We start from the raw sequence: 57,671 nt of genomic DNA on the forward strand, positions 1-57,671 counted from the left end.
TTCACGACGCTGAACGTCCAGACCGAGCTGGTCAAGGTCGGCGGCCGCTCCGACCACGCCGCCTTCGCCGCGGCGAACATCCCGACCGGCGGCACCTTCACCGGTGCCGAGCAGACCAAGACCACCGCCCAGGCGAGGAAGTGGGGCGGCACGGCCGGCCAGGCCTTCGACCGCTGCTACCACCGCTCCTGCGACACCACGTCCAACGTCAACGCCACGGCGCTCGACCGCAACGCGGACGTGATCGCCTACGCGTTGTGGGCGATCGCGGCCTGAGTCAGCACCTGCACGGCCTCGTCGACCATCGGCTCGACGAGGCCGGGCAGGGTCGCGAACATCTGCACCTGGCCCAGGTAAAGGCTGAACGCGATCAACGCGCGCTTCCTCGCGTGCTCCGCGTCGAACCCGAGCTGCTCGAACAGCTCGGTCAGGTAGCCCAGCCGCCGTTCGGTGACGCGCTGGAGAACCGGCCCGATCACCTCGTTCCCGGCACCCGCCTGCAAAGCCATCTCCACCGACCCCTTGCGGGTGCGGTCGAGCACCGTCTCGAACAACGTCCTGAGCTTGTCCCGCGGTGACTTCTCGTCCTCGACGAGCTCGATGACCTTCTCGGTGTGCTCCCGCTCCCACCGCTCGACGGTCGCTTTCAGCAGCGCCTCGCGGTTGGGGAAGTGGTGGTAGACGCTCCCCTTCGTCGCGCCGGCCCTGGCCGCGAGCGGCTCGATCGCGACGGCGGGCAGCCCGCCTTCCGCGAGTGCTCTCAGCGCCATCTCAGTCCAGTCGTCACGAGTGCGGCGCATTTCCGTACGCTAACGTATGTTTCGCGAACATACGGTGCCGTATGGAAGGAGCGTGTCGTGGTTCGCAACGTGCACGAGAGGGAACTGCCGGTACCCGCCGGACCGTTCGTCGAACGCATCCAGGAGCTGTGGCCACCCCTGTGGGGCAAGCAGGAGTTCGACCGCCCGCTCGGCGTCGGCGCCGACGGCGGGCACGGCCCGATCCGCTACCACTGCACGGAGTTCAAACCCGGCGAGTCGATCACCTTCGCCTTCAGCGACGGCGAGGGCACGCACACGCTGTCGGCCTCGGGCAACGTGGTGCGGCACGAGCTGGTCGGCAATTTCAGCCTCGGCGCACGGCTGCGCTGGGCGCTGGTGATCCGCTGGCTGCACGACGCCTGTCTGGAGGACCTCTTCGACAACTTCGAGCGGGCGGCGGGCCGCGAGCCCGCCACGCCGGCGCGGTGGTCGCTCTGGGTCCGGTTCGTGCGGCGGATGCTGATCAGGCGCCGGCCGGCGCGCGTCTGATCAGGACTGCTTGCGCAGCAGCAGCTGGCCCTGCAGGAAGCGCTCGCCCTCGTTCGGCGCCCGCACCAGCCGCGCGACCTCGCCGAACCCGGCCTCGCCCACCAGGTCCGCGAGACTGCCGGGCGACCACCGGTAGGCGAGCGTGACCTTGTGGTCGAACTCCTGCGGCTCCGGATCGTCGCCGGCGTAGAAGCCGAGCAGGAGGTACCCGCCCGGCACCAGCACCCGCGCGAATTCGGCGAACACGACCGGCAGCTGCTCCGGGGGCGTGTGGATCAAGGAGTAGTTCGCCAGCAGGCCGCTCACCGCCGCGTCCGCGAGGTCCAGCGCGGTCATCGACCCCACGTCGAACCGGAGATCCGGACGGGACCGCCGGGCGATGGCGATCATCTCGGGCGACAGGTCGATGCCGAAGGCGTTCAGCCCGAGCGAGTGCAGGTGTGCGGTCACGTGTCCGGGGCCGCAGCCGACGTCCGCGACCGGCCCGGAGTCGTGGGCCCGCACGAGCTCGGCGAACGCGGTCAGCAGTGCGCGCTCCAGCGGCAGGGTGTCGAGCACGTCGCTGAACAGCTCGGCGTAGAGGGGCGCGACGGAGTCGTAGGCAGTCCTCGTGGACGGTTCGGTCACGACGGAAACCGTAGTGCCCCAACGGTCCGCGGACGTGAAGGCGTGCGCGATGGCCGGAACCACCGCGCACGCCGCCGGCTACACCTCGGTCACGCCTGACACGTCGCCCTGCGCGGGACGAGTGGGCCGCTGCCCGGCCAGTGGTACCCGATCAGACCGCCGTCCTCCGCGATGTGGTCGACGTCCAGCAGGCCGGGCACGTCCTCGATCAGTGCTCCCCCTGCCAGCCGCGCAGGGTCGTGTACACGCCTGCCTGCCAGCGCGACGCCGCCGGGAAGGTGTGACCCGTCAGGATCACTACGCCGGACGAGTTCACATCGCTGGCGTGGACGACGTTTCTGAAGAACGACAGCTGGTCGACCAGCTGCCCGTCCTTCCAGACCAGTACCGCCGAACCGGACGTCCAGCGGAAGGAGCCGTTGCCGACGGCCCACACCCCCGGCGGCACCGGCCACGCCGCCCGGCCCCACACCGTCCGGCTTCGGCAGCTCGGACTCGGTCCAGGTGTCGCAGAAAGCCGGATCGGCCGACGCGCTGGCGGGCGCCACCACTCCGGCGGAAAGGACCAGTGCGCCCACGAGGACGCGCCATTCCCCCAGTGAAGACCATTGCAATTTCCCCTTGCCGGTTGGCCTGGGGACGACCGTAGCGAGAGGGTCTGACAGTTCTTCCGCCGCAGACGCGCGACGGGGCCGCCGTCCGAAGACAGCGGCCCCGTACAACTGCGATCACACTCGCGCGACAGCCACCTTGACCTTCAGGCCGTCGCCGACGGTGCCCTCCGCGGAGCCCTCACCGAAGACGACCGACGACGTCAGCGTCTCCGACTTCACGAACTCCAGGTGCGGCTCCACGGCGGAGCGCACCGCGTCCGGCAGTTCCAGCGTCAGCGTGATCCGGTCGGACACGTCCAGCGCGGCGTCCTTGCGCGCCTGCTGGACCACGCGCACCAGGTCACGCGCGACACCCTCGGCCTCCAGCTCCGGCGTCACCACCGTGTCGAGCACGACGACGCCGGCGCCACCCGGCAGTGCCGCCGTGGCAGCCGGATCGGTTGCCACCAGCCGCTGTTCGTACTCGCCCTCGAACAGCTCGACACCGGCGGCGACGATCCGTCCGTCCACTTCGGACCAGTCACCGGCCTTGACGGCCTTGATGACCTTCTGCACGTTCGGCCCGAGGCGCGGACCGGCGGCGCGTGCGTTCACCACGAGCTGGAACTGCCCGTACGCGTCGACGTCGGTGGTCAGCGAGACCTCCTTGACGTTGACCTCGTCGCGCACGATCTCGGCGAAGTCCTCCAGCGACGCCGCGACCGGCGACGCGACCGTCAAGCGCGCCAACGGAAGCCGCACGCGCAGCTTGTTCCCCTTGCGCAGGGACAACGCCGTCGAGCAGACCGCGCGCACCTCGTCCATCGCCGTCACGAGAGCGTCGTCCGCCGGCAGGTCGGACACCGACGGGAAGTCCGTCAGGTGCACCGAACGCCCACCGGTCAGCCCGCGCCACACGACCTCGGTCGTGTACGGCAGCAACGGCGCCGCCACGCGCGTGACGACCTCCAGCACCGTGTGCAGGGTGTCGATCGCGTCCTGCTCACCGTCCCAGAACCGCTGCCGCGACCGCCGCACGTACCAGTTCGTGAGCACCTCCAGGTACTCGCGCACCATCTGGCACGCGCCGGAGATGTCGTAGACGTCCATCGCCGCCTGGACGTCGCGCACCAGGTCGTGCGTCTTCGCGAGCGCATAGCGGTCCAGCACGTGCGAGGAGTCGGTCCGCCAGGTGCCCTCCTTCCCGGAAGCGTTGGCGTACAACGCGAGGAAGTACCAGGAGTTCCACAGCGGCAGCACCGCCTGGCGCACCGCGTCCCTGATGCCGCGCTCGGTCACCACCAGGTCGCCACCGCGCAGGATCGGCGACGCCATGAGGAACCACCTCATCGCGTCCGAGCCGTCGCGGTCGAAGACCTCGTTGACGTCCGGGTAGTTCTTCAGCGACTTGGACATCTTCTGGCCGTCGTCACCGAGCACGATGCCGTGCGCCACGCAGTCGCGGAACGCGGGCCGGTCGAACAACGCCGTCGCGAGCACGTGCAGCGTGTAGAACCAGCCGCGCGTCTGCCCGTTGTACTCGACGATGAAGTCGCCGGGGTAGTGGTTCTCGAACCACTCCGCGTTCTCGAACGGGTAGTGCACCTGCGCGAACGACATCGAGCCCGACTCGAACCAGCAGTCGAGCACGTCCGGCACGCGCCGCATCGTGGACTTCCCGCTCGGGTCGTCCGGGTTCGGCCGCGTCAGCTCGTCGATGAACGGCCGGTGCAGGTTGTCCGGGCGCACACCGAAGTCGCGCTCCAGCTCGTCCAGCGACCCGTACACGTCCGTGCGCGGGAACTCGGGGTTGTCCGACACCCACACCGGCAGCGGCGAACCCCAGTACCGGTTGCGCGAGATGTTCCAGTCGCGCGCGTTCTCGAGCCACTTGCCGAACTGGCCGTCCTTGATGTGGCCGGGCACCCAGTTGATCTGCTGGTTGAGCTCGACCATCCGGTCCTTGAACTGCGTGACCGCGACGAACCACGCAGAAAGCGCGCGCTGGATCAGCGGGTTCGCACACCGCCAGCAGTGCGGGTACGGGTGGTCGTAGGTCTCGTGGCGCAGCAGCAGGCCCGCTTCCTTGAGGTCGCGGATGATCAGCTTGTTCGCCTCGAACACGTGCACGCCCGCGTACGGCGCCACCTCGGCGGTGAACTTGCCGTCCGAGCCGACCGGCACGACGACCTCGATGCCCGCCGCGTCCGTCACGACCTTGTCGTCCTCACCGAACGCCGGTGCGATGTGGACGATGCCGGTGCCGTCGTCGGTGGTCACGTAGTCCGCGGCCAGCACCTGGTGCGCGTTCTCGCGGCCCACGAAGAAGTCGAACGGCGGCAGGTACTTCTTGCCGATCAGGTCCGAGCCCTTGTAGCGGGCGACGACCTCGGGCTCCTCGCCGAGCTCGCGCGCGTACGCCGCGACACGGGCCTCGGCGAGCAGGTAGCGCTCCCCGTTCGCTTCCACGGTCACGTAGTCGACGTCGGGGTGCACGGCGGCCGCGAGGTTGCTCGGCAGCGTCCACGGCGTCGTCGTCCAGACCAGGGCCTTCTCCCCGGACTCGAGGCGCAGCGCCACCGTGACGGCGGGGTCCTGCCGGTCGCGGTAGGCGTCGTCCATCTTGGTCTCGGTGTTGGACAACGGCGTCTCGCAACGCCAGCAGTACCAGAGCACGCGGAAGCCCTCGTAGATCAAGCCCTTGTCCCACAAGGCCTTGAACGCCCACATGACGCTTTCCATGTAGTCGAGGTCGAGCGTCTTGTAGTCGTTGTCGAAGTCGACCCAGCGCGCCTGCCGCGTCACGTAGTCGCGCCACTGGTCCGTGTACTGCAGCACGGACGTCCGGCACGCCTCGTTGAACTTCTCGATGCCGAGCTCGTCGATCTCGTTCTTGTGCGTGATGCCGAGCTGCTTCTCCGCCTCGTACTCGGCGGGCATGCCGTGCGTGTCCCAGCCGAACCGGCGCTCGACGTGCTTGCCGCGCATGGTCATGTAACGCGGCACGACGTCCTTGACGTAGCCGGTCAGCAGGTGCCCGTAGTGCGGCAGGCCATTGGCGAACGGCGGGCCGTCGTAGAAGACGAACTCGTTGGCGCCGTTCTCACCCACCGGGTTGCGGTCGATGCTCGCCTGGAAGGTCTCGTCGTCCTTCCAGTACCCGAGCACGTCCTGCTCGAGGTTCGGAAAGGACGGCTGCGCCGGGACCTCGTTCTGTCCGGCCCTGGGGTAGGCCATCTCCACTGCTCCTCGCGGTCATGAAGGACACGCGAGGACGACACGCCGATGTGGCTCGGCAGGCCGCGGTACCACCCCGCTTGCTCGTCACGCGGACGAGCCTCTCGTTCTTCGGCTGTGACGGGCCGGTCCCGTCCGGTTCTACTGAGGCTCGCGCCCGTTCTTCCGGAGGCTCCCCGGTGATGGCCGGATCGGTGCCTGTAGGTACAAGGGTAACCGGCGGCGCAAACCGTATGCTCGCGCGATGACGTTGACCATCGCGTTGTCGATCGTGCTGGCCCTGCTGTTCGTGGCCACGGGCGCGGGGAAGCTGTTCGGGGCGAAGACGTCGCTCGAGGCCCGCGACCACTTCCGGATGAGCAGCGCGTTGTGGCGGACCATCGGCGCGCTGGAGTGGGCGGGCGCCGCAGGCCTGGTCGTCGGCCTGGTCACCTGGCAGTGGGTGGCGCACGCGGCCACCGTCGGGCTCGGGCTGCTGATGGTCGGCGCCACGATCACCCGGTTGCGGTACGACTCGAAGCCGACCGGCGTCGTCGTGGACCTGGTGCTGCTGGCGTTGCTGATCACCCTGCTGTTCCTGGACCGGTGAGCCTCGAGTTCCGCCTGCTCGGCCCGCCGGAGGTGCGGCGCGGCACCACGCTCGTGGACGTCGGGCACGCGCGGCAGCTGAGCGTGCTGGTGGTGCTGCTGGTCGACGTGAACCAGGTGGTCGGCGTCGACAAGCTGCTCGCGCGGGTGTGGGGTGAGGCGCCGCCGCGACAGGCCAGGGCCGCGCTCTACAGCTACGTGTCGCGGCTGCGGGCCGCGCTGGAAGGGCTGCCGATCGTGCGCCGCTCCGGCGGTTACGTGCTGGAGGCCGACCCCGCGGCCGTCGACCTGCACAGGTTCCGCTCGCTCGTCGGCGAGGGCCGGCACGGCGAGGCCATCGCCCTCGTGCGCGGGGAGCCGTTCGAAGGGCTGCAGGGCGCGTGGTTCGCCGGCCTGCGCGAGACCGTCGCCGGTGAGATCACCGCCGCCGAACTGGATCACACCGACGCACGGCTCGCGGCTGGTGAGCACCGGACACTGGTCGCCGAACTGACCGCGCGCACGGCCGAGCGCCCGCTCGACGAACGGCTCGCAGTGCAGTTGATGCGGGCGTTGATCGGCGCCGGACGACAGTCCGACGCGCTGGCCCACCACTCACGGCTGCGGCACCGGCTCGCGGAGGATCTCGGCCTCGACCCCGGCCCCTCCCTGCGCGACCTCGTCGCGTCGATCCAGCGTCCACAGTGGAACCCACGTCGGCTTCCGCCGGCACCAACGGGTTTCACGGGCAGAGAGGCCGAGCTCGCGGCACTCGGCGACGGGCCGATCGTCACGATCACCGGACCGGCGGGCGCCGGCAAGACGTGGCTCGCGCTGCACTGGGCGCACGCGCACGCCGCCGGCTACCCGGACGGCCAGCTGTTCGTGGACCTGACCGGCAGCGACCCGGGCGACGTCGTCCGCGAGCTCATCACCGCTCTCGGCACCAGCCCTGACGGCATCCCGCCGGAGCCGCACGCGCAGACGGCGCTCTACCGCACGTTGCTGGCGAACCGGCGAATGCTGATCGTCCTCGACAACGCCGCCGACACGGCCCAGGTCGTTCCGCTGCTACCGGGCACTCCCCGGTGCCGGGTCGTTGTGACCAGCCGCGAACGCCTGCCCGGCCTCGTCACCGCTCACGGCGCCCACCCCGTCGTCCTTCAGCCGGCGCCGAAACACGAACAGCGCCCCTAGCAGGCCGAGCACCAGCACTGCGCCGGTCATCGGCCACATGAACCGCTCGTACCAGGGCTTCAACTGCACCTCGTCGACGAACGCGACCACGCGATCCCGCAACGCGGCGTCGGTCTTCACCAGTTCGACCCCGTGCGACGCGCCGGACACCAGGTCCAGCCTGGAACCCGACGCCGTGGACACGTCGGCCAGCACCCGTGCAGAGTCCGCGAAGGAAGGATCCCCGTTCGACATCGGCGCGTCCGAAGAAGCGATGAACACCGGCACCGTCAGCGACTCCAGCACCGGCTTCACCTGCCGGAAGGTGCTGCGTTCGACCCCGCCGAAACCCTGCACGGGTGACACCAGCACCAGGCCTGCCAGCCCCTGGATCCGCGGCGCTGCCAGCACAGCGGCTGCGGCGGTCCGTGCCTCGCCACCCGCCACGATCGAGGTAGCGCCACGCCGGGTGAGTTCCTGCGCGGCGGCCTGCAGATCGAGGTCGTACTTGTACTCGTCCTTCAGCATGCGCGGATCGCCCAGTTCGAAGAACCGGATGTCGAAGAGCAGCACCTGATTACCGGAGTCGGCCAGGCTCCGCGCCAACGGCAACCAGTCGCAGTACGACTGCTTGAGGTAAGAGGCGAGGATGACTCCACGCGGTCCGCTGCCGAGCACCAGACCGGACAGCTGCACGTCGTCTTCGGTGCGGAAGCTCACCGACTTGTCGCGCAGGTCGCCCGGCACGCATTCGTTGGGCTCAGCCTGGATCGGGACAGCAGTGCTGACCAGCAGGAACGCGGTTACCACCGCGACACGGAAAACGGCCCTCGGGAACATTCGCACTTCATAGCCGATGCCGGAACCCGCTCGGGCGCCGTTCACTCCGACTGTGTGGAACGACTCTTCCGGACCAGGGTCGAGTCGGGGCGGCACACGGCGCACGGGGTGAACTGCAGTTGCCGTGCCTCCTGCACCGGGAGGCCCAGCGTGGGCCTCCCGGCGAGCCAGGAACACGAGCTCAGGTGATACCGGGGCCGCTCGTCCAGCACCCGCACCTCATCCACCAGGTCGGCCACCGCGAGCAGGTCTGCCGCGTCGGTGTCCTCTTCCGGTGGCTCCTCGTCAGCGGGCGGCGTGTCGGCTACCGCCGAAGCCACCACCCGTTGATCATCAGCTACAACGTGTTGATCTACACTCTGCGCCACGGCTGCGGGGTCCCCCGGACGTCGTCGCCACCAGTCCCAGATCAGGACCAGGGCGGCGAGCACACTCGCGCCCACGGATGCCCACGCCCAGATGTTGTTGGACGTGGTCAGCGCAGGGACGAGCAACCCGAGGGCAGCCAGCACCAGAAGTAGAACTACGAAGAGCACCTAATGAACAGTAGTTCAGCCCGCTTCGGCGCGTGCGCCGAAGGAGTAGCCCTGGGAACGACCCTCGGACGGAGCGGCGGGGCCGCGGTCCTGGAGGTCGCGCAGGGACGACTCGAGCATGGTCTTCAGTCGCGTGCGGTACTCGCGCTCGAACGTCTGCAGCTTGTCGATCTGCTTCTCGAGCGTGTTCTTCTCCTGGGTGATGTTGCCCATCACCTCGGCGTGCTTGCGCTGCGCGTCGCGGTCGAGCGCGGTGGCCTTCTCACGGGCCTGCCGCTCGAGCGTCTCGGCGCGCGTGCGCGCGTCGTTCAGCATGGTCTCGGCACGCGTGCGCGCCTCGTTGACCATCGTGTCGGCCTTGGCACGGGCCTCGGACAGCAGCTGCTCAGACTTCGTGCGGGCCTCGGACAGCATGCCGTCGGCTTCGGCCTTGGCCTCGCCGGTCAGCCTGTCCGCCATCTCCTGGGCGAGACCCAGGACCTTCGCGGCCTGCACGTGGTGGTCGCCGCCACCACCGGGCGACGTCTGCTCCAGCACCGACGGCGGGGGAACCGGCGCCAGACGGCGCGGCTCCTCGACCGGGACTCGGCTCGTCATGGGGCCGGAGGAAGCCTTCGCGCGCGCGTCGTCGAGGTCGGCGCGCGCGGTCTCGAGCTGCTGGTCGAGCTGCTCAACCTGCTGACGGAGGTCGTTGTTCTCCTCGATCAAGCGGGCCAGTTCGCCCTCAACCAGGTCGAGGAACGCGTCCACCTCGTCCTCGTTGTAGCCCCGCTTGCCAATCGGCGGCTTGCTGAACGCGACGTTGTGCACGTCAGCGGGGGTCAACGGCATCGGATCACCTCTCGCACTCCTGGGCTGCGGTCATCCCCGGTTCCCCGTCACCTGGGATCTGCGAATCGCATCAGAATGATAACGACCAGCCACAGCACAATAATCGATAGGTCCAGCCCGACGCCCCCGATCCGCACAGTCGGGATCATCCGACGGACTACGCGGACCGGTGGGTCGGTCACGGTGTAAACGGTCTCCAGCGTCACGGCTACGCCGCCCGCGGGGCGCCACTCCCTCGCGAACGTCCTCACCAGTTCGACCACGACACGCGCGGTCAGGAACAGGGAGAACGCGAAGAGTAGGTAGAAGATGACGAGACGGATCGGGTCCACGGGGTCAACTCTAACCGTGGCTGCCGAACCCGCCCTCCGCCAGCTTCCGCCGGTCCTCCGCCGTCACGTCAACGTTGGGCGGTGAGAGAAGGAACACCCTGCTGGTGATCTTGTCCATGGACCCGCGCAGAGCGAACGCGAGACCGGCCGAGAAGTCGACGAGACGCTTGGCGTCCGCGTCGTCCATGTCGGTCAGGTTGAGGATCACCGGAGTGCCGTCGCGGTAGTGCTCCCCGATCGTGCGCGCCTCGCTGTAGTTACGGGGGTGAAGCGTGGTGATGCGCGCCAACGGGTTGCCTGCCGGCTCGGCGACCGGACGCAGTCTGCTCACGGGCTCGCGCTGCGGCTCGACGGCGAGCGCGCCGTGCACGGGTGCATCGGCGCTCCAGCGCCGCGTGCTCGAGGGGCTGCCCCCGCGCCGCGACTCCGGCTCGTAGTCGTCCGACTCGTCGATGTCGGCCCGGTACCCGGAGCCCTGGAGCTCCGACCGGCCCGGTGTGAACACACGGCTGCGCCGCGGGTAGGGGTCGTAGTCGTCGGCCTCGGCCGCGTACTCGGACCGGTAGTCGCCGTAGCGACCGCGGTCGTCGTCGTAGCCGGGGTCGTCTGCGTACTCGGCGGGGACCATCCCGAAGTAGGCCTTCAGCTTGTGCAAAGCGCTCATCCCAAGCCCCTCCTCCGCGAGTGCCCCACCTTAGGGACGGTGCGGACGGCCCCGAGGTTCCCGACAACCTATGGCAACGTTAGTCGCCGACTACCGAGCAACCCTGTTCCGACACGCACACAGGTCGATCCGTGCGAGATGGCATCTTCCAGGTCTCCGCTCATTCCCGCTGACACACTGCTGACAGTGGGATGATCATCACGTAGGCCTGATACCACTGACGCCAACACCTCAAACGCCTGCGCTGGCTTCATCGTCAGTGGTGCGACAGTCATCGCACCTCGGAGAATAAGATCACCCGAACGAGTGATCGCGCCAGCCAGTTCCGCGACCTCGGGAACGGGACAGCCGCCCCGTGACGTGTCGCCGTCGATGCTGACCTGCAGCAACACGTCGAGCTTCACGCCTTTCGCGTGCGCCGCTTTCGCGAGGGCCTCTGCCAATCTCACGCTGTCGACCGAGTCGACCTGATCGGCCCACTCGACGACGGATTTGGCCTTGTTCCGCTGCAATCGGCCGACCATGTGCCATCTCGCACCTTCGAGATGTCTCAATTGGGCGACCTTGGCGCTCGCTTCCTGATCGCGGTTTTCCGCGAACTCGCGAAGACCGAGTTCGTAGAGGAGTTCGACATCACTCGCCGGCCAGGTTTTCGTCACCGCGAGCAACATCACTTCCGACCGATCACGGCCCGCCGTTTCACAGGCTTTGGCGATGCGTTCCTCGACCTCTGCGAGGTTCGCGGCGAGCTCCTCCCGCCGGCTCACGGCTCGATCCAGACGACCGACGCGAGCCGCCCGGTCGGGGCCTGCCTGCGGTGGCTGAAGAGGTCCTTCTCCTCGAACGTGCAGCGCGGGTCGACGCCGATCCTGCCGACACCGGCGCTCGCCAGCTGGTTCCACAGCCCCGCGCGCAGATCGAGCGCGGGGGTGCCCTTGCGCGACTTGGAGGCGCTCCCAGGAAGGTGCTTCTCGACGTCTTTTTGCATGTCAGCGGGCACCTCGTAGCACTCGCCGCACACCGCGGGCCCCAGCAGGACCTCGATCCGCCCCAGCTCGGCACCCTGCGCCAGCATCGCCTTCAACGCCTCGACGACGACTCCGACCCGCGCGCCGACACGCCCGGCGTGCACCGCGCCGACCACGCCGGCCTCCTGGTCGCCGAGCAGCACCGGGACGCAGTCGGCCGTCAGCACCGCGAGCGCGAGACCCGGCTGTTTCGTCACGACGGCGTCGGTCGCCTCCAGCGGCTGCGCCTGTGGGCCGTCGACCACCCCGACGGTCCGGCCGTGCACCTGTTCCATCCACACCAAACGGTCCGGCGTGAGACCGATGCCCTCGGCGAGCCGGGCGCGGTTGGCCTCGACCGCCTTCCCGTCGTCCCCCACGTGGTCGCCGAGGTTGAACGAGTCGTACGGGGCCTTGGAGACGCCACCAGCGCGAGTGGTGACAACACGACGAATGCGCACGGCTTACACCCTAATTCCACATAAGCAGGACCCCCTGAGAACTCAAGGTGCTCAGGGGGTCCGACAAGAACTGCGATCCCGGTCGTCAGCGCCGCATGAACGGCGGCACGTCCACCTCGTCGTCCGGGTCGTCGGTGACGGGCACCGGACGCGACGGCAGCGAACCGTTCTGCGACAGCGGCCGCGGCACCGAGGGCACGTACCCGTTGCCCTGCATCGGCGACGGCTGCGGCGGCACCGTGGTGGGCGGCGGCGGGGCCTGACGGACCTCCTGCTGCGGCTGTGCGACCGGCTGGGCGGCCGGAGGCGGCGTCTGCACGACGGGCGGAGGCGGCGTCTGCGCGACCGGCTGAGGCGCCGGTGCGTGCGTCGGCGCCGCGGTCGCGGTGGCGATCGGGCCGGAGGGCGTCCGCGGCGGCGAGGACAACGCCGTCGGCTCCAGCTTCTTGTGCGTGGGCCCGCCGCTGTCGAACCCAGCCGCGATCACCGTGACGCGCACCTCGTCGCCGAGCGAGTCGTCGATGACCGTACCGAAGATGATGTTCGCGTCCGGGTGCGCGGCCTCCTGGACCAGCGACGCGGACTCGTTGATCTCGAACAGGCCCAGGTCGGAGCCACCGGCGATCGAGAGCAGCACGCCATGCGCACCCTCCATCGACGCCTCGAGCAGCGGCGAGTTGATCGCCTTCTGCGCGGCCTGGACGGCGCGGCCCTCACCGCGCGCGGAACCGATGCCCATCAACGCCGAGCCCGCACCGGACATGACCGACTTGACGTCGGCGAAGTCCAGGTTGATCAGACCGGGCGTGGTGATCAGGTCGGTGATGCCCTGGACACCGGAGAGGAGGACCTCGTCGGCCGAACGGAACGCGTCCATCAGGCTGACACCGATGTCACCCAGCTGGAGCAACCGGTCGTTGGGAATCACGATCAGCGTGTCGCACTCGTTGCGCAGCGCCTGGATGCCGTCCTCGGCCTGCTTGGCGCGGCGCTTGCCCTCGAACGAGAACGGGCGCGTGACGACACCGATCGTCAGCGCGCCGAGCTTGCGGGCGATCGAGGCCACCACCGGCGCGCCGCCGGTGCCCGTGCCGCCGCCCTCGCCGGCGGTCACGAAGACCATGTCGGCCCCCTTGAGGACCTCTTCGATCTCCTCGCGGTGGTCTTCGGCGGCCTTGTGCCCGACCTCCGGGTTCGCGCCGGCACCGAGGCCGCGGGTGAGCTCGCGGCCGATGTCGAGCTTGACGTCGGCATCAGACATCAGCAAGGCCTGTGCGTCGGTGTTCACCGCGATGAACTCGACGCCCTTGAGCCCGACCTCGATCATGCGGTTGACGGCGTTGACACCGCCACCACCGATGCCGACGACCTTGATCACCGCGAGGTAGTTGTGCGGGGGCGTCATCGGATCCGCCTTCCTGATCGTGGTCCGTGCTGTGGTGCTGGGTGGTGATGCACCCGGATTGAAACCCTCAACCTCTCCTCGAGGTTCAGAGTTATGTCAACCCCATATGTTCCTGCTGGACGGTAAGCACCGGCGGTGCGTCGGTCCAGCAGCCACGCCGTAGGGTCCCAACACTGTGCGCTACTACTCCCCGGTCGTGCCGTCAAGTAGTGCGCACGGTGCAGAGCACGGCGCACCACAAGCGTAGTCGGACCTCGAATCAGAGATCGTCTCGCCCGCCCAATCGACACTTCCGCCTCTTTTGCCGGTGATCTTCCGTTACCGTCCGTGGACGGGGATGAAGATGCTGAGCGTCGCGCCGGCCGCGATCGCCCTGGGGGCGGCGACGACCGGTTCAGGGAGTTCGTCCGCCTCGTGTGCGGCACCGCGTCCACCAGCCAGCCGGTCGAGGTGGTGCCCGGCCAGGAGGGGACCGTCCGGCTGAGGTACCGGGACAGGTTCGTCGACGCCATCCACTTCAACGCCCTCGGTTCGCGACGATGGAAGAAGAGGCCGAGCGCGACTCCCAGCAGTGGCGGATCCGGGAGACCGGGACCGCGCCGGCGCCCGAACCGGCGGAGGTCGTCCGTCTGAGGAACCCCGGACCACGGCACCTGCCTGACCGAACACCTGCCCACCGAGCAGGCCCTGACGGACCACTGCACCCTCGCGACGAGGCAGGCGTTCCGGCGCGTCGATCTCGGGGGCGGCGAGGTGGAGCTGCGCAGCACGACGAGCGGCAAGTGCCTGACCAGCTTCAGCTACGACTACGTCAGCGCGATGCCCTGCACGGCCGGGCTGGCGGCCAAGCAGAAGTGGAGGCTCGCGGCCGACGAGTTCGGCCATCACGAGATCACGACGGTGTGGACCGGCCGCTACCTGACCATGAGCGGCGGCCCCACGGGTGAGGTGTTCGTCTCCGACCACAAGACCGACCGCCTCACGCAGAAGTGGGAGCTTCCGGCGGCCTGGTCGCCGGTCGCCCCGTCCAGATGCCCGGCGTGCCGGGCGGTCTCCTCGATGAGGTGCGCGAGCACCCATCGGGCCGAGACCGTCCGGTCGCCCCGGAACGGCACGACCTGGTCCAGGCCCGTCACCGCACCGCATCTATCCGCTGGGCTGCGAGCCGACCGGAGATGAGCACTGGAGGCACTCCGACGCCCGGTGTGGTGCCTGCGCCCGCCAACGCCACGTTCTCGGCTCCCTTGACGACGTTGCGCGGCCGGAACGGTCCGGTCTGCGCGAAGGTGTGCGCCAGCCCGAACGGCGTACCGGCGGCGTTGCCCCAGTCCCGCGGCGTGACGAGGTGCTCGTCCTGGATCGCCGCACCGAAGCCGTCGAGGCCTCGCTCTTCGAGCGTGGCGATGAGCTCGTCGCGGTACCTCGGCCCGACGCGCTGCCAGTCGATCGGGCCGGTCCGCAGGTTCGGGCACGGCGCCAGCACGTAGTGCAGCCCGTCCTGCGCGTGCGTGACGAGCAGCGACGGGTCCGACATCAACTGTCCCTTGTGGACGATTTCGGTGAACGTCTCGCGCCAGGCCGCGCCGAACAGGATGTTGTGGTGCCCGAGATTCCACGTGCGATCCGTCGCGGCGTGCAACACCACGGCCGATGGCGACCAACGGTGCCGCACAAGCCGTTGCGGGCGCTTCCCGAGCAACCGGTACGCGTCCGGCAACTCGCACGCCAGCACCACCGCGTCCGCGGCGATCCGCTCATCCGAGGTGTGGACGGCAGCGACCCGTGCGCCGCTCCACTCCAGCCGTGTGACCGTTGCGCCGTAACGGAACTCCGCGCCGTGTTTCTCCGCGGCTGCGCTCAGTGCCTGAGGAACCGCGTGCATCCCACCGCGTGGGTGGTAGACGCCCGCGATGGTGTCCATGTACGCGATGACCGCGTACGCCGCGAGAGCTTGCTGCGGCGGCACACCCGCGTACAACGCCTGGAAGGAGAAAAGCCGGATCAAACGTTCATCGCTGATGAATCGCCGCAACTGCGGTTCCAGCCGGCCGAACCCGCCCAGGCCCGCCAGCTTCACGAGCTCCGGCCTCAGCAGGTCGAGCGGCGAGTCGAAGTTCGCCCCGATGAAGTGCTCGCGCTGCACCGCGTACAGCTCGCCCAGCCACCGCCGCAGCTTCCGGTACCCGGCCGCTTCCCTTGCGCCGCAGGCGTTGCGGACCTCGGCCTCCATGGCCTCGGCATCGGTGTGCACCGCGATCCGCGACCCGTCCGCGAACCGCGCGTGGTAGGCGGGATCGACCCTGTCGAGCGTCAGCCAGTCCGCAGTTCGCTCCCCCACCGCGCCGAACACCTCGTCCAGGTACTCGGGCATCGTGAGCACCGTCGGCCCGCTGTCCGCCGTGAATCCGCCCACCTGGACGGTCCCGGCGCGACCGCCTGGGGCATCAGCCTTTTCGAGCACGGTGACCCGGCGGCCGGTGCCCTGCAGGTGCAACGCCGCCGACAGTCCGGCAAGACCGGCGCCCACGACCACGACGTGTCCTGCCATGCGTACTTCCTTCGGGTGACAACGACCGATACGGCTAATGCCGCGAGAAGCAGTCCGATGAGCACGGTAGTCGTTCACTTCGAGGAGGCTCCTCTTGGCACCCGCAACCGCGTCCGTGCGTTCGCTCGTCATCGAGGCGATCGTGTTGGAACTCGTGACGAGCAGGCTGGGCAGCCTGTTCGTGCGGGTCGCGACAGCGTTGAAGCCGAACGGCTGACCGGCGGGCCACAGGAGATCTTCGTGTGCTCCCAGCCACTTCCCCGGTCCCCGCACCGACGTCCCCGCCGCTTCCCGGCACCGTCACGGCCGCCGGCACCGCGGCCGTGACACAGCGCGCCGACACCAGGGTCGTTGGCGCGCAAGACCGTTGGTAAGGCTACGAAACGGTGGCCAGGTCCGGGGACGACACGTCGTACGTCGTGCCCGGACGTGAGAGCAGCACCATCAGCACCGCCGCCTTGCGCGGGGTGTCGTCGGAGCTGCCCCACTTCACCACGCGGTTGCCGGACAGCGTCAGCTTCACGTCGGCACCGGACGTGGCCGACACCTGCAGGACGTCGGGCCGCAGCTTCTCCGGCAGTTCGTTCAGGACCCCGACCACGGCGCGAGTGGCCGGGTCCGTGGACGACGGGGTGGCCAAGACCAGTTCGGGGACGCCCGGCGCCGCCGTCGGCAGGACCGCGTAGTCCATGCCGGTGGAGTCGACGAGGTGGAAGCCGTCGGGCAGCTTCACCGAACCGACGGGCACGCGTTCGGTGATCAGCAGCCGGACCGTGCCGGGCAGCTGGCGTTCCACCTCGACGGTGGCGATGCGCGGTACGGCGGCGACGCGTTCGCGGATGCCGCGAAGGTCCAGCCGCACCAACGGAGAGCCGGGTTCGATGGCGGCGGCGCGGCGAACCTCGTCGTCGGTCAGCACCACCGCGCCGTGGACGTCCACGTTGCGGACGCCCAGCAACGGCGTGAAGAACACCCCGTAGGTCAAACCCACTATGGAAAGCAACGTCAGCAACGCGACCAGGCGGCGGCGCAGGATCACCCTGCGCCGCGCCCGGTACTCAGCGCTCTTCGGTCTCCGGTTCGCGGGGCGAACTCGCGTGGACCTGCCACGAACCGGGGCGCTCATGCCTGCTCTTGCTGCGACAACGCGCTGACGATCTCGGGGCCGAGCATCGTCACGTCACCCGCGCCCATGGTCACCACCAGGTCGCCCTCGTGGACCAGCGACGCCACCAGGGCGGGCACGCGGTCGAACGACGGCTCGTAGTGCACGGAAGCCGTCACCTGCTCCGCGATCAGCCCGCCGGTCACACCGGGCTCCGGCTCCTCGCGGGCGCCGTACACGTCCAGCACGACCACTTCGTCCGCCAGCGACAGCGCAGCGGCGAACTCCGTGGCGAACGTGCGCGTACGCGAGTACAGGTGCGGCTGGAACACCACGACAACCCTGCCGGTACCCGCGACCGGACGCGCCGCACGCAGCTGGGCGTCGACCTCGGTCGGATGGTGCGCGTAGTCGTCGTAGACGGACACGCCACCGGCACGGCCCTTGAACTCGAACCGCCGCCGCACACCACCGAAGGCCGCGAGACCCTCCAGCAACCCGGTCTGGTCGGCACCGAGCTCCAGACCGGCCAGCAGCGCGGCAACGGCGTTCAACGCCATGTGCTCACCCGGCACCGCGACGCGGACGTCGAGGGCCACTCCGTCGATCTCGACCGACGCCAGGCCACCGGACTCGAACGGCTTGTAGTCGACGATCCGCGCGTCGGAAGCGGCGCGGCCGTACTCCCGCACCCGAATCCCGCGAGCGCGAGCCTCGGCGATCAGCCGCGCCGCACCTGGATCGTCCACACAGGACACCAGAACGCCACCCGGCGCGATCCGGTCCAGGAACGAGTCGAACACCGCCGTGTACGCCTCGACGGTGCCGTGGTGATCGAGGTGGTCGGCCTCGACGTTCGTCACGACGGCGACCGACGGCGAGAAGAACAGGAACGAGCCGTCGGACTCGTCCGCCTCGGCGACGAACACGCCACCGGTGCCCTGATGCGCGTTGGCACCGGACTCGTTGAGGTCGCCACCGATCGCGAACGACGGGTCCAACCGGCAGTGCTGCAACGCGACGGTCAGCATCGACGTGGTCGACGTCTTGCCGTGCGTGCCGGCGACACACACGACCCGGTGGTCTTCCATGAGAGCGGCCAGCGCCTCGGCGCGGCGCAGCACCGTGATGCCGCGCTCGCGAGCCGCCGCGTACTCCGGGTTCGAGTCCTTGATCGCGGTCGACACCACGACCTCGGTCGGGCCACCGACGAGCTGGTCGAGGTTGGCCGAGTCGTGTCCCACCGCGACCCGCGCGCCCTGGGCACGCAGCGCCAGCACGGTCCGCGAGTCCTTGGCGTCCGAACCGGACACCTGCGCACCGCGCGCGAGCAGGATGCGGGCGATGCCGCTCATTCCGGCACCACCGATGCCGACGAGGTGAACGCGTTCGAGGCTCACTTCTTGATCACCTCCAGCACGGCGTGGGCCAGGATCTCGTCCGCCTCGCGACGGCCGGTGCCGAGCGTCGCCGCGGACATGGCGGCGAGGCGCGCGCGGTCCGCGACCAGCGGCACCACCAGCGAGACGACCTTCTCCGGCGTCAGCTCCTCGTCCGGCACCAGGATGCCGCCACCGGCCGAGACGACCGGGCCGGCGTTCAACGCCTGCTCACCGTTGCCGTGAGGCAGCGGCACGAACACCGCGGGCAGGCCGACGGCCGACACCTCGGCGACGGTCATCGCGCCCGAGCGGCACAGCACGGCGTCCGCGGCGGCGTACGCGAGGTCCATGCGCTCCAGGTACGGCACCGGCACGTACGCGGGTGCGCCCGGAACCTGCTGCACCGCAATGGTGTTCTTCGGGCCGTGCGCGTGCAGCACGCCGATGCCCGCACGGGCGAACTCGGCCGCAACGGGGGCCACGGCCTCGTTGATCGAGCGCGCACCCTGCGAACCACCGAACACCAGCAGCGTCGGCGCGTCCGGGTCCAGGCCGAAGAAGCGGCGGGCCTCGTCGCGCAGTGCCGCGCGGTTCAGCGTCGTGATCGACTGGCGCAGCGGGATGCCGATGATCTGGGCGTCGGTCAGGCCCGAGTCCGGCACGGCCGCCGCGACGTGCGCGGCGAACTTGGCGCCGACCTTGTTCGCGAGACCGGCCTTGGCGTTCGCCTCGTGCACCACGATCGGCACGCGGCCACGCGCGGCCAGGTACGCGGGCAGCGCCACGTAGCCGCCGAAGCCGACGACGACGTCCGCGCCGACGCGCTCCAGCACCTCACGGGTCTGCTTCACGGCGCCGCGCACGTTGAGCGGCAGCTTCAGCAGATCGAGCGTGGGCTTGCGCGGCATCGGCACCGGCGGGATCAGCTCCAGCGGGTAGCCGCGGGCCGGCACGATCTTGTTCTCCAGGCCGCGCTCGGTGCCGAGCGCGACGACACGTGCGTCCGGCCGCAGCCGCATGACCGCGTCGGCCAGCGCCAGTGCCGGCTCGATGTGTCCCGCGGTGCCACCACCTGCGACCACGATGCACGGACCACTGGGGGCAGGGTGCCCGGTCAAGACTTGCCTCCGGATATTGGTTTTGGCTGAACAATCAGTTGTATCGCCCGCGACCGCGGGTCGACCGGCCTTGCTCCGTCCGGCCCTGGGTGCGCCGCGACTCGCGGCGACGGTACTCCGAGGGAGGAGCGGATCGTCCAGCCATACGACGTTCGTCGATGACCGGGAGTTGCGCCGTGCGCCTGCCCGGCGCGCGCGGAGGCGTCGACGGGCGGACCGGCTTGCGCTTGGGCGGCGGCCGGTACGCCTCGGGCGCCGGCAGCTTGAGCAGGCCACCGACGCGGCCAGGACCGAGCGAACGCAGCGCCGCCACGGCCTCGGGCTCGTGCCGGGCGCAGTTCGCGAGGATGCCGAACACGATCATGGTCATCACGACCGAGGTGCCGCCGGAGGAGATCATCGGCAGCGTGATGCCGGTGACGGGCAGCAGCCGCACGACGTAGCCGATGTTGATCGCGGCCTGCGCGACCAGCCACACCGTCAGCGTCGCGGACACGATCCGGATCCACGGGTCGGTGTTGCGCCACGCCACCCGCAGACCGACCCACGCGACCCCGCCGAACAGGGCCAGCACCAGCGCGCACCCGATGAACCCGAGCTCCTCGCCGATGACGGCGAAGATGAAGTCCGACTCGACGTTGGGCAGGTACCGCCACTGCGAGCTGCCCTGCGCGAGCCCCTTGCCGAACCAGCCGCCCTCCGCGAGCGCGAACATCGCCTGCCGCGCCTGCAGACCCGCTCCCTCCGGGTCGGCGTCCGGGTTGAGGAACGTCGACACGCGCTGCAACCGGTACGCGGCGCCGATCGCGAGCACGACGGCACCGGCCACCGCGCCACCGGCGATCACGCCGAACAACCGCATCGGCGCGCCGACGAACCACAGCAGGCTGATCAGCACCACGCCGAGCGTGATCGTGCCGCCGAGGTCGGGCTGCAGCATGACCAGCGCGAAGATCAGCATCGCGACCGGCACGACGGGCACCAGCAGGTGCCGGTACTGCGACAGCAACGCCCGCTTGGTGACCAGGACGTGCGCGCCCCACAACGCGAGCGCGAGCTTCACGGCCTCGATGGGCTGGAACGAGATCGGCCCGACGGTGAACCAGGACCGGGCGCCACCGCGGACGTCGCCCAGCGGCGTCAGCACCAGCGCCAGCAGCAGCACGCCGATGCCCATCGCCGCCGTCGACAGATGCCGCAGGCGCCGCAACGGGAACCGCAGCACGAGCCAGAACAGCACTGCGCCGATGCAGACGTAGATCAGCTGCTTCTGGAACACGCTGTACGCCGACACACCCGAGGCGACCTGTCCCGGCGCCGACGCCGACAGCACCATCACCAGACCCAGCACGGTGAGCATGCCGAAGATCGCGAGCAACAGGTGGAAGTCGGCGAGCGGGCGGCCGAGCCACGCGGTCAGACCTCCGCGCATCGACGCGATGCGGCCCGCGGGACGAACCTTCCGCTTGCTCCTCGGCTTGTCGGCGACGACGGTCACCAGATCATCGTCTCCTGTGTCAAGCGCTCGAACGGGGATTCGTGTGGCGTGTCGCTGTTCGAACCCTACCGGTCACGGCCTTCACCCCGACGTCAACCGCCGGACGGCGTCCGTGAACGCCTGCCCGCGGTGCGCGTAGTCGGTGAACATGTCCATCGACGCGGCCGCGGGAGCCAGCAGCACCGTGTCGCCAGGCCGCGCGAACTCCTGCGCGGCACGGACGACCGCCGTCATCGGCTCGTCGTCGTCAGCGACGTCGAGCACGCGCACCGGCACGTCCGGCGCGTACCGCGCCAGGGCGTCCGCGATCACCGCGCGGTCGGCGCCGATCAGCACGGCGCCCCGCAGCCGGTGGGCTTCGGTCCGCACCATCTCCTCGACCGACGCGCCCTTGAGCAGGCCGCCCGCGATCCAGACGACGCTCTCGAACGCCCGCAGCGACGCCACGGCGGCGTGCGGGTTCGTCGCCTTCGAGTCGTTGACGTAGTGGATGTCGGCGGCGTCCACCGTGACGAGCACAGCGCGGTGAGCGGCCGGTTCGAACGCTTCCAGGCCCTCGCGCACGGCCTCCGACGGAACGCCGTACGCGCGCGCCAGTGCCGTGGCGGCGAGAGCGTCCGCGATGCCGGGAGGACCGGCCGGGCGGATCTTCGCGACCTCGATCAACGCCTCGTCGTCGGCGAACGCGCGGTCGACCAGCCAGCCGTCGCGCACCCCGAGCTGGCCCGCCTCGGGCTCGTCCAGGGTGAAACCGACCTGGTCACGGGCGGGCGAGGACTCCAGCAGGTCGACGACGAGGTCGTCGTCGAGCCAGCCGATCGCGACGTCACCGGTGAGGACCCTGGCCTTGGCCTGCGCGTACGGCTCCATGCCGCCGTGCCAGTCGAGGTGGTCCTCCGCGAGGTTGAGCAGCGCGCCCGCCTGCGGCCGCACCGACGGCGACCAGTGCAGCTGGAAGCTCGACAGCTCCACGGCCAGCACCCGGCGTCCGGCCAGCAGCGCGTCCACGACCGGCAGCCCGACGTTGCCGCACGCCACGGCGTCCGCGCCGGCCGCGTGCAGGATCGACTCCAGCATGCCGACCGTCGTGGTCTTGCCGTTGGTGCCCGTCACCGCGAGCCACACCGGCGGGTCGGCCAGCTCGGCGGCCATCCGCCAGGCCAGCTCGACCTCGCCGATCACCTCGATGCCCGCCGACGCGGCGGCCGCGAGCAGCGGGCTCGACGGCTGCCAGCCGGGCGACGTGACGACCAGCGAGGTCCCCGCTGGCGGCTCCGTCAGGCCGGGCACCAGCTCGACGCCGTCCAGCAGCGTCTCCAGCGCCATCAGCCGTTCCGGCGACGAGTCCGTCACCACGACCTCCGCCCCCGCGGCGAGCAACGCCTCGGCGGCGGACCGGCCGGTCACTCCAGCACCGGCGACCAGCACCTTCGTTCCGGCCAGCTTGGTCATGTCCTAGAACCCGCCTGTCAGCCACTCGCTGTAGAAGACGCCCAGACCGAACATGCAGCAGATACCCGCCATCAGCCAGAACCGGATGATGACCGTGGTTTCCGCCCAGCCGGCCAGCTCGAAGTGGTGGTGGAACGGGGCCATGCGGAACAGCCGCCGTCGTGAGGTGCGGAAGACCGCGACCTGCAGCGCCACCGACAGGGCCTCGACCACGAACAGACCACCGATGACGATCATCAGCAGCTCGGTGCGGGTCGCGATCGCGAGACCCGCGACCAGGCCGCCGAGCGCGAGCGAACCCGTGTCACCCATGAAGATCTTGGCAGGGGCGGCGTTCCACCAGAGGAAGCCGATGCAGCCCGCCATCGCGGCCGCGGCGATCACCGCGAGGTCCAGCGGGTCGCGCACGTCGTAGCAGCCGGCCACCGCGTAGCTCGAGCAGTTGTAGCGGAACTGCCAGAACGAGATCACGACGTACGTGCCGAGCACCATCGCCGACGAGCCACCGGCGAGACCGTCCAGGCCGTCGGTCAGGTTCACCGCGTTCGACCACGCGGCGACCATGCCGTAGCAGAAGACGATGAACCCGATCGTGCCGAACGAGACCACGGTGATGTCGCGGACGAACGACAGGTTGACCGACGCGGGCGTCAGGCCGTCCTTGTTCGGGAACTGCAGCACGAGGATCGCGAACGTGATCGTGGCGATGAACTGGCCGACCAGCTTGGCCGTCTTGTTCAGGCCCAGGTTGCGCGCCTTGCGGATCTTGATGAAGTCGTCGAGGAAGCCGACGAGCCCCAGCGACGTCGTCAGCATCAGCACGAGCAGGCCCGACGCGGTCGGGGTCTGCCCGGACGCCGAGGCCGACATCGAGTTCACGAGGTGCGTGCCGAGGTAGCCGGCCCACATCGCGACCAGGATGGCGAGACCACCCATGGTCGGCGTGCCGCGCTTGGTCTTGTGGTGCTGCGGACCGTCCTCGCGGATCTCCTGGCCGAAGCCCTGGCGAGAGAAGATCTTGATCAGGTAGGGCGTCAGCAGGATCGACACTGCCAGTGCGATCGCTGCCGCGATCAGGATGCTCTTCACTTGGTTCCTGCCTCCAGCAGGGCCTCGGCGATGCGCCACAGGCGGTAGGCGTTGGATGCCTTGACCAGCACGACGTCACCGGGCCGGATTTCCGCGCGCAGCAACGCGATCGCCGCGTCCGCGTCCGGCACCAGGACGGATTCCTCTCCCCAAGATCCTTCCAGGTGCGCACCCTGGTGCATCGCGCGGGCCGCGTCACCGATGACGACGAGCTTGCTGATGTCCAGGCGCACCACGAGGCGGCCGATTTCGTCGTGCTCACGCACCGCGTCGTCGCCCAGTTCGGCCATCGGTCCGAGCACTGCCCAGCTGCGGCGGGCGGGCGTGGTGGCGCGCGAGATCGTCGCGAGCGCCTTCAACGCCGCCCGCACCGAGTCCGGGTTCGCGTTGTACGCGTCGTCGATGACCGTCACGCCGTCGGGCCGGTCGGTGATCACCATGCGGTGCGCGGACACCCGTTCCGCGGCACCGAGCCGTTCGGCGACCTCGGCCGGCGTGGCGCCCAGCTCCAGGGCGATCGCGGCGGCGACCAGCGCGTTGCCCACCTGGTGGGGGCCGTTCAGCGCGAGCTTGACCTGCGCGTCGCCCTGCGCGGTCTTGAGCGTGAAGCTCGCGCGGGCCTGCTCGTCGAGCTCGATGTTCTCGGCGCGGACGTCGGCCTTCTGGTTCTCACCGACCAGGACGACCTTGGCCTTCGTGCGGCTCGCCATGCCCGCGACCAGCGGGTCGTCGGCGTTGAGGATCGCGACGCCGTCCTCCGGCAGTGCCTCGATCAGCTCGCCCTTGCCCTGCGCGATGCCCTCGCGTGAGCCGAACTCGCCGAGGTGGGCGGTGCCGACGTTGAGCACGGCGCCGAACTTCGGCGGGGCGATCTCGCAGAGGTTCGCGATGTGGCCGATGCCCCTGGCGGACAGCTCCAGCACGAGGAACCGGGTGTCCTCGGTCGAGCGGAGCGCGGTCCACGGGTGGCCCAGCTCGTTGTTGAACGACTCCGGCGGAGCGATGACCTCGCCTGCCGGCCGCAGCACCTGCGCGATGAGGTCCTTCGTGGACGTCTTCCCGGCCGAGCCGGTGACGCCGATGATGGTGAGGTCCTTGAGCTGGTCGGTGACGTGACGGGCCAGCTTGGCCAGCGCCTCGAGCACCGCTGCGCCCTCACCGTTCTTGTCGCCGGCGAGAACGTAGGCGTTGGCGTGCTTGGCCTCCACCGGCGGCGCGATCACCGCCGGGGCGTCGACCTCGCGTCCGGCCAGCACACCGGCAGCGCCCTGGGAGATGGCCTGGGCGGCGAAGTCGTGGCCGTCCACGCGTTCACCGGGCAGCGCCAGGAAGAGGCCGCCCTCGGTGACCTTGCGGGTGTCGAACTCGATGGGACCCGTGACTGTCGGGGAACCATCGGTTGCGTGCAACCGTCCGCCGACGATCTCCGCGATCTCGGCGAGCGTGAGTGCGATCAACGGTGAGCCTTTCTGATCGCGGCGGTCAGCGTCTCCACGTCCGAGAACGGGTGGATCACACCGGCGATCTCCTGTCCCGTCTCGTGTCCCTTGCCCGCCACGACGACGACATCGCCCGGATGTGCCAGCTCGACGGCCTTCTCGATCGCGAGCTTCCGGTCGCCGATCTCCAGCACCTCGCCCCGGTTCTCGGTGGCGAGGGCCCCTTCGAGCATGGCGGCCCGAATAGAAGACGCGTCTTCGCTCCTCGGGTTGTCATCGGTGATGATCAACACGTCGGCTCGTGCCGCGGCGGCCTCACCCATCAGCGGGCGCTTGGCCCTGTCCCGGTCGCCACCGCAGCCGAGCACGATGATCACCCGGCCGTCGGTCTTGGCGCGCACGGCGTCGAGCGCGAGCGCGACGGCGGCGGGCTTGTGCGAGTAGTCGACGACGGCGGTGAACGCCTGGCCCTCGTCGACGCGCTGCATGCGGCCGGGCACCTGGACGTTCGCCAGGCCTGCCGCGATGGCGTCGTCCGAGATGCCCTCCGCGTGCAGGCAGGCGATCGCGAGCAGGGCGTTCGCGATGTTGAAGCTCCCCGCGAGCGGCAGGTGGATCCCGATGTCGCCGTCGGGGCCCTGCGCGGTGAACGTCTGCTCACCGGTCGGGCTCACCTCGACGTTGCTCGCGGTCCAGGTGGCGGGCTTGGTCGTGGCGACGGTGATCGTGGAGTCCTTGACCAGCCTGGGGCCCCACTCGCCGTCGACGCAGACGACCTCCCTGCGCGCGCGGCCGTCGAACAGCTGCGCCTTGACCTGGAAGTACTCCTCCATGTCGGCGTGGAAGTCGAGGTGGTCCTGGCTGAGGTTCGTGAAGGCGCCGATCTCGAACTCGGTGGCGGCGACGCGGCCCATGTGCAGGGCGTGGCTCGACACCTCCATGGCGACGTCGGTGACGCCGCGCTCGGCCATCACCGCGAACAGCGCCTGCAGGTCCGGCGCCTCCGGCGTGGTGTGCGAGCTGCCGAGCTGCTCGTCGCCGATGCGGGTGCCGACCGTCCCGATGAGACCGGTGTGCCGGCCGGCGGCCTTGAGCACGGACTCGATCATGTACGTGGTGGTGGTCTTGCCGGACGTGCCGGTGACGCCCCACAGCCGCACCTTCGTCGACGGCCGGCCGTAGACGTGCGCGGCGAGCAGACCCACGACCTCGCGGGGCCGCGGGTGGATCAGCACGGGCACGTCCTTGAGGGCCTCACGCGCGGCACCGGCCTCGTCCGTGAGCACCGCGACGGCACCGTTCGCGAGAGCGGTCTCGGCGAAGTCGGCGCCGTGCGCGCGGGCACCGGGCAGCGCGGCGTACAGGTCTCCGGGGACCACGTGCTGTGCACGCAGCGTCACCCCCGTCACCTGGACGTCGGCATGTGCTGGCCTGGTCAGGTGCACGTCGGCGACCGCGGCGAGAGCAGCCACGGAAGCAGGTCGGATGCTGGTGGGGCGGGGCGGGGCGGTCGCGACCTTGCCCTCGAGCTTGGCAGGCACGGGCAAGAGGCTACCGGCGTACACAGAGTGGCCGAGCGGCGCGTTGGCGTTCGGGTGATGATCAGCAGTGATAGGCCGTTCGAGTGGGCTTGTCCGCTGCGCTTCAGGAGTGAGCCCGTCCGGCCGAACAAATTCCTGCCCGGTTTGTGACTTTGGCCCCTGTGACCAGCAATGCGGGCACGGTGAGGTATGAGACGGCAGGAGGGCGGCGATGAGAACAACCACCACGGTGCAACCGAGGAGATTCTCTTTCTGGGCACCGGATTTCAGTCGTTCCGTGACAGTCGGGGTCGACACTTCCGAGACCGCGTATCACGCTTTCGAGTGGGCAGCACGCCACGCCTGGTCGCTCAGGACGGACCTCCAGGTCTACCTCGCGGACCCCGGCGACACGACGGTCCAGCGGGTGCTGGAACGACTCCCCATGCTCACCGCCCACTTCCGCCCGAGCGGTGACGACCCGGTGGCCGCACTGGTGGGGGCGTCGGACTCGAGCGCGACCTTGGTCTTGGGGTGCAAGGGCGAACAGCACCGCAGCCTGGGTCTGGGTTCCCTCGTCCTCCCGGTGTTGCGCCGCGCGCGGTGCGGAGTCGTAGTGGTGCGCGGACGACCCCCGGCGATCCGTGGCGAGTACGGCTGGATCACCGCCGCCGTCGGCGGGTGCGAGGACCCGGTCGTGCTGCGACGCGCGGTCGAGCTCTGCCGCACCCGCCGAGCGTCTTTGCGCCTGCTCCACGTCCACCCACCGGCCCAGCACGGCGTGCCGGTGCCGCGCGACGAGGCCGCGGTCCGCCGCGCCGTCCTGTTCCTGCGCACCACGGCGCCCGAGCTGACGCCGGACGTCCTCGTCGAGTCGCGGCACCCGCACGAGGCGCTGGCCGCCCTGGACTCGGACCTGGTCGTGGTCGGGCGGGGCGGGCAGCACGACGGGGTCGGGCTGATCACGCGGGCGGCGCTGTACCACTCGTCCTGTCCGGTGCTGGTGGCTCGGCCCGAGCCCCTTCACGGCGATCGGGTGGTGCTGTAACCGAAGGCTCGTTCGGCTGGGGCATCACCGGCCGGCACCCCCCGCTGGGACTAGCAGGCCTTGCGCAGGACCGAACCACTCGTGCCGCGCAGCGAGACCGAGCGGACCGCGGAGCCCTTTTCGTTGGTGTGCGGCGAGGAGAGACGGACGTTGACGGCGGCGCTGCCCGTCTTGTTCGCGTTGACGAGCACGGTGCCGCACGTGAAGTCGCGCTGGTACACGTTGGCCGCCACCGGGAAGTACGTGCCGAGCGGCGTGCCCAGGTCCCAGTCGTACTCGGCGCGCCACGGGGAGGCGTTGTCGTAGCGGTCGGTCTGCGAGATCTCGGAGATGGCCGCGTGGTCGCCCGCCGCCAGCAGGTAGCTCGCGTAGGCGTAGCGGAACGGCTGCTCGGCGCCGCTGTGGTGCGGCTGCACCCAGGTGATCTTGCCCTTGGCCTCGTTGGCGGCGATCTCGGCGACCTGGCGGCTCCAGCCCTCGGGGTACTCGGAGAGCAGGTCGTCGTCGCCGAAGGTCAGCCACCACTCGTCGAAGCCGCCGTCGAGGTGCTCGACATAGCTGTCCCACGCGCCTTCGTGGAGGCGGGCGCTGGACATGTTGGCGACCGTTTTGAGGCCGGCGTCGACGAACTTCTGGCGCGTGTTGGCGAGCATCGAGCGGTAGGCGTCGCGCATCGCCTCGTCGGTCGGGTACGCGGCCGGGCAGGCGCCCTCGTGGTAGGTGTCGCAGGCGAAGAGCGCGTTGTCCATGAACACGCCGTCGAAGGCCCCACGCGACGACGCGATCACGTTGTCCACCCAGGCGTTCTGGTAGTCGGTGTTGCCGACGTCCATCTGCCAATGGCCCTCGTAGCCGTCGTACTCGAAGCGCTGACCGCTCTGATCGACGAGAAACCACGAGGGATCGGCCGCGCAGTAGCCGACGCCGGTGGGTAGATCGGTGTCGTCGACGCCGTTCGAGCACGCGTAGCTGCGCGCAGAGGAGAGGTCCTTGTAGACGAAGGTCTGGATCTTGGGATTGGCCGCCTTGAACTTCGCGGCGAGATCGGCCTCCCAGGCGTTCAGCACGACGTACGAACGTCGTTGCGCCTCGGTTCTGATCATTTCGTCGTTCGTCGGCGTGCTGTTCACGTGCAGCCAGTACGACTTCACTGTCCAGCCTTCCTCACCGGCCTGAGCTGCGGGTACCAATGTCACCGCCAGGGTCGCCACCAAGATCGAAACACGCCAGAAACGCACGCCAAACCCCATCTCGCCTTGCACTCCGGTTTCGAAGTATCAGACGTGATGAAATGCGTCTCATTAGCAACAAATGCAGGGAAATTTTCACTCTGGAACAATGAAATCCGCCATTGGCACGCGTGACCGCGTCTCAGATCACTTGCAAAAGAAGCAAGCGTCACCAAGAATGCGCGGCCCACTCGAACGAGCTACATCTGCAGCCGGACGAACGGCGTCTGCTCGGCCGACATCGGCACCTGGAAGCGCTGGGTCAGATACGCGGCGATGTCGTGGAACAGCGGCGCGGCCGAGCCGCTGAACTGGGTGCCGTGCGGCTTGTCCAGCATGATGCCGACGACGTAGCGCGGGTTGTCGGCGGGCAGGATGCCGGCGAAGGTGATCCAGTAGTCGACCTGCGAGTAGCACTTGCAGACCGGGTCGATCTGCTGGGCCGTGCCGGTCTTGCCCGCGATCTGGTAGCCGGGCAGCGCGGCTTGCTTGCCCGTCCCGTTCTGGTTCGCGTCGCGCGGGTCGGTCTGCGCGACGTGGCGGAACATGTCGCGGACGGTCTTGGCGGTCTCCGGAGAAACGACGCGAACGCCTTCTGGGCGCTGCTTCTCGGAGCGCGCGCCCTCTGCACCGATCTCGGCGCGGATCAGGCGCGGCGGAATGCGGACGCCGTCGTTGGCGATGGCCTGGTACATGCCGGTCATCTGCAGCAGCGTCATCGACAGACCCTGGCCGATCGGCAGGTTGCCGAAGGTCGAGCCGGACCACTGGTTCAGCGGCGGCACGACACCGGACTCCTCGGCGGGGACGCCGGAGTTGGTGCGGCGGCCGAGGCCGAACTTCTGCAGCATCTCGGCGTAGCGCTCCTTGCCGACCTCCTGGGCGGCGAGGAGCGTGCCGACGTTGGAGGACTTGGCGAAGACGCCGGTGAACGACATGGGCACGGTGCCGTGCGTCCACGCGTCCTTGATCGTGCGGTCGGCGACCTTCAGCGAGCCCGGCACCTGCAGCACGTCGTCCGGCTTGAAGAGGCCGTACTCGACGGCCGCGGCAGCCGTGACGATCTTGTTCACCGAACCCGGTTCGAACGACGACGCGACCGCGGCGTTGCGGAGCTGGTCCGGGTCGGCCTTGCCGAAGTCCGTCGGGTCGTAGGTCTTGTCGTTGGCCATGGCGATGATCTCGCCGGTGCGGCTGTCGAGGACCACCGCGGAACCGTTGCGGGCGCCCGACTTCTTCGTGTAGTCGGTGACCATCTTCTGCACGGCGTACTGCGTGTCGATGTCGATGGTCAGCTCGAGGCTCTTGCCGGGCAGCGGCTTCACGAGCTCGCGCTCGGTGTTCGGGATGACGAGGGTGTCGTCGCCGGACATCGTGTCGACCACACGGCGGCCCATGCGGCCGGCCAGCACGTTGTCCTGCGCGCTCTCCAGGCCGAGGATGCCCTGCGTGGTCGGCGGCTTCTCCTCCTGGCGCCAGTTCGCGGCGCCGATGATGTTCGACGCCACCTCGCCGTTGGGGTAGATGCGCTTCGAGCGGTACTCGGAGCCGATCTCCGTCGGGTACTTCGCGACGATCTGCGCCGCCTTGGCGGGCTCCGCCTCGCTGACCAGGACCTCGTAGCTGATGTCCTTCACGAGCTGCTGGTAGACGGTTTCCTCGTCGCTCTTCTCCCCGTTGACCTCGGGACCGAGGGTCGACGAGACGAACTTCGCGACCTCACGCATGTGGTCGTCGTACGAGACCGGGTACTTCTCGGGGTCCTTCGCGCGCGCCTCGTCCCACGTCTTGCGGGCACGCTGCGGAAGGATGTAGAGCGCGCGCACCTCGACCGAGAACGCGAGCTGGTTGCCGTTGCGGTCGAGGATCGAGCCGCGCTCGGCGGGGATGTCGAGGCGCGTCGTGCGCTGCTTCTGCGCCTGCTGCGCCAGCTCCGCGGCCTGGATGCCCTGCACCTGCACGAGCTTCACGCCGGCGACCAGCAGCGCGCCGATCAGCAGGATGCGGCCGACCGCGATGCGCAGCCTGCTGTTGCCGCCCAGCCGCGCCGCCGGGCGAGGGCCGCGCACCGACAACGGGCGACGCGGCCCCCTCTGCTGCGGACCCGGCATCAGCCACCCGCCGGAGGAGTCTGGTTGCCGGCGGGTGGTGGCTGCTGACCCGCGGGTGGCTCGGCGGACGGCGGCGGCGCGGGCGTCGACCTGGTCGGCGCGCTCGGCTTGCCGAACTCCTCGATCGAGCCGTCCGGGTTCTGCCGCAGCCGCGCCGGGTTCGACGGCTCGACGAGGCCCATCTCGGCGGCCCGGCGCGCGAGGTCCGTCGGCGACTCGAGCAGCGCCACCTCACGGCGCAACTGCTCCATCCGCAACGTCAGCTTCTCCGCCTCCGCCTTCGCCTCCTGGAGGCGGTAGGTGTCGGCGGCGGCCTGGGTCGAGAAGTACATGATCCCGGCGACGCCCGCGCCCAGCACGAGCATCACCAGCACGACGAACGGCGCCTTCGACACCTGCTTCTGCTGCGGCGCGGCGGCACCGCCCCGCAGGTTCTGGGCGCGCTGGGCCCGGCGGGCGTAGGCACGTTCGGCACCGGCGGTCCGCCGCCGCGCCCTGTCGTGCTCCTCCGTCTTCTTCTGCGTCTTCTTGGAGGGGTCGCGGGGCGACGGCCCGCCGACCCTCGCGGGTGCCGTCATCTCGGTTCTCCGATCCGTTCCGCCGCCCGCAGCCGCACCGGCGCCGCGCGCGGGTTGTCCTCTATCTCCTGCTCGGTCGCGAGCTCCGCGCCCTTCGTGAGCAGCTTGATCTCCGGCCCGTGGCCGGGCAGCTCGACGGGCAGGCCCGGCGGCGTCTTGGACTTCGCCAGCTCCGCGAACGCCTGCTTCACCATCCGGTCCTCGAGGGACTGGTACGACTCGACGACGATCCGCCCGCCCATGCCCAGCACACCCAGGGCGGCCGGGAGCGCGAGCCGCAACGACTCCAGCTCGCCGTTGACCTCGATCCGCAGCGCCTGGAACGTGCGCTTCGCCGGATGCCCGCCCGTGCGCCGGGAAGCCGCCGGCACCACCGCGTAGAGCAGCTCGACGAGCCGTCCGGAGTTGGTGAACGGTTCCTTCTCGCGTTCCCTGAGCACCGCGGAGGCGATCTTGCCCGCGAACCGCTCCTCGCCGTAGGTGGAGAGGATCCGCGCGAGGTCGCCGTGCGAGTACGTGTTGAGCACGTCCGCCGCCGTCATCCCGGTGCCCTTGGACATCCGCATGTCGAGCGGGGCGTCCTTCGAGTAGGCGAACCCGCGCTCCTCCTCGTCCAGCTGCAACGAGGACACGCCGAGGTCCATCAGCACACCGTCCACACGCGAGTGACCGAGGTCGTGCACGGCCTCGGCGATGTGGTCGTAGGTGACGTTGACCAGATGAACGCGGTCACCGTGGCGGGCGAGCCGCTTTCCGGCCATCTCGATGGCCTGCGGGTCGCGGTCGAGCCCGATGAGCGTGAGTTCGGGGTGCGCGCTCAACAGCGCGTCGGAGTGACCGCCCATGCCGAGCGTCGTGTCGACGACGACGGCGGGCTTGCCGGAGAGCGCTGGAGCGAAGAGTTCCAGGACGCGGTCCAGCAGCACCGGAACGTGCCGCGGCTGATCCATCGTCCCTCTACTCCCCTGATGCGCGTTCGGGTGACGTCAGGTCCCCGCCCGCCCGTCGAACCTGGCGCCGGGGAAGGTGCGCCAGGGCCGATAGTCGAGCGGACCGAGGCCTCACGGCACCCGAATCGCGGTGGAACATCCGGCCTGTTGCTCGGCTGACCGCCATCAGAAGACGCCCGGTATGACCTCCTCGCGAGCCTCGGCGTAGCCGTCCTCGTGCTCCTCGAGGTAGGTCTGCCAGGCCTGCGCGTCCCAGATCTCCATCCTGGTGAACGCGCCGACGACCACGCACTCCTTGGTCAACCCGGCATACCGGCGCAGTTCCGGTGCGATCAGAACGCGGCCCTGACCGTCCGGACGCTGCTCGTCCGTACCCGCGAACAGATAACGCTGATAGGCGCGTACGGCGTCGTTGGTGAACGGCGCCTCGGCGACCTTCCTCGCCATCTGCTCGAACTCAGCCCGGGGAAACACGTACAGGCAGTGGTCCTGGCCCTTGGTGACCATGAGACCTCCCGCCAGTTCGTCCCGGAACTTCGCAGGCAGTGTCAGCCGACCCTTGTCGTCCAGGCGCGGGTAGTGAGTGCCGAGGAACACGGCATCCACCTCCCTTGCCGGGCGACGGACCGGCAGCGGGGCCCCCGTCTGCCCCACCGGCCGCCACAGTACCCCACTTTTCACCACAGTCAACGCTGAAACAGGTGTTTACACACCAACTCGTGACCCGTTTTTGCAGGTAGATCGAGTGGACAGGCGTGGGGGGACGGTGGGGGAGCTGGTCAAGCTCCACCTTCGCGGGTGAGGGTTCAGCGCCGATTTGCCACTCGAACGGCCTAGAAATTTCGGCCAAAACGCGGGGTAGGCACGCGATGGTGGGGGAAGGTGGAAACTGGTGGAGCGAACCCGATGTAGCCCGCAGGTGTAGGGCACTTAGCCGTGGTTTGACACACTGCGTGAAACGCTCACACGTCCGTGTTCCGGACACGGCTGCTGGAGGTTTAGTGACACCGGGAAGCCCAAGCGCGAACAGTCACGCGCCGGTCGATCAGATCCTGGGAGAGTTGCACGGCGCCGTCCAGCGGATCGCCGCCAACGTCGAACGGGTACTCGTCGGCAAACCCGACGTGGTCCGTCTCGCCCTGGTGACGCTGCTCGCCGAGGGGCACCTGCTCGTGGAGGACGTGCCAGGCGTCGGCAAGACCTCGCTGGCGAAAGCGCTTGCCCGTTCGATCGACTGCACCGTGAGCCGCGTGCAGTTCACGCCGGACCTGTTGCCCAGCGACATCACCGGCTCGTCCATCTACAACCGGCAGGAGAACGACTTCGAGTTCCGGCCGGGACCCATCTTCGCGAACATCGTCGTCGGCGACGAGATCAACCGCGCCTCCCCCAAGACGCAGTCGGCGCTCCTGGAGTGCATGGAGGAGCACCAGGTCACGGTCGACGCGAACACGTACCCGCTGGGTTCGCCGTTCATGGTGATCGCGACGCAGAACCCGATCGAGATGGAGGGCACCTACGCCCTGCCCGAGGCGCAGCGCGACAGGTTCACCACGCGACTGTCGATCGGCTACCCGGACCCGGCGGCCGAGCTCGCGATGGTCGACGAGCACGCGGGCCACAACCCGCTCGACGACCTGCGTCCGGTCTCGGACGCGGCCCAGGTGCTGCGGTTGATCGAGGCCGTGCGCCGGGTGCACCTCTCCCCGGAGGTGCGCCGGTACGCCGTCGAGCTGGTGTCGGCCACGCGCCGTCTGCCGGAGCTGCGGCTGGGCGCGTCGCCGCGGTCCACGTTGCACCTCGTGCGCGCCGCACGGGCACAAGCCGCGCTGGCCGGCCGTGACTTCGTGGTGCCGGACGACATCCACGCGATCGCGATCCCGGTGCTCGCGCACCGGCTCGTGATGACCGCGGAGGCGCAGGCCGCCCGCCGGTCGCCCGCCGAGCTGATCAGGGCGCTGTTGCAACGGGTGCCGGTGCCGACGGCCGCTCTCGATCCGAATGCCGCCTTCGTCCGCAGCATGAGCAACAACAACGCAGGGACGCCACGCTAACGATGCGAACAGCACTCTCCGGTCTGACCACGCGCGGACGATGCTTGCTGGCCGCGGGGTTCGCCGCCGGAGTGTGCGCCGCGGTGCTGAACGAACGCGACCTGCTGAGGGTCGCCGCCTTCGTGATCGCGCTGCCCCTGCTGGCCGCGTGGCTCGCGACGAGGGCCAGGGTCGGGCTGCACGCCGCCCGGTTCCTCGCGCCGAGCCGCGTGCCGGTCGGGGCGGCGTCGGAGGTGAAGCTCGACCTGCGCAGCACCGGCCGGTTGCCGACGGGCGGGCTGATGCTGGAGGACACCGTGCCGTACGCGCTGGGCGCGCGGCCGCGGTTCCTGGTGGAGCGGTTGCCGCGCAACACGCCCACGACGTTGCGCTACCCGCTCAAGCCGGTCATGCGCGGCATCCAGCAGGTCGGCCCGCTGATGGCGCGGATCACCGACCCGTTCGGCCTCGCGGAGTTCGACCGCGAGCTGGCCGGGCGGTCGCGCCTGGTGGTGGTGCCGCGGGTCGTGCGGCTGTCTGGTCTGCCCGGCGGGTCCGGCATGGGCGCGGGCGATGACGGCTCGGTGCGGCTGCGGGCCGGTCAGGGCGAGGACGACGCGGTGGTGCGCCCGTACCGCCACGGCGACGACCTGCGGAAGGTCCACTGGCGGTCCACGGCCCGCCGCGACGAGCTGATGGTGCGCGTCGAGGAACGCCCGTGGCGCGGCGGCACGACCGTGCTGCTCGACCACCGGGTGCACGCTCACCGCGGCAGCGGGCCGACGGCGTCGCTCGAGTGGGCGATCTCGTTCGTGGCGTCGATCTGCCTGCACCTGCACCACTTCGGGCACCAGGTGCGCCTGGTCTCCGAGGACGGGCGGGTGCTCGCGGGCGGGTCGTCCGACGGCGGGCACAGCGACCACGTGGTGCTGGACTCGCTGGCGGCGCTGCAGGGCTCGCACCGGCGTGAGCTGAGCGCCGGCATCGACCCCGGTGCGGGCCAGGAGGTCATCGCGGTGCTGGGCGGTGTGTCACCGGCATCGGTGGAAGAGCTGATCAGGTACCGGCCGCGCGGCATGCGCAGCCTGGCCGTGCTGCTGGACGTGAACGCGTGGGCCGGCGGCTCGGACCCCACCGCGCCCGATCCTGAGGACGCGCGGCGGTTGCTGGGCAGCGCGGGCTGGGGCGTGGCGATCGCCCGGCCGTCGGCGTCGATGCAGCAGGTGTGGCAGGAGTTGTGCGCCTCGGCCAGCCACCGAGGGCCGTCCATGCGCTCGGAGGTGGGCTGAGATGGGGTCCCGTTCCGCTCCCGCGAAGGCCACGGAGCCCGAGTGGTTCACCTCGGCCACGCCGTGGATCGCCGCGCTGGCCGTGCTGTGCGCGTCGACGGCGCTGTCCGGTGTGATCGAGGGCGACCTGTGGCTGGTGCGCATCGGCGTGGTGATCGTCGCGATCACCGTGACCGGCGCGTTCCTGCGAGCGACCAGGCTTACCCCGCCGCTGGTCGCGATCGCCCAGGTCTTCGTGCTGTTGTGCCTGCTCACGGCCTTGCACACGAGGTCGGGCATCTTCCTGTTCATCCCCGGCCCCGACGCGCTGGGCGAGCTGGGCGACGTGCTCGCGGAGTCCGTCGCGCAGGTGCAGACCGGGGTGCCGCCGGTGCACGCGACGCCGGCGATCCAGGCGCTCGTGGTGCTGGCGATCGGCCTGGTCGCGGTGCTGGTCGACACGCTGGCCGTCGCGGCCGCGGCGCCGGCGGCGTCCGGGCTGGTGCTGCTGTGCGTGTTCGCGGTGCCCGCGTCGCTGGCCGACGAGATGCTGCCGTTCTGGACGTTCATCCTGGGCGCCGCGGCGTTCGCGATGCTGCTCGCGGTCGACGGCCAGCACCGGCACGAGGCGTGGCGGGGCAGGCTCGGGTCCGGCTCGGCGAGCGGATCGGGTGGTTCGGCGACCACGGTGGCGAGCATCGCGATGGTGATCGCGTTGATCGTCGGCGCGGGCTTCACGATCGTCGGCACGGTCGGCCGGCTGCCGATGAGCGGCAGCGGAGGCGGCGGCAAGGGCGGCATCGGGCTGAGCGAGATGACGTCGTTGCGCGGCATGCTCAACCGCGGCAAGACCGCCGAGGTGTTCTACGTGCGCGGCCTGCCGGAGCAGACCTACCTGCGCGCGACCACGCTGGCGAAGTACGTGCCGGACAAGGGCTGGGAGCGCGGCACCGACCCCGGCGGCCAGCCCGCGCGCGGCGAGCTGCCGCCCCAGGCGGGTGACCGCGGCGAGGGCAAGACGACGCGGATCGACATCGAGCCGCGCGACTGGCGGAGCTTCTGGCTGCCGACCTACGGCGCAGTCCGCCGCATCGACACGCCGGACGACGACTACCGCTTCGACGTGAAGAAGGGCGTGATCTTCAGTCAGCGGGAGCGGGAGCCGGAACCGTACGTGATCGACACGGTGCTCTCGACCCCCACGAAGCAGGCGCTGCGCCTGACACCGGACTCGAAGAACGTGGTCGACGCCGAGTACTACAAGTTCGAGGGCGTCGAACAGCCGGTGATCGACCTCGCGAACAAGGTCGTCGAGGGTGCCACCAACAACTTCGACAAGGCCGCCGCGCTGTCCGCGTTCTTCAACAGCCCGACCAGCGGTTTCAAGTACGACCTCAAGACCCAGGGCGACGTCACGAGGGACGCGCTGACCGACTTCGTGACCCGCAGCAAGGTCGGCTACTGCGAGCAGTACGCCTCCGCGATGGCCGTGATGGCCCGCGTGGTGGGCCTGCCGTCCCGGGTCGCGATCGGCTTCACCGCCGGTGTCGCGTCCGCGGACAACTCTCACCGCGTGATCAGCACGGACGACGCGCACGCGTGGGTCGAGATCTTCTTCCCGAACCACGGCTGGATGACCTTCGACCCGACCCCGGTCAACGACGGCCGCGGCGTCGTGCCGCCGTACCTGCGGGAGACCTCGCCGGGAGCCGACGAGCAGCCGACCGCCGAGACGAAGACCGAGACCGTGACACCGTCCGCCAGCGGGTCGGCCCAGCCGTCCGCCCCGGCCGACGGCGAGGACGACGCCGGCAACCCGTCCCTGGCCGCGCCGGAGGACACCTCGAAGGACTGGATCCCGTACGCGCTGGTCGCCGCCATCGTGCTCGCGGTGGTCGTCCGGCTGCTGCGCATGTTCAAGGTCGGGAGCAACGTCACGCCGGGAGAGCGGCGTCCCGACTCCTCCGGCCCGCGCGAGGCACCCGGACCGAAACGCACCGGACCGATGGCCGTGCTGCGGAGGGTGAGTGGCCCGCTCTCGATGGTGCTGTGGGCGGTTGTGCTGCTGCTGGCGGTGGCGTGGCTGTCGTACATCCTCATGACGGTCGTACTGCTGCTGCTCGCCGCGACCACCCCTGCGGCGATCCGTGCGCTGCGCCGGCGCAACCGGTTGCACGAGGTCGCCCGGCTCGGTCCGGGTGCGGCCACCGCTGCCTGGAGCGAGCTCATGGCGGAGTCGATCGACCGCGGCGCACCCGTGCCGTCGGCCGAGACGATCCGCACGGCCGCCCGGCGGCTGGCACGCGAGCACAACCTCGACGAGGCGGGCAAGGACGGCCTGCGCCTGGTGATCGGCGCGATCGAACGCTCCTGGTACAGCGCGAACCCGGCGGCCGACCCCGCACTGCCCGGCGCGCTGGCCGCGGTGCGACAGTCGTTGCGACAGAACGCTCCGCTGTCGTGGCGGGCGCGGCTGTTCCCGAAGTCGGTGCTCAAGCCGTCGCCCGCACCGGTGGCGGAGACGCCGGAGCGGGAAGCCGTCCCGGTCTAGGCACCACGAGCAAAAGGCCCGCTCCCTCTCGGGGGCGGGCCTTTTGCTCGTGGCTCTTGAAGGCTCACTGCTCCTCGTCGAAGCGACGACGGAAGCGCTCCTCCATCCGTTCGGAGAACGAGCTGCGGCTGCGTGTGGGCTTGCCGTCTTCCTGCGTCCCCTCGGCGACCTGGTCACCGCGACGCAGCGTCGTCAGGGTGATGAGCACACCGAAGAACATGAGCAAGAAGCCGAAGACGCTCACGACGGGGATCCCGACGATGGCGAGCTTCGACAGGAAGCTCACACCGGCGACGAGCGCCGCCATACCAACGACGAACAACACGATGCCCTGTACACGGCGCCGCTTGGACGGCCGCCGCAACTTGGCGCCTCGTACGGTGGATGCGAACTTCGGGTCTTCGGCGTAGAGCGCGCGCTCAATCTGGTCGAGCAGTCGCTGCTCGTGCTCGGAGAGTGGCATCGTTCCTCCTCCGGCACAGCGGTCGCGGGCGCCGGGTGTTCTCGGTTTCCGCCGAACCCGGCGGACGACCCACCCTGGGGACGTCACCCTCCAGGATACGATCCGCGCGCCCCGGCGACTACCCAGTGGGCCTTCTCATACGGTCGGTTCTGTCACCATCATCCTCCTGGGGCAGTGGTGAGGCCTTCGTGAGGCACTTTCACGGCCCCGCACCCGCGCTTTCACGCCTGAATCGGCGGCGGGAGCCGCCCGCGACGACCCCGGCCGCACGACCGATCGTCTCGTCTACGCCGGTTCCGAGCAGGCGTGACCGGCTGGCTCCCCGTCGCCGTGCCCCGATCGTGCCGCGCTTCGACACCTGCCGGGGTGTCCAGGGCCGGTGATCCCAGCCGTCGGTTCGTTCTTCGGTGGCGGCGACGCCGCCCGGAGCCTCCGGCGACAGAACGTGAGCTTGCCGGGTTGATCGTCTCGATTCGCGGCCGGGGCGCAGCACGTTGTAGATGCCAGAGCCAGGCCCGCGTATGACCCGGCTCGTCAAGGCCCACGCAACCACGCCGGAACGCGCCCCACCCGCGCTGGCGACCACCCCGCTGGAACCCGGCGCCAGCCCACCCCAGCCGAACCGCGCGCAGCACAATCCCAAGCGCACAACCAGACCAAGCGCACGGCGCGCCCACGCGCATCGCACCACCAAGCGGCACCGCACTGCACAAGCCCAAAAATGTCAGACCCGCAGACCATGCTGGATTCTGGGGGTTCCCAGGCCCTGTGAGGCCGGAGCGCGGAGCCCCCGAATCCGATGCTGGTCAGCGGGTCTGACACTCTCGGTCAATCAGTTGATCGGTTGGGTCGTTGATCAGCAGATCACTTGATCAGGCCGCGATCTTGTAGGCGCGGATGATCGTCACCTCGCCGGTGTTGCCGGCGGCGTCGGTGGTCTTGGCGCGCAACGAAGCGAACTTCGCGCCGTTGGGGTGCTTCACGATCGCCTTGTCGCCGGCGACCGGGACCTGCTGCCAGGTGGCGCCGTCGTCGAAGGAGACCTCGACGGTGACGCGCTTGACCTTCGGCGTGTTCTGCTGCTGTTCGACCTTCAGCGGGACGACGAGGACGCGGCCGTGGGCGGTGTCCTGGTCGTCGAGCTCGGGCAGGAAGCGGACCACCGAGAGCGGCAGGTGCGTCACGTCGGTGGTGTGCTTGGCCTTGAAGGTCCAGGCGCCGCTTACCTTCGTGGACACCTCGGCAGTGCGGCTGTGCTCCATCTCCGCCCGGTAGGAGCCTTCGGCTGCCGGGACGTCGAAGATGGCGCCCGGCTGGGCCTGCTCGCCGAGCTTGGTGCCGTTGTGGAACAGCGTGGTCTTCGCGGTGCCGACGCCGACCCTGCCCTCGCCGCCGTTGTTGTCGGTGAAGAGCGGGACCCTGACGGCGATCTGGTCCTCGAGCCGCGCCAGGCCGAAGCTGGGTGCGGACGGTACGGACGGGCCGAGGACGGCCTTGCCGAACGCCTGCGTGTACTTCCTGCCGCCCTTGAAGGTGCCGGCCGGGGTTTCGGTCGAGTACTCGCTGGCGTTGTCCGGGGCAGTGCGGTCGTAGATCCAGCTCCACTTGCCGCCGGTGGTCGTGACGTAGTCGACTGCCCGGCCGTTGTCGGGCACCGGCGTGAACCAGCCGAAGCCGCCGCTGCCGTCGGACGGGTGGGGCATGGCCGCGACGCCGTGGCGGTAGCCCTCGCCCGCCGGACGGAAGGTGCTCGTCATCTCGGCGAGCTCATTTGCCTTGGCCGTGCGTTCGAAACCGGTGGGCATGCCGCGCTCGGTCCACATCAGGCGGTAGCTGACCGGCGTCTTCTCGTCGCGGGGCGTGCCCTGGAACTGCTCGGCCAGCGTCGTGCTGAAGCCCGGCGTGGCCGGACCGAGCTGTGCGGTGAACACGCGGCCTTCCAGGCCGTCGAAGAACAGCCAGCCAGAGCCGTACGGCTGGCCCGCGACCTTGGTGCTGTACGAGATCGTGCCGATGATGCCCTTGGCCGCCGGATCCGGGGTCTTGAGCGCGACCGGCTTGGCCTTGCGCGCGTCGACGGTGATCGCGGTCTTGCCGGTCACCTGGAAGCTGGGCTGCACCAGGAACAGGACCTTGCGGTCCTCCGTGATGACCGCGCTGTCCACGATGTACTCGCCCTTGGGCAGGCGGATGTTCTCCGCCTGGGTCGAGTAGCCCTTACCGGTCTTGGTGTTGATGAACACCGTGCCGTGGTCGGCCGTCGGGTTGCCGTCGAGACCCAGCACCGAGACGCCGACGTCGTAGCTCTCGACCTCGCGGTTGACGCTGATCAGCGTGCGCTGCCCGTTCGACGCGACGACCGCTCCGCTGTAGGCGCCGTCGACCGCGTTCACCTTGGTGTCAGCGGTGATCGTGGCCTTGGCCTCGCCGCCCGCGGGCACGGTGAGCTTCGCCGGGGACACCGCGAACAGACCGGCGGGCGCGGGCTTGCCGTCCGGCCCGGTGACGTCGACGGTCAGGTCGAGCGTGAGCGCGTCCTTGCCGGCGTTGCGGTAGGTGACCTCGCGGACGACCTTCTGGTCGTCGTCGTGCGGCCACTGCTGCACGCCGAAGTTGATGTTGGCGGGCTCGGAGATCACCTGCTGCGCCAGCATCTTCGGCACGTCGACACGACCCGTGCCCTGGTCGAACGGCTTCAGCGCCGGGTTGGCCTTCGCCGACGCCATGATCGTCGCCTTGAGCCGCGTGCCGGTCCAGTCCGGGTGCCGCTGCTTGAGCAGCGCGACGACGCCCGCGACGTGCGGGGTGGCCATCGACGTGCCCGACATCGCGACGTGTCCCTGCGTTCCGGCCTCGGCCGCAACGATGTCGACGCCGGGTGCGGTGACGTCCGGCTTCACCGCACCGTCCGCCGCGGGGCCACGGCTCGAGAACGACGCGATGCCGTCGTTGCGGTCCACCGCGCCGACGGTCAGCGCAGACTCGGCACTGCCGGGCGAGCCGATGGTCTCCGGCCGCCCCGCGTTGCCCGCCGCGATGACGAACAGCGCGCCGGTCTGCGCGGAGATCCGGTTGACGGCCTCCTCGATCGGGTCGATCTCCGGGGTATCACCTCCACCCAGGCTCATGTTGATGACGTGCGCGCCCTGCTCGGCCGCCCACTGCATGCCGCCGAGAATCGCCGACTCGGTGCAGCCACCCGGCTGGCACACCTTGCCGTCGAGAATCTCGGCGTCCGGCGCGACACCGCGGTACTTCTCGCCCTTGCTGGCGATCGTCGACGCGACGTGCGTGCCGTGGCCGACCTCGTCGGTGGCGTCCGGCGAGGTCGTGAAGTTCTTCTCCGCGACCTGCCTGCCCTGCAGGTCCGGGTGCTTCTCGTCAACGCCCGTGTCGAGCACGGCGACCTTCACGCCCTTGCCGGTGACCCCGGCCTGCCACGCCTCGGGCGCGCCGATCTGCTTGGTGCTGCGGTCGAGCGTCACCTTGCGGACGCCGTCGAGCCACACCTTCTCGACCGCGCCACCGCGCAGCGACTCCCAGGCGCTGCCCGACTTCTCGGCCGCACCCGTCACCAGATCGGCCACGGACTCCTTGCCGCTCAACGCCGCGATACCCGACCGTGCGCCCGCCGCCGGCCGCACGATCACAGGGACGGTGTTGCGTCGCGCGTCGTCGTAGCCGAACTCCACCAACGACGTCACGTCGAACAGCCGCGGGTCGAGCTTCCCGTTGGCCACCAACCCGACCGCGTCCGCGGGCACGACGTGCTGGTGCCCGTTCTGCGTGTAGGTGCGCACGGCGAGCTTCTCCCGGCCGGGCCCCGGTACGTATCGCACGACCCGGTTGCCCACCAGTTCCACCCGGTCACCGGTGATCAGCGTGACGCTTTGGCCTCGCTCTCCCGATGCCGGTTCTCCCGCGTGTGCGACAGCCGCCGTTGCCGTGGTGACAAGGCCTGCCGACAGTGCGAGCGCGGTGATCCCCCGACGGGCACCTCGCTGTCCTGCTCTCACTGGGTACCTCCAGTGCTCGATGAGGTGATGCCCGAGTGACCGTAGGGATACTCAGCGTCACCGCACCTCCCTCTGGGGGCCGGAGGTGTTGTTACAGAACTCATCCCGCAGACGTACGCGAAAAGACCGATCGACCGGTTGACACCCGCGCTCGTTCAGCCGCTCTGGCGTCACCTCCCATCGTGTTCACACTGGTCAGAGACTTGATCTCATTTGGGCCGCCGTGCACGGGCAAGGCCACACCCGCCGCACGGGTTCCGTCAGTGCCCGGATGGCGCGATGCCGGGGTCGCGCCCTCGGACTTCCGTTGCGGGACAACGCCGTCAGCCGACCTCCAGCAGGACACGGGCAGCGGAGTACGGCGTTCCATCACCGCACGCTCCAACTGGCGAGCACGCGACTCGCCCAGGAGCTTGCGGGCCAGGGCGGTACCGCGCGCCGAGGTCAGGGCCAGTGCACAAGGCCTGAGCACCGCCCACAGGCACAGACTCGCCGGACGAGTCCCGTCAGTGCCCGGATGGCGCGACACCGGGCTCACGCCCTCCGACTTCCGTTGCGAGACAACGCCGTCAGCCAACCCCCACCGGAACACGCGCCGCCGACACGGCCAACGGGGTCGGGCGCTCCATCACCGCACGCCCCAACTGGCGGGCACGCGATTCGCCCAGGGGCTTGCGGGCCAGGGCAGCGCCACGCGCCGAAGCCAGGGCGAGCGTGCGCAGAACCTGAGCACCGCGCACAGGCAAAGCCACCCACCGGACGAGTTCCGGCAGAGCCCGGCCAACGCGACGCGGGGTCGCGCCCTCCGACTTCCGTCGCGGGACAACGCCGTCAGCCAACCCCCACCGGAACACGCGCCGCCGGCACGGGCAGCGGGGTGCGGCGCTCCATCACCGCACGCTCCAGCTGACGGGCGCGGGACTCGCCCAGCAGCTTGCGGGCCAGGGCGGTACCGCGCGCCGGGGCCAGGGCCAGTTCTGCGCGCAGGGCCTGGGCGCCTACGAAGTGGCTCACCTCCTCGAGGATGGTCTTGGTGTCCGGGATCGACTTGGTGCGGCGGACGGCGTCGATCGCGGCTCGTTCCAGCGGGGCCGTGTGGAAGCCGCGGCGGATGACCGGCTTCGGCAGGCGGTCGGTGTGTTCCACTCGCAGGGCGCCGTAGCCCATGGCTCTGGAGCGGCGTGGGGCCAGGACGTGGATCGGGCCCAGCAGCGGGATCGCGGACTTCATGCCGTGCAGGCACAGGGCGTCGAAGGCGGTGAGCATGGAGCCTTCGCCCGCGTACATGAGGGCCGCGTGGACCAGCTGGGTGCGGCTGGGGCCCGCTCGGCTCAGGAGCACGATGCCGGGTAGCAGGCGTTGCCAGGGGCCGCCCGGCCGGCAGCGGGACTCCACCAGGGACGAGGTCAGTCCTATGTGGAGCAGGGCGGCCGCGGGAGCTACCCGGTGGTCGAAGAGGGTGCCCAGGGCTTCGAGGTCGATGGGGTGGCGCATGGGTTCATGGTGGGGCGGGTGGACCGGGGGTGATCCGGGTGGAGTGGAAGTTGTGGACAACTTCCGGGTTGTGGACAGGTCGCGATCACTCAGGCTTCGGATCGAACTCGGCTGTCCTTTCCGGACTGTTGCCGAGGAGGGAGGCTGGGCGGACCGCCAGCGAGCCGAAGCGGGAACGGGCCTGGTCAGCGGCTTGCTCGGCTTCGCGCCAGCCGCGTTCCGGGGCGTCGAAGATCAGTTGCTGGGCGGAGTCGGCGTTGTCAAGGCCCTCTATTCGGACGCCGATCAGGCGGACCGCGCCGGGCGGCACCTGGGTGTCCAGGAGGTCGGCCGCGGTGCGGTAGATCTCCTGGGTCACGTCGGTGGCGACGGGCAGCGTCCGTGAGCGGGTGATCGTCGTGAAGTCCGAGAAGCGGACCTTGATGGACACCGTTCGACCGTGCAGACCCTTGGCGCGCAACGAACCCGCGGACCGCTCGGACAGACGGAGCAACTCGCGGCGAAGCAACTCGCGGTCGTAGTGGTCGACCTCGAAGGTCTCCTCGGCGCCGATCGACTTCTCGCGCGACACGGGCACCACCGCGCGGTCGTCGACACCGGCGGCGAGAGCGAACAAGTGCTCCGCGAGAGCGACACCGATCATGCGACGCAGCCGGGGCAGCGGTGTCGCGGCGACGTCGGCGACGGTCTCCAAGCCCAGTTCTTCAAGGCGCGCAGCGGTTTTCTGTCCCACGCCCCACAGCGCGGACACCGGCAACGGGTGCAGGAAGTCCAGAGCGGCAGTAGAAGGCACGACCATCATGCCGTCGGGCTTGCACATGCCAGAAGCGAGCTTCGCGAGGAACTTCGTCGACGCCACGCCCACCGAGCACGTGACCGAATACTCGGCGAACACCCGAGACCTGATCAGCTCCCCCACACCGCCGGGCGTGAGGCCCAGGCGGCGAAGCGCACCACCCACGTCGAGGAACGCCTCGTCGAGCGACAGCGGCTCCACCAGCGGCGTGATGTCGCGGAAGATCGCCATGACCCCGCGCGAAACCTCCTGGTAGAGGTCGAACTGCGGCGGCAGGTACACGGCGTGGGGCGCCAGGCGGCGAGCGTGTGCCGTCGGCATCGCCGAGCGGACGCCGTACTCGCGAGCCAGGTAGTTGGCGGAACAGACGACACCGCGGCCGCCGACCCCTCCGACCACGACGGGCACCGAAGCGAGCTCAGGGCGTTCGCGGATCTCCACAGACGCGTAGAAGGCGTCCATGTCGACGTGCAGCATCCGGCAGCCCGTGTCATCGGGCCAGACGCCATCACGAGCACGGAACCGATCGCGCAGGCCGCGTGGCAGGTTCGCACTGCGACCCATGTACACCCCTCTCGAACGTGAGTTCGAAATGGATCCTACAGTTTGTACACACGCGCTGCGTTCTCCGACGCGATGAGTCGCGCGATCCGGTGCGCGTCCTCCTCGAGGAACGCGTCACGGCGAAGCCCGTCGGCCAGGAAGTCGGACAACGCGCGACGGAACATCAACGCGCCGAGGTAGTACAACTCAGGCAGAGCGAACGCGTCCGACGAGAACAGGAACTTGCCGTACGGCACGATCTCCAGCGCCTCGGCGAGCACGCGTGACGCCTGATGCCCCAACCCGTGCGTCGCCAGCCCGAGGTCGCAGAACACGTGCGGGAACACCTGTGTGAGGTACCCGGCCTGCCGGTGGAACGGGTAGTTGTGCAGCAACAAGATCGGCACACCAAGAGAAGCCGTCGCGCGCAAGAACGGCGTCAGCAACGACGGATCGCAACGGTGCAGGTCGATGTCCGAGTCGCCGTAGCCCACGTGGAACTGCAACGGCAGCCCAGCGTCCAACGCCTCCCACGCCAGCCATGAGATGACCACCGGATCCTTCACCGGCCCGGGGCTGCGTGCCTGCATCGCCGCCAGCACGTCCCGCTCCGTCGGCCGCTCGCCGCTCAACGCCAGCCCCACCCGGTACGCCGCGATCGACTTCGCCCCCACCGCGGACGACGACCGCAGCCGTTGGCGGAACTGATCCAGGAACTCGTTCGCCGTCGCGGTGCCGGACAACTCCTCGGCGAGGTGCTCCAGCCGCACGATCTCGTGCGAGTCGGCCCCCGCGAGCGAGCCGAGCTCCGGCGCCGACAGCAACCGCTCGGCCTGGAACCCGCCGTCCACCAGGAACGTGTGGATCCCGGACGCCATCAGGAACGTCCGCGACACCTCGGTGATGTGCAGCGAATTCCTCCGTTCGAGGTACTCGTCCGCGGACGCGTGGCGAGGCAGGTCCAGCAGCGGAGCACACCACCGCCGCACCGCGAAGCCGATGGCCGAGTCGAAGAAGGACCCACCCAACGGCGAGACAGAATCAGCCTCCAACAGCAGCGACTCGAACTCCTCACGCGTGCTGTCCACGCGCAACACACCGTGGCAGTGGTGATCTATCAGCCCGAGTTCGGCGACGAACGGCAAGATGCCCATAACCTTAGGATCGTGGACTCTGCGGAGCGGGACCAGCGGTTCGACCGCGCGACGGAACTCTTCGACGGGCTGAACGCCAGGGAAGTGCGCGTGGTCGCACTCACCTGGGTGGACAACAGCGGCATCACACGCACCAAGTCCGTGCCTCTGCGCAAGCTGGCCCACGCAGCAGCTCACGGCGTCGGCGCGTCACCGGTGTTCGACGTCTTCCTGTTCGACGACTGGATCATCCAGGGCCGGTTCGCCGGCGGTCCCGTGGGCGACCTGCGCCTGCACCCCGACCTCGACCGCCTCACCGTGCTCGCGGGCCAGCCGGGCTGGGCCTGGGCACCCGCCGACCGCCACTTCCAGAGCGGCGTCCCCTACCCGATGGACCAGCGTCTCCAGGCGCGCAAGGCCGAGCAGTCGCTCGCCGAGCGAGGCTTCACCGCCAAAGCGGGTTTCGAGATCGAGTGGTGCGTCGGCAAGGCGGACACCGACGACTGGGTCCCCGCCACGAGCGGCGCGGCCTATGGCCACGCACGGCAGGTAGAGCTGTCCGACTACTGCGTGGACGTCCTCAACGCCCTCGACCAGCAGGACGTCGAGGTCCTCCAGTTCCACCCCGAGTACGCCGCGAGCCAGTTCGAGGTCTCCACAGCACCCGAAGGCCCGGTCGCAGCAGCAGACACCGCAGTGCTCGTGAGGGAAACCATCCGCGCCATCACGATCCGCCACGGCCTGCGGCCGTCGTTCTCCCCCAAGGTGATCAACGGTGGCGTCGACAACGGCGGCCACCTGCACATCAGCCTCTGGCGCGACGGCACGAACCTCTTCGACGGCTTCCACGACGAGGCCAGGCAGTTCAGCGCGGGCGTCCTCAACCACATCCGCGCGTTGTGCGCCATCGGCTGTCCCTCTCTCGCGAGCTACCTCAGGCTCGTGCCGCAAACGTGGTCAGCACCGTTCGTGGCGTGGGGCGAGGAGAACCGCGAAACGGCACTGCGCCTCATCCGGGACAACCTCGAAGTCAAGTGCTTCGACCTGACGGCGAACCCGTACCTCCTCGTCGCGAGCGTCGTCGCGGCCGGCCTCGACGGCATCGCGACGCAGGCCACGCTTCCCGGGGGCCTCAACGTCGATCCGGCGCTGCTGGGCGACGTCCCGCGGCTGCCCACGTCGCTCAGGGAAGCCGTCGAGGAGTTCGAGAAGGACGCCGTGCTCACCGAAGCGTTCGGCAAGGAGCTCGCGGGCACGATCGCCGACGTGCGGCGCGGTGAGATGGAGCGCTACAAGGACGCCAGCCCGCAGGGCATCGCCAACGTCACTCGCTGGCGCCACTGATCTGCTTGCGCAGGCGCGCCAACGCCCGGTGCTGAGCCACTCGCACCGCGCCGGGCGTGGAGCCGACCGCTTCAGCCGTCTCCTCCGCGGACAGTCCCACCACCACACGCAGCACCACGATCTCGCGCTGCTTCTCGGGCAACACGCGCAGGAGAGCAGCCATGTGCTCGGACAGCTCCCCCTGCATCGCCCGTTGCTCCGGCCCGGCGTCGGTGTCGGTCGACTCCGGCACCTCGGCCACGGCCTCCGCACGGTTCCTCGTGTGGCTCCGGTACGAATCAGCGACCTTGTGCGCCGCGATGCCGTACACGAAAGCCAAGAACGGCCGTCCCTGATCTCGATACGACGGCAACGAGGTCAACACGGCGAGGCACACGTCCTGCGCAACGTCATCCGCCGACGCGAACGATCCAACGCGCGCACGGCAGTACCGGACCACCAACGGCCTGATGGTGGCGAGCAGCCTGTTGATGGCAGCACGATCCCCCGCCACGGCGCGCGCGACGTGGTCGTCAGCCGCCTCGGGCTTGTTCGAGTAGTACGACGGCGCAGGCGGATCCACCGGCTCCTGACCACCGACGCTCGCGGTCCGCTCGACCAACGCGTCGAGCGTCTCCTTCCCGACGCTGACCGAGCCGCCCACGGAGGACCGCTCAACGGCGCCCGCGGGAACCTTGCGATGCAGACCGGGTGTGAACTCCACGCAGATCACCGATCCTCGTCTGAGCGCTGACGTGCGGCGAGCCGGGCACGCCGGATCCGCCCTTCGACAGCACGTGGGGTGAGACGCGTGAGCTCCGCGATCTCCGCGTGCGAGTAGCCCTGCTCGTGCAGGATCAGCAACCTGCGGCTGTCCTCGCTCAACGCCTGGAACGCCGCATTGGCCGCCTGTTGCTCGACCACCGCTTCCTCCGGGGTCCCCTCGGTCACGACCTGTTCGAGAGAGGCGAAGGAGTCCAGCAGGTCCACGTTCCGCCAGCCGCTCATCCGCGTCTGCCAGCGCCGGTAGACGTTCGGGAACGCCAGCACGCAGGCGTTGACGAAGTACTCGGCCAGCGGCTGGCCGTGCTCGACCGACCACTGCTTGCCGAGCAGCCCGCGATCGCAGAAGTAGATGAACCCCTCGAAGACCGCGTCGCTCGCCAGTTCCTCGGCTTCCTGCGGCGAAATGGCCTGCTGCTGCAGGTACCGGCCGTGGCGGCCACAGCGGGAGAACATCGCCCCCGACCGCACGAGCTTTGTAACGATCGCGAGCCCGTACCCGAGAAGCTGGCGGTGGAACTGGTCCCAGCGCGGTCCTGTCAGTCCTGACTCGCGGAAGTGCTGCACCAGCACCCCGTCGTAGCGCAGCCGTTCGGCCGACTGCGCCGCGTCAGAACTCCTCATGCCCTTAGGTATGTCGTTTGGATGCATTCACCCCACGCGCCCAACCGGGATTCACCCGATCGGCACACTGGCGGCGGCTATTTCCTTGCGCAGCCGCCCGAGCGCACGGTGCTGAGCGACGCGAACGGCGCCCGGCGTGGACCCCACAGCCTCAGCGGTCTCCTCAGCGGAGAGCCCCACCACCACGCGCAGCACGAGGATCTCGCGCTGCTTCTCCGGCAGCATCCGCAGCAAGTCGCCCATGGTCCCGTTCAGCTCGACCTGGAGGGCCCAGTCCTCCGGCCCGGTGCCCCGCGACGGCTGGTCGGGCACCTCCGCCATCGGCTCCGCACGGTTACGAGCCAGGGCCCGGTGCGCGTCGGCAACCTTGTGCGCCGCGATGCCGTAGACGAACGCCAGGAAGGGCCTGCCCTGCTCCTTGTAGTTCGGCAGCGCTGTCAGCACGGCCAGACACACGTCCTGCGCGACGTCGTCCGCGGTTGTCGCGGAACGCCCCACACGCGCGCGACAGTACTTCACCACCAGCGGGCGCAGATAGCGAAGCACCTGGTCAATGGCCCTGCGATCGCCATGCACGGCCAGGTTGACCAGTTCCGCGGATAAAGCCGAACTCTCCATTCGAAGCGTCCCCTCGTCGACGTCCCGGAGAGGAGACGTGCGACATGTCACTCCTTATGCGGAAAGTAGGGAGAAACTTCAAACGTCACCCGTTCGTAGCAATCATCAGCGGTTGGTGATAGGCGTGGAGCGACCACTCCAAGTAATCGAACCCCGCGCGCTCCGCCAACTCGGTGATTTCGTCACAGGTAATCGCCCAATACCGTGCCTTACTCACCACAACGCGCCACGACTCGGCCTCGTTCAGCTGGAACATCTCCAGCTCGTACTGGTCGCCGTCCCAGTGCCAGAGCTGGAACCACACCGTGCGACCAGGCCCGACGGACGGCGGCGTCGACACCGGACGTTCGCGCCGGATCGTGTCGTAGTCGCGCGTCGAGAGGATGAGCCGGCCGCCGGGTCGCAGCACGCGGCGCATCTCGCGCAACGCCGCGAGCACGTCGTCCGAGTTCAACAGGTGCGGCAACGCGTTGTCCGCGGCGAGCACGACGTCGAACGAGGCATCGGCGAAGGGCGACGAACGCATGTCCGCGGCCAACGAAGGCAACGAAACCCCATGCGCAGCGGCCTCCACAACGGCCCGAGAAGCCGCCGCGGGACTCAAGTCGGCACCAACGACGTCGTAGCCACGCCTGGCCAGGCCGATCGCCTGAGTACCGATGCCGCACGCACAGTCCAGAACGCGCGCGCCGGCTGGAACGAACTCCGAGAGCTGCGACGCCTGCCGGGCCATCGACCGTCGTAGAAGGCCCCCGGTCAAATCAGCTCCTCGACCCCCACGGACGACCGCAGCTTCGCGAGCGCCCGGTGCTGAGCGACCCGCACCGCGCCCGGTGTCGAGCCGACCGCCTCGGCCGTCTCCTCCGCGGACAGGCCGACCACCACGCGCAGCAGCAGGATCTCGCGCTGCTTGTCCGGCAGCACCTGCAGCAACCCGCCCAGCCGCACCGAGAGCGCCCCGAGCAGCGCGCTCTCCTCCGGGTCGATGGCCTGCGACGGCCCGTCCGGCACCTCGGCGACGGGCTCGGACCGGTTGCGCGCCGAGACCCGGTGCGCGTCCGCGACCTTGTGGGCGGCGATGCCGTAGACGAACGCGAGGAACGGCCGCCCCTGCTCGCGGTAGGCGGGCAACGCCGTGAGCACCGCCAGGCAGACCTCCTGAGCGACGTCGTCCGCCGACGCGTACGCCCGCTCTGTACGGCCAACGCGCGCACGGCAGTACCGCGACACGAGCGGCCGCACGGACGCCAGCAGCCGTTCGACGGCGCGCCGGTCACCCGCAACAGCCTCGTTGACCAACGAGGCAAGCAGGTCGGAACTCTCCATGGCGGTTTGGTCCCTACGTCGGCAGCGGAGCCACTATTTTTCGCCGCGAAGTCGTTTGGGACCACTCATCAGGCCACAAAATCTCTGATGCAAACGCTTCAGGCGGTACGACGGGCGAGCACGTGCAGGCGGGCGGCGACGTCTCTGAGCGGAGACCGCGTGGCAGCGGCCAGTTCCAGCTCGGCGAGCGCGTCCGCGGCACCCGGATTCGCGTCCAGCACCACACCGGGCACGAGGTCGGAAACGATGCCATGACCTTGCAGGAGTTCGACAGAAAGCCCCGCCTCGAGAACCAGCTTCTCAAGACCTGGGACGTCGAACCGGCGTTGCAGCGGGTCACGCGTGCCCGCCAGCTGACCGGCGTCGTCGTCCAGCAACCTCCGGGCATCAACGATACGGCCGGCGATCGCGCGGTGCAGGATCGCCGCGAACCGGTTCGCGACCAGCACCGACACGGCACCACCCGGAGCGACGGCGGCAGCCAGCGAGGACAGCGCGGAGGCCGCGTCGTCCACGACCTCCAGCACGCCGTGCGCGAGCACCAGATCGGCCTCACCAGCGGGAACGCCGAGCGAGTCGGTGTCGCCCTGGACCGAGTTGATCGTCACGCCGGCCTCGCGCGCACGGGTGTGCAGCGTGGCCAGAGCGTTCGGCGACGGCTCGACGACCGTGACCGCGCAGCCCGCCACGGCGAGGGGCACGGCCCAGACACCGCTGCCACCGCCCACGTCGAGAACGCGCGGGGGCTCTCCACCCCGGCGCGTGCGTGCGGCGGCCAATTCGGCGTCGAGCACCCTGTGTACGGCGTCCGGTCGCATGGCACTAAGAGTAGGAGACCCTAGAGTAGGTCTGTGCATACGGTGTCCGTGCTCAGCCTCAAGGGAGGCGTCGGCAAGACGACGGTGGTGCTCGGCCTCGCCTCGGCCGCTCTCCGTCGCGGCGTCCGCACGCTTGTGATCGATCTTGATCCGCAGTGCAACGCCACGTCGACGCTGGAGCCAGAGGAGTCCAAGGCGAGCATCTACGACGTCCTGCAGGACCCGTCCGAGGAGAACCTGGAACAGGCGATCCGCCCGAGCAGGTGGGGCGACGGCATCGACGTGCTGTCCGGGTCGGAGGACGCCGAGCTGCTCAACCACCCGGATCCGAACGAGTCGCGGCTGCACCGGCTCAAAGACGCGTTGCGCACGCTGCGGGACATGTACGACGAGTTCCCGTACCACCTCGTGCTGCTCGACTGCCCGCCGTCGCTGGGCCAGCTGACCCGGTCCGCGCTGGTGGCGGCCGACCGCGCGCTGCTGGTCACCGAGCCGACGATGTTCGCGGTGGCCGGTGTGCAGCGGGCGTTCGAGGCGGTGCAGAACGAGCGCGAGAGCAACAACGCCGACCTGCAGCCGCTGGGCGTCGTGGTGAACCGGGTGCGGCCGCGGTCGCACGAGCACCAGTTCCGCATCGACGAGCTGCGCGACATCTTCGGGCCGCTGGTGATGCCGGTGGCGCTGCCGGACCGTCTCGCCGTGCAGCAGGCCCAGGGCGCGTGCATGCCGATCCACGAGTGGGGCACGCCGGGCGCGCGCGAGGTGGCGCTGGCGTTCAACCTGCTGCTCGCCCGCATCCAGCGCATTTCGCGGAGCAGACGCCGCGCCGTGCACCAGGACTTCGACGACGACGAGATCCAAGAGGCGGTGGATGCCTGAGGGCGACACCGTCTTCCTGGCCGGCCATCGGATGAACGAGGCACTGGCCGGGAAGACGCTGCGGCGCGGCGAGCTGCGTCACCCTCGGCTGTCCACACTCGACCTCGCCGGGCTCGACGTGCTCGGCGTGCGCACGTACGGCAAGCACATGTTCACGCGGTTCTCCGACGGCAACAGCCTGCGCAGCCACTTCCGGATGGACGGCGCGTGGCACCTCTACCGGCTCGGCGAGCGCTGGCGTCGTCCCGCCCACCAGGCCCGCGCGGTGCTCGAGGTGGACGACCGGCAGGCCATCGGATTCGCGTTGCACGACATGGAGTTCGTCCCGACCTCTCGCGAAGACGAGCTGATCTCGCACCTGGGACCCGATCTGCTTTCCCCGGACTTCGACGCCGCTGAGGCCGTTCGGCGGTTGACGGAAGACCATTCACGACCTATTGGTCTCGCATTGCTGGATCAACGCGTGATGGCCGGCGTCGGCAATCTCTACCGCGCGGAAGTGTGTTTCCTGCTGGGTGTGCTGCCGACGGCACCTGTGTCATCTGTGGACGCGGCGCGTGCGGTTGCGTTGTCCCGCAAGCTGTTGCAGGCGAACCAGTGGCGGCCCGAACAGATCACCACGGGTGACCGTCGCGTCAAGCACTACGTTTTCGAGCGCACCGGTAAGCCGTGTTTGCGTTGCGGCACAAGGGTCCGATCGGGCGAGTTCGAGACAAGATTTGTGTACTTCTGCCCAAAATGCCAGTCCGGTTGAACCGGGACGGTCTCCGGGCCGTGTCCTCCGACATGGCGGTAAATCTGGATGCGCTGCGCCCCGGCTTCACCGACGACCCGTACTCGGTGCTGAAGAGCCTGCGCGAAGCCGGTCCCGTGCACCGGGTCGAGACGCTCGGCGTGCCGATGTGGCTCGTGACCCGCTACCCCGACGTGCGCGCCGCACTGGACAACCCGCTGCTGTCCTCGCACGGCTCCGCGCTCGCCGAACCCCTGCGCGGCCATCCGCACTTCGCCTCGTGGTGGTTCGGCGACCTGTCGGACCACATGATGAACAGCGACGCCCCCGACCACACCCGCCTGCGCCGCGCGGTGTCGAGCGAGCTCACCACGCGCCGCATCACCGCCCTGCGGCCCCGCATCGAGCAGCTCGCGGCATCGCTCGCCGACTCCTTCGCCGACTCGGGCGGCTGCGACCTGATCGCGGACTTCGCGGCGCCGCTGCCGATCACCGTGCTGATGGAGCTGCTCGGCGTGCCGGCCGTCGACCAGGAGAACTTCCGGTACTGGGCGGACGTGGTCACCGGCCTCGCGGACGGCGACGCCTCCTCCGCGCGTGAAGAGGCGTCCGGCTACCTCCGCGACCTGGTGGTCCACAAGCGGACGTCCGGGGACAACGACCTCATCGGGGCTCTGGCGCGCGCCACGGGCGAGGCCGCGCTGACCGACGGCGAGCTGGCGTCGCTGGCGTTCCTGTTGCTCGTGGCCGGCTACACGACCGCCGTCGACCTGGTCGGCAACGGCGTGCTGGCGTTGTTGCGCAACCCGGAGCAGCTGGAACTGCTGCAGCGCTCGTCTTCACTGCTGCCCGGCGCCATCGAGGAGTTCCTGCGCTTCGACGGCCCGACCTCGCACGTGCTGCGCTTCGCCGCGCAGCCGGTGACGATCGGCGGCGTGCAGATCCCGGCGGGCGACGTCGTGCTGCTGTCGCTGGCATCGGCCGAGCACGACAGCGCGCGCTACCCGCGGGCGGACCAGCTCAACATCGAACGGGCGGACCGCCAGCACCTGGCGTTCGGTCACGGCATGCACTTCTGCCTGGGCGCGCCGCTGGCCCGGCTGGAGGGCGAGGTGGCGTTCCGGACGCTGCTGTCGCGGTGCGCCGGGCTGACGCTCGACACCGCGCAGCCGCTGGGCTGGCGGGTGTCGCTGGGCAGCCGGGGGTTGCGGGCGCTGCCGGTGACGTTCCGGACCAAGCCGGCCATGCCGCTGGACGAGCAGGCAACGATCAAGGTGCCGAAGCCGTCCTGACTGGCGTAACGGCGTTGCCGGAAGTCGGCAACCATCTGCGTGAGCCAGCCAATGACCGTTCCACCTCCAGTCCATCCACCACCGGTCGCCCCGGCGGCACGTGAGTTCGAAGCCGTGTACCAGGCCGAGTTCGACGTGGTGATGGCGTACTTCGCCCGCCGCACCGCCGACCCGCAGACCGCCGCCGACCTGACCGCGGACACGTTCGTCGCCGCCATCACGTCGTTCGGCACGTTCGACCGCACGAGAGGCACCGCGCGGTCCTGGCTGCTGGGCATCGCCCGCCGGGTGTTCGCCCAGCACTGCGAGACCGTCTCTCGCGGTCGGGACGTCGTCGTGCGCATGAACGGGCGCCGGGTGCTGTCCGGTGACGAGATCGACGACCTGGTCGGGCGCATCGACGCCGAGCGGAAGGGCCGTGAGCTGGTTGCCGCCATGGCCTCGTTGCCGGCGCTCGACCGCGAGGTGGTCGAGCTCGTCGACCTCGTGGGCATGACACCGAAGGAAGCCGCGGCCGTGCTGGGCGTCTCGTCCGGCGCGCTGCGGATCAGGCTCTTCCGGGCTCGCGGCAAGATCCGCGACCTGGCTCCAAAGGGGGACCGATGAGCTTCAAGGACAACCTTTTGCAGGACCTGATGAGTGAGCACGGGCCTGCGCTGGCCGAGCTGCCCGAGCAGCGGACCAGGCGGTCCGCGCGACCGGTGCTGGCGGCGGCAGGGGTGCTGGCGGTCGCGGGGGCCGCCACCGTGGCGCTCACGACCGGTGGCAACGCTCCGGAGGCGTACGCGGTCACCAAGAACCCCGACGGCAGCGTCACGGTGACCATCCGGGACATCAAAGGAGCCGACGCGGCCAACGCCAAGCTGCGCGAGTACGGCATCCGGGCCGAGGCGGTGCCGATGTCGACGACCTGCGCGGAGCTGGACGAGAGCAAGATCGGCACCTTCGTCGCCGTACCGCGCATCACGGACGGCTCGGTGACCATGGCGCCGAACGACGTGCCTGAGGGGTACACGGTGCTGCTGGGCATCTCGAACATGCCGAACAGGGGCAACGGGCTCGGGTTCACCGGGCCGATCCGCAACCCCGCGCCAGACTGCCTGCGTGAGGTCGGCAACTAGGAACAGAGGACCGCGCGCCCGCCCTGAACTGCCGTTATAGGGTGGGCGCGTGGTCTACAAGCAGGTGGTTCGCAGGGCGTTGTTCGGGATGCACGGCGGCGACGCGGAGCGGGTCCACGAGACCACGCTCAACGTCATGGCCCGGCTGAGCCCGCTGGCAAGGTTCGCGCGCAACCAGAACAACCCGCGCACGGTCTTCGGCGTGCGGTTCCCCAACCCCGTCGGGCTCGCGGCCGGACTGGACAAGGACGGACGCGCCCTGCCCGCCTGGGCCGCGCTCGGGTTCGGGTTCGTCGAGGTCGGCACGGTCACGTGGCACGCGCAGCCGGGCAACCGCAAGCCGCGGCTGTTCCGGCTCCGCGAGGACGAGGCGATCATCAACCGGATGGGCTTCAACAACGCGGGTGCGCAGGCCCTCGCGCGCAAGCTCGACCAGACCACGCTCAGGGCGCCGCTGGGCATCAGCCTCGGCAAGTCCAAGATCACGCCGGTCGAGGACGCCGTCCAGGACTACCTGAACTCGCTGAACGCACTGAAGGACCACGGCGACTACTACGCGATCAACGTCAGCTCCCCGAACACGCCGGGACTGCGCAGCCTGCAGGACAAGGGCGCGCTCACCGAGCTGGTGCAGGCGCTCACGCGGGCGACGGACAAGCCGATGCTGGTCAAGATCGCGCCGGATCTCACCGACGACGCGATCGAAGAGGTCATCCAGGTGTGCCTGGACAACGGTGTGAAAGGCCTCATCGCCACGAACACGACCCTCGGCCGTGAGGGCCTCAAGAGCGTCCACCGCGACGAGACTGGCGGCCTCAGCGGCAGGCCGCTCACCCAGCGCGCGAACGACGTCGTCCGGTTCATCACCAAGAACAGCGAGCTGCCGGTCATCGGAGTCGGTGGCATCGCCAGCGCGGACGACGCCAAGCGCATGATCGACGCCGGCGCGAGCCTCGTGCAGATCTACACCGGGTTCATCTACGAGGGACCGGGGCTCGTCACGAGGATCAACCGCGCACTGCGGTGACCTTCAGCTTCGGCGAGCGGCCCGCAGCCAGCGCATGACCGGGTGCAGGATCACGACGAGCAGCGAGCCCCAGACCATGCCGCCCATCGACAGGTCGCCGATCTCGATGGTCAGGTCGCCGACACCGGCCACCAGCGCGGCGCCGCCGACCATCGCGTTCACCGGGCTCGTCAGGTC

General features: G+C 69.6%; 54 protein-coding genes and 1 pseudogene (2 of these 55 cut by a window edge). 16 read left to right on the plus strand and 39 right to left on the minus strand.

Going from position 1 to position 57,671, the window contains the following annotated elements:
* On the plus strand, positions 1-276 hold the 3' portion of the coding sequence (locus C8D87_RS33450; RefSeq protein ID WP_112229697.1) for a M28 family metallopeptidase. 669 nt of this gene lie to the left of the window's left edge; the window shows 276 of its 945 coding nt (coding positions 670-945); its start codon lies off the left edge, out of view; the stop codon is at positions 274-276.
* On the opposite strand, the gene C8D87_RS33455 is transcribed toward C8D87_RS33450, so the two are convergent.
* Positions 249-800, minus strand: a complete 552-nt coding sequence (locus C8D87_RS33455) for a TetR/AcrR family transcriptional regulator (RefSeq protein ID WP_112229698.1) — start codon at positions 798-800, stop codon at positions 249-251. The two genes, C8D87_RS33450 and C8D87_RS33455, sit on opposite strands and share 28 nt — an antisense overlap.
* A 57-nt stretch (positions 801-857) precedes the next feature.
* Here C8D87_RS33455 and C8D87_RS33460 point away from each other — a divergent pair, with 57 nt between their 5' ends.
* Positions 858-1,310 carry an SRPBCC family protein gene (locus C8D87_RS33460; RefSeq protein ID WP_112229699.1) on the plus strand — a complete coding sequence of 151 codons (453 nt, stop codon included), beginning with the start codon at positions 858-860 and terminating at the stop codon, positions 1,308-1,310.
* Here the strand turns inward: C8D87_RS33460 and C8D87_RS33465 are convergent, their stop codons facing one another.
* The 3 genes from C8D87_RS33465 to ileS all read right to left on the minus strand — a co-directional run bounded on the left by C8D87_RS33465 (position 1,311) and on the right by ileS (position 5,767).
* Positions 1,311-1,937 carry a class I SAM-dependent methyltransferase gene (locus C8D87_RS33465; protein ID WP_112230059.1) on the minus strand — a complete coding sequence of 209 codons (627 nt, stop codon included), beginning with the start codon at positions 1,935-1,937 and terminating at the stop codon, positions 1,311-1,313.
* A 208-nt stretch (positions 1,938-2,145) separates the two neighbouring features.
* Entirely contained in the window at positions 2,146-2,409 is a 264-nt protein-coding gene (locus tag C8D87_RS33470) for a hypothetical protein (protein WP_112229700.1), read from the minus strand.
* Positions 2,410-2,665: 256 nt separating this feature from the next.
* Positions 2,666-5,767, minus strand: coding sequence for an isoleucine--tRNA ligase (ileS, locus tag C8D87_RS33475; protein WP_112230061.1), 3,102 nt, complete (start codon positions 5,765-5,767; stop codon positions 2,666-2,668).
* 244 nt (positions 5,768-6,011) lie between these two features.
* On the opposite strand from ileS, the gene C8D87_RS33480 reads away from it, so the two are divergent.
* Positions 6,012-6,356 carry a DoxX family protein gene (locus tag C8D87_RS33480; RefSeq protein WP_112229701.1) on the plus strand — a complete coding sequence of 115 codons (345 nt, stop codon included), beginning with the start codon at positions 6,012-6,014 and terminating at the stop codon, positions 6,354-6,356.
* Positions 6,353-7,531, plus strand: coding sequence for an AfsR/SARP family transcriptional regulator (locus C8D87_RS33485; RefSeq protein WP_112229702.1), 1,179 nt, complete (start codon positions 6,353-6,355; stop codon positions 7,529-7,531). The genes C8D87_RS33480 and C8D87_RS33485 overlap by 4 nt, the downstream gene beginning before the upstream one ends.
* A gap of 860 nt (positions 7,532-8,391) precedes the next feature.
* Here the strand turns inward: C8D87_RS33485 and C8D87_RS33495 are convergent.
* The 10 genes and pseudogenes from C8D87_RS33495 to crtI form a co-directional block, all read right to left on the minus strand.
* Entirely contained in the window at positions 8,392-8,886 is a 495-nt protein-coding gene (locus C8D87_RS33495; protein ID WP_109633606.1) for a hypothetical protein, read from the minus strand.
* 15 nt (positions 8,887-8,901) lie between these two features.
* Positions 8,902-9,717, minus strand: a complete 816-nt coding sequence (gene wag31, locus C8D87_RS33500) for a DivIVA-like cell division protein Wag31 (protein ID WP_109633609.1) — start codon at positions 9,715-9,717, stop codon at positions 8,902-8,904.
* Positions 9,718-9,764: 47 nt separating this feature from the next.
* Positions 9,765-10,040: a YggT family protein gene (locus C8D87_RS33505; RefSeq protein ID WP_407656890.1), complete on the minus strand. Its 276-nt coding sequence runs from the start codon at positions 10,038-10,040 to the stop codon at positions 9,765-9,767.
* 19 nt (positions 10,041-10,059) lie between these two features.
* Complete coding sequence (locus tag C8D87_RS33510) at positions 10,060-10,713, minus strand: cell division protein SepF (RefSeq protein WP_112229704.1); 654 nt, start codon at positions 10,711-10,713, stop codon at positions 10,060-10,062.
* A gap of 68 nt (positions 10,714-10,781) precedes the next feature.
* Positions 10,782-11,480: a YggS family pyridoxal phosphate-dependent enzyme gene (locus tag C8D87_RS33515; RefSeq protein WP_112229705.1), complete on the minus strand. Its 699-nt coding sequence runs from the start codon at positions 11,478-11,480 to the stop codon at positions 10,782-10,784.
* On the minus strand, positions 11,477-12,181 hold the full coding sequence (gene pgeF, locus C8D87_RS33520) for a peptidoglycan editing factor PgeF (RefSeq protein ID WP_112229706.1): 705 nt from the start codon (positions 12,179-12,181) through the stop codon (positions 11,477-11,479). Before pgeF ends, C8D87_RS33515 begins: the two co-directional genes overlap by 4 nt.
* Before the next feature lie 85 nt (positions 12,182-12,266).
* Positions 12,267-13,586, minus strand: a complete 1,320-nt coding sequence (ftsZ, locus tag C8D87_RS33525) for a cell division protein FtsZ (RefSeq protein ID WP_112229707.1) — start codon at positions 13,584-13,586, stop codon at positions 12,267-12,269.
* 318 nt (positions 13,587-13,904) lie between these two features.
* Entirely contained in the window at positions 13,905-14,102 is a 198-nt protein-coding gene (locus tag C8D87_RS33530; RefSeq protein WP_112229708.1) for a hypothetical protein, read from the minus strand.
* Positions 14,103-14,611: 509 nt separating this feature from the next.
* Positions 14,612-14,716 (minus strand): annotated as a pseudogene (locus C8D87_RS48165) (mycothiol transferase); the annotation flags it as partial.
* 2 nt (positions 14,717-14,718) lie between these two features.
* Complete coding sequence (gene crtI / locus C8D87_RS33540; protein WP_112229710.1) at positions 14,719-16,134, minus strand: phytoene desaturase family protein; 1,416 nt, start codon at positions 16,132-16,134, stop codon at positions 14,719-14,721.
* 94 nt (positions 16,135-16,228) lie between these two features.
* On the opposite strand from crtI, the gene C8D87_RS48745 reads away from it, so the two are divergent.
* Complete coding sequence (locus C8D87_RS48745) at positions 16,229-16,351, plus strand: hypothetical protein (protein WP_267899901.1); 123 nt, start codon at positions 16,229-16,231, stop codon at positions 16,349-16,351.
* A 159-nt stretch (positions 16,352-16,510) separates the two neighbouring features.
* Here C8D87_RS48745 and C8D87_RS33545 read toward each other — a convergent pair whose 3' ends face one another.
* From C8D87_RS33545 to C8D87_RS33580, 8 genes are all read right to left on the minus strand, one after another.
* Complete coding sequence (locus C8D87_RS33545) at positions 16,511-17,260, minus strand: cell division protein FtsQ/DivIB (protein ID WP_112229711.1); 750 nt, start codon at positions 17,258-17,260, stop codon at positions 16,511-16,513.
* Positions 17,257-18,639 carry a UDP-N-acetylmuramate--L-alanine ligase gene (murC, locus tag C8D87_RS33550; protein ID WP_267899902.1) on the minus strand — a complete coding sequence of 461 codons (1,383 nt, stop codon included), beginning with the start codon at positions 18,637-18,639 and terminating at the stop codon, positions 17,257-17,259. The genes C8D87_RS33545 and murC overlap by 4 nt, the downstream gene beginning before the upstream one ends.
* Entirely contained in the window at positions 18,636-19,706 is a 1,071-nt protein-coding gene (gene murG, locus C8D87_RS33555) for an undecaprenyldiphospho-muramoylpentapeptide beta-N-acetylglucosaminyltransferase (protein ID WP_215732578.1), read from the minus strand. The genes murC and murG overlap by 4 nt, the downstream gene beginning before the upstream one ends.
* Positions 19,707-19,773: 67 nt before the next feature.
* Positions 19,774-21,171, minus strand: coding sequence for a putative lipid II flippase FtsW (gene ftsW / locus C8D87_RS33560; protein ID WP_109635119.1), 1,398 nt, complete (start codon positions 21,169-21,171; stop codon positions 19,774-19,776).
* A 147-nt stretch (positions 21,172-21,318) separates the two neighbouring features.
* Positions 21,319-22,689, minus strand: coding sequence for a UDP-N-acetylmuramoyl-L-alanine--D-glutamate ligase (gene murD, locus C8D87_RS33565; protein ID WP_112229712.1), 1,371 nt, complete (start codon positions 22,687-22,689; stop codon positions 21,319-21,321).
* Positions 22,690-22,692: 3 nt separating this feature from the next.
* Positions 22,693-23,778, minus strand: a complete 1,086-nt coding sequence (gene mraY, locus C8D87_RS33570) for a phospho-N-acetylmuramoyl-pentapeptide-transferase (RefSeq protein WP_109633638.1) — start codon at positions 23,776-23,778, stop codon at positions 22,693-22,695.
* Positions 23,775-25,235: a UDP-N-acetylmuramoyl-tripeptide--D-alanyl-D-alanine ligase gene (locus tag C8D87_RS33575; RefSeq protein WP_112229713.1), complete on the minus strand. Its 1,461-nt coding sequence runs from the start codon at positions 25,233-25,235 to the stop codon at positions 23,775-23,777. The genes mraY and C8D87_RS33575 overlap by 4 nt, the downstream gene beginning before the upstream one ends.
* Positions 25,232-26,758 (minus strand): UDP-N-acetylmuramoyl-L-alanyl-D-glutamate--2,6-diaminopimelate ligase, encoded by a 1,527-nt coding sequence (locus C8D87_RS33580; protein ID WP_112230067.1) that lies wholly within the window; start codon positions 26,756-26,758, stop codon positions 25,232-25,234. Before C8D87_RS33580 ends, C8D87_RS33575 begins: the two co-directional genes overlap by 4 nt.
* A gap of 277 nt (positions 26,759-27,035) precedes the next feature.
* On the opposite strand from C8D87_RS33580, the gene C8D87_RS33585 reads away from it, so the two are divergent.
* Complete coding sequence (locus tag C8D87_RS33585) at positions 27,036-27,785, plus strand: universal stress protein (protein WP_170166676.1); 750 nt, start codon at positions 27,036-27,038, stop codon at positions 27,783-27,785.
* A 50-nt stretch (positions 27,786-27,835) separates the two neighbouring features.
* On the opposite strand, the gene C8D87_RS33590 is transcribed toward C8D87_RS33585, so the two are convergent.
* From C8D87_RS33590 to mraZ, 5 genes are all read right to left on the minus strand, one after another.
* A complete protein-coding gene (locus C8D87_RS33590; RefSeq protein WP_170166677.1) occupies positions 27,836-28,936 on the minus strand; it encodes a putative glycoside hydrolase in 1,101 nt (366 codons plus the stop codon).
* Positions 28,937-29,214: 278 nt separating this feature from the next.
* Entirely contained in the window at positions 29,215-31,083 is a 1,869-nt protein-coding gene (locus C8D87_RS33595) for a peptidoglycan D,D-transpeptidase FtsI family protein (protein ID WP_233442428.1), read from the minus strand.
* Positions 31,084-31,124: 41 nt separating this feature from the next.
* Complete coding sequence (locus tag C8D87_RS48170) at positions 31,125-31,703, minus strand: hypothetical protein (RefSeq protein WP_112229718.1); 579 nt, start codon at positions 31,701-31,703, stop codon at positions 31,125-31,127.
* Positions 31,700-32,653, minus strand: a complete 954-nt coding sequence (rsmH, locus tag C8D87_RS33605) for a 16S rRNA (cytosine(1402)-N(4))-methyltransferase RsmH (protein ID WP_112229720.1) — start codon at positions 32,651-32,653, stop codon at positions 31,700-31,702. Before rsmH ends, C8D87_RS48170 begins: the two co-directional genes overlap by 4 nt.
* 165 nt (positions 32,654-32,818) lie before the next feature.
* Complete coding sequence (gene mraZ / locus C8D87_RS33610) at positions 32,819-33,250, minus strand: division/cell wall cluster transcriptional repressor MraZ (protein ID WP_109633654.1); 432 nt, start codon at positions 33,248-33,250, stop codon at positions 32,819-32,821.
* Positions 33,251-33,522: 272 nt separating this feature from the next.
* Between mraZ and C8D87_RS33615 the strand changes: the two genes are divergently transcribed.
* Genes C8D87_RS33615 through C8D87_RS33625 form a run of 3 tightly spaced genes read left to right on the plus strand, consistent with a single transcriptional unit; the run spans position 33,523 to position 38,505 of the window.
* Positions 33,523-34,707: an AAA family ATPase gene (locus C8D87_RS33615; protein ID WP_407656871.1), complete on the plus strand. Its 1,185-nt coding sequence runs from the start codon at positions 33,523-33,525 to the stop codon at positions 34,705-34,707.
* A 2-nt stretch (positions 34,708-34,709) separates the two neighbouring features.
* Positions 34,710-35,975, plus strand: coding sequence for a DUF58 domain-containing protein (locus tag C8D87_RS33620; protein WP_112229722.1), 1,266 nt, complete (start codon positions 34,710-34,712; stop codon positions 35,973-35,975).
* Between the two features lies 1 nt (position 35,976).
* The gene (locus C8D87_RS33625) at positions 35,977-38,505 is read left to right on the plus strand and encodes a transglutaminase family protein (protein ID WP_112229724.1); all 2,529 of its coding nucleotides are present in this window, start codon (positions 35,977-35,979) and stop codon (positions 38,503-38,505) included.
* Between the two features lie 64 nt (positions 38,506-38,569).
* Here C8D87_RS33625 and C8D87_RS33630 read toward each other — a convergent pair whose 3' ends face one another.
* The 5 genes from C8D87_RS33630 to C8D87_RS33650 all read right to left on the minus strand — a co-directional run bounded on the left by C8D87_RS33630 (position 38,570) and on the right by C8D87_RS33650 (position 46,971).
* Entirely contained in the window at positions 38,570-38,968 is a 399-nt protein-coding gene (locus C8D87_RS33630; RefSeq protein WP_109633661.1) for a DUF3040 domain-containing protein, read from the minus strand.
* Between the two features lie 872 nt (positions 38,969-39,840).
* Entirely contained in the window at positions 39,841-42,984 is a 3,144-nt protein-coding gene (locus tag C8D87_RS33635) for a S8 family serine peptidase (RefSeq protein ID WP_112229726.1), read from the minus strand.
* A gap of 831 nt (positions 42,985-43,815) precedes the next feature.
* Positions 43,816-44,478 (minus strand): hypothetical protein, encoded by a 663-nt coding sequence (locus C8D87_RS33640; RefSeq protein WP_112229728.1) that lies wholly within the window; start codon positions 44,476-44,478, stop codon positions 43,816-43,818.
* Between the two features lie 85 nt (positions 44,479-44,563).
* On the minus strand, positions 44,564-45,838 hold the full coding sequence (locus C8D87_RS33645; RefSeq protein ID WP_109635128.1) for a DNA polymerase IV: 1,275 nt from the start codon (positions 45,836-45,838) through the stop codon (positions 44,564-44,566).
* A 35-nt stretch (positions 45,839-45,873) separates the two neighbouring features.
* Positions 45,874-46,971, minus strand: coding sequence for an amidohydrolase family protein (locus C8D87_RS33650; RefSeq protein ID WP_112229730.1), 1,098 nt, complete (start codon positions 46,969-46,971; stop codon positions 45,874-45,876).
* A 12-nt stretch (positions 46,972-46,983) separates the two neighbouring features.
* Here C8D87_RS33650 and C8D87_RS33655 point away from each other — a divergent pair, with 12 nt between their 5' ends.
* Complete coding sequence (locus C8D87_RS33655) at positions 46,984-48,294, plus strand: type I glutamate--ammonia ligase (protein ID WP_112229732.1); 1,311 nt, start codon at positions 46,984-46,986, stop codon at positions 48,292-48,294.
* Here C8D87_RS33655 and C8D87_RS33660 read toward each other — a convergent pair.
* The 6 genes from C8D87_RS33660 to C8D87_RS33685 form a co-directional block, all read right to left on the minus strand.
* Positions 48,275-48,856 (minus strand): sigma-70 family RNA polymerase sigma factor, encoded by a 582-nt coding sequence (locus C8D87_RS33660; protein ID WP_112230069.1) that lies wholly within the window; start codon positions 48,854-48,856, stop codon positions 48,275-48,277. The two genes, C8D87_RS33655 and C8D87_RS33660, sit on opposite strands and share 20 nt — an antisense overlap.
* Positions 48,857-49,002: 146 nt before the next feature.
* Positions 49,003-49,680, minus strand: a complete 678-nt coding sequence (locus C8D87_RS33665) for a sigma factor-like helix-turn-helix DNA-binding protein (protein WP_170166678.1) — start codon at positions 49,678-49,680, stop codon at positions 49,003-49,005.
* 51 nt (positions 49,681-49,731) lie between these two features.
* Positions 49,732-50,298: a sigma-70 family RNA polymerase sigma factor gene (locus C8D87_RS33670; protein WP_109633675.1), complete on the minus strand. Its 567-nt coding sequence runs from the start codon at positions 50,296-50,298 to the stop codon at positions 49,732-49,734.
* An 85-nt stretch (positions 50,299-50,383) separates the two neighbouring features.
* Positions 50,384-51,031, minus strand: a complete 648-nt coding sequence (locus C8D87_RS33675; RefSeq protein WP_112229736.1) for a class I SAM-dependent methyltransferase — start codon at positions 51,029-51,031, stop codon at positions 50,384-50,386.
* 23 nt (positions 51,032-51,054) lie between these two features.
* Positions 51,055-51,624, minus strand: a complete 570-nt coding sequence (locus C8D87_RS33680) for a sigma-70 family RNA polymerase sigma factor (protein ID WP_112229738.1) — start codon at positions 51,622-51,624, stop codon at positions 51,055-51,057.
* A 98-nt stretch (positions 51,625-51,722) separates the two neighbouring features.
* Positions 51,723-52,442 (minus strand): class I SAM-dependent methyltransferase, encoded by a 720-nt coding sequence (locus C8D87_RS33685; RefSeq protein ID WP_112229740.1) that lies wholly within the window; start codon positions 52,440-52,442, stop codon positions 51,723-51,725.
* Positions 52,443-52,475: 33 nt separating this feature from the next.
* Here C8D87_RS33685 and C8D87_RS33690 point away from each other — a divergent pair, with 33 nt between their 5' ends.
* The 6 genes from C8D87_RS33690 to C8D87_RS33715 are packed head-to-tail and all read left to right on the plus strand — an operon-like array spanning position 52,476 to position 57,494.
* Positions 52,476-53,321, plus strand: coding sequence for a ParA family protein (locus tag C8D87_RS33690; RefSeq protein WP_109633683.1), 846 nt, complete (start codon positions 52,476-52,478; stop codon positions 53,319-53,321).
* Positions 53,314-54,075, plus strand: a complete 762-nt coding sequence (locus C8D87_RS33695) for a DNA-formamidopyrimidine glycosylase family protein (RefSeq protein ID WP_112229742.1) — start codon at positions 53,314-53,316, stop codon at positions 54,073-54,075. Before C8D87_RS33690 ends, C8D87_RS33695 begins: the two co-directional genes overlap by 8 nt.
* A 20-nt stretch (positions 54,076-54,095) precedes the next feature.
* Positions 54,096-55,346 carry a cytochrome P450 family protein gene (locus tag C8D87_RS33700; RefSeq protein WP_215732569.1) on the plus strand — a complete coding sequence of 417 codons (1,251 nt, stop codon included), beginning with the start codon at positions 54,096-54,098 and terminating at the stop codon, positions 55,344-55,346.
* 51 nt (positions 55,347-55,397) lie between these two features.
* Positions 55,398-55,952, plus strand: coding sequence for an RNA polymerase sigma factor (locus C8D87_RS33705; protein ID WP_112229744.1), 555 nt, complete (start codon positions 55,398-55,400; stop codon positions 55,950-55,952).
* The gene (locus tag C8D87_RS33710) at positions 55,949-56,467 is read left to right on the plus strand and encodes a hypothetical protein (protein ID WP_112229746.1); all 519 of its coding nucleotides are present in this window, start codon (positions 55,949-55,951) and stop codon (positions 56,465-56,467) included. Before C8D87_RS33705 ends, C8D87_RS33710 begins: the two co-directional genes overlap by 4 nt.
* A 49-nt stretch (positions 56,468-56,516) precedes the next feature.
* Positions 56,517-57,494 (plus strand): quinone-dependent dihydroorotate dehydrogenase, encoded by a 978-nt coding sequence (locus C8D87_RS33715; protein WP_112229748.1) that lies wholly within the window; start codon positions 56,517-56,519, stop codon positions 57,492-57,494.
* 3 nt (positions 57,495-57,497) lie between these two features.
* Here the strand turns inward: C8D87_RS33715 and C8D87_RS33720 are convergent, their stop codons facing one another.
* Positions 57,498-57,671, minus strand: partial view of a uracil-xanthine permease family protein gene (locus tag C8D87_RS33720; RefSeq protein WP_325049739.1) — the 3' portion only. Its footprint extends 1,065 nt past the window's final position; only the last 174 of its 1,239 coding nucleotides appear in the window; the start codon falls outside the window, past its right edge; it ends in the stop codon at positions 57,498-57,500.

Origin of the sequence: Lentzea atacamensis (genome assembly GCF_003269295.1) — a bacterium.
GTDB lineage: Bacteria > Actinomycetota > Actinomycetes > Mycobacteriales > Pseudonocardiaceae > Lentzea > Lentzea atacamensis.

Bases quoted from the DNA above. Each gene is read 5' to 3' on its own strand.
- C8D87_RS33455 (WP_112229698.1), bottom strand. From the start codon at position 800: ATGCGCCGCACTCGTGACGACTGGACTGAGATGGCGCTGAGAGCACTC.
- ileS (WP_112230061.1), bottom strand. From the start codon at position 5,767: ATGGCCTACCCCAGGGCCGGACAGAACGAGGTCCCGGCGCAGCCGTCC.
- C8D87_RS33480 (WP_112229701.1), top strand. From the start codon at position 6,012: ATGACGTTGACCATCGCGTTGTCGATCGTGCTGGCCCTGCTGTTCGTG.
- wag31 (WP_109633609.1), bottom strand. From the start codon at position 9,717: ATGCCGTTGACCCCCGCTGACGTGCACAACGTCGCGTTCAGCAAGCCG.
- C8D87_RS33510 (WP_112229704.1), bottom strand. From the start codon at position 10,713: ATGAGCGCTTTGCACAAGCTGAAGGCCTACTTCGGGATGGTCCCCGCC.
- ftsZ (WP_112229707.1), bottom strand. From the start codon at position 13,586: ATGACGCCCCCGCACAACTACCTCGCGGTGATCAAGGTCGTCGGCATC.
- crtI (WP_112229710.1), bottom strand. From the start codon at position 16,134: ATGGCAGGACACGTCGTGGTCGTGGGCGCCGGTCTTGCCGGACTGTCG.
- C8D87_RS33545 (WP_112229711.1), bottom strand. From the start codon at position 17,260: ATGAGCGCCCCGGTTCGTGGCAGGTCCACGCGAGTTCGCCCCGCGAAC.
- ftsW (WP_109635119.1), bottom strand. From the start codon at position 21,171: ATGCGCGGAGGTCTGACCGCGTGGCTCGGCCGCCCGCTCGCCGACTTC.
- murD (WP_112229712.1), bottom strand. From the start codon at position 22,689: ATGACCAAGCTGGCCGGAACGAAGGTGCTGGTCGCCGGTGCTGGAGTG.
- C8D87_RS48170 (WP_112229718.1), bottom strand. From the start codon at position 31,703: ATGACGGCACCCGCGAGGGTCGGCGGGCCGTCGCCCCGCGACCCCTCC.
- rsmH (WP_112229720.1), bottom strand. From the start codon at position 32,653: ATGGATCAGCCGCGGCACGTTCCGGTGCTGCTGGACCGCGTCCTGGAA.
- C8D87_RS33615 (WP_407656871.1), top strand. From the start codon at position 33,523: ATGGTGGGGGAAGGTGGAAACTGGTGGAGCGAACCCGATGTAGCCCGC.
- C8D87_RS33620 (WP_112229722.1), top strand. From the start codon at position 34,710: ATGCGAACAGCACTCTCCGGTCTGACCACGCGCGGACGATGCTTGCTG.
- C8D87_RS33625 (WP_112229724.1), top strand. From the start codon at position 35,977: ATGGGGTCCCGTTCCGCTCCCGCGAAGGCCACGGAGCCCGAGTGGTTC.
- C8D87_RS33630 (WP_109633661.1), bottom strand. From the start codon at position 38,968: ATGCCACTCTCCGAGCACGAGCAGCGACTGCTCGACCAGATTGAGCGC.
- C8D87_RS33640 (WP_112229728.1), bottom strand. From the start codon at position 44,478: ATGCGCCACCCCATCGACCTCGAAGCCCTGGGCACCCTCTTCGACCAC.
- C8D87_RS33645 (WP_109635128.1), bottom strand. From the start codon at position 45,838: ATGGGTCGCAGTGCGAACCTGCCACGCGGCCTGCGCGATCGGTTCCGT.
- C8D87_RS33650 (WP_112229730.1), bottom strand. From the start codon at position 46,971: ATGGGCATCTTGCCGTTCGTCGCCGAACTCGGGCTGATAGATCACCAC.
- C8D87_RS33665 (WP_170166678.1), bottom strand. From the start codon at position 49,680: ATGAGGAGTTCTGACGCGGCGCAGTCGGCCGAACGGCTGCGCTACGAC.
- C8D87_RS33670 (WP_109633675.1), bottom strand. From the start codon at position 50,298: ATGGAGAGTTCGGCTTTATCCGCGGAACTGGTCAACCTGGCCGTGCAT.
- C8D87_RS33675 (WP_112229736.1), bottom strand. From the start codon at position 51,031: ATGGCCCGGCAGGCGTCGCAGCTCTCGGAGTTCGTTCCAGCCGGCGCG.
- C8D87_RS33680 (WP_112229738.1), bottom strand. From the start codon at position 51,624: ATGGAGAGTTCCGACCTGCTTGCCTCGTTGGTCAACGAGGCTGTTGCG.
- C8D87_RS33685 (WP_112229740.1), bottom strand. From the start codon at position 52,442: ATGCGACCGGACGCCGTACACAGGGTGCTCGACGCCGAATTGGCCGCC.
- C8D87_RS33695 (WP_112229742.1), top strand. From the start codon at position 53,314: ATGCCTGAGGGCGACACCGTCTTCCTGGCCGGCCATCGGATGAACGAG.
- C8D87_RS33705 (WP_112229744.1), top strand. From the start codon at position 55,398: ATGACCGTTCCACCTCCAGTCCATCCACCACCGGTCGCCCCGGCGGCA.
- C8D87_RS33710 (WP_112229746.1), top strand. From the start codon at position 55,949: ATGAGCTTCAAGGACAACCTTTTGCAGGACCTGATGAGTGAGCACGGG.